This window comes from Bdellovibrionales bacterium (genome assembly GCA_019750295.1).
In the GTDB taxonomy this organism is placed as follows: Bacteria; Bdellovibrionota; Bdellovibrionia; order Bdellovibrionales; family JAGQZY01; genus JAIEOS01.
In genome coordinates this window covers 57672-115342 of record JAIEOS010000008.1, presented here as the reverse complement: position 1 = coordinate 115342, position 57671 = coordinate 57672, and the positions used below count along the sequence as shown (strand labels likewise).

Annotated in this window: 54 protein-coding genes (2 of these 54 cut by a window edge); 17 read left to right on the top strand and 37 right to left on the bottom strand. The window is 47.1% G+C overall.

From position 1 onward, the window contains the following. Together K2Q26_02175 and K2Q26_02170 are read left to right on the top strand one after the other, a co-directional pair. Window positions 1–1035 carry the 3' portion of a transglycosylase SLT domain-containing protein gene (locus K2Q26_02175; GenBank protein ID MBY0314298.1) on the top strand. It extends 57 nt beyond the left edge of the window, so only the last 1035 of its 1092 coding nucleotides appear in the window; its start codon lies off the left edge, out of view; the stop codon is at window positions 1033–1035. A gap of 10 nt (window positions 1036–1045) precedes the next feature. Further along, window positions 1046–1528, top strand: a complete 483-nt coding sequence (locus K2Q26_02170) for a hypothetical protein (protein ID MBY0314297.1) — start codon at window positions 1046–1048, stop codon at window positions 1526–1528. Here the strand turns inward: K2Q26_02170 and K2Q26_02165 are convergent. From K2Q26_02165 to K2Q26_02155, 3 genes are all read right to left on the bottom strand, one after another. Then, a complete protein-coding gene (locus K2Q26_02165; protein MBY0314296.1) occupies window positions 1485–2228 on the bottom strand; it encodes an alpha/beta hydrolase in 744 nt (247 codons plus the stop codon). The genes K2Q26_02170 and K2Q26_02165 overlap by 44 nt on opposite strands. Further along, a complete protein-coding gene (locus tag K2Q26_02160) occupies window positions 2213–4933 on the bottom strand; it encodes a pyruvate dehydrogenase (protein MBY0314295.1) in 2721 nt (906 codons plus the stop codon). The genes K2Q26_02165 and K2Q26_02160 overlap by 16 nt, the downstream gene beginning before the upstream one ends. Window positions 4934–5077: 144 nt before the next feature. After that, on the bottom strand, window positions 5078–6001 hold the full coding sequence (locus tag K2Q26_02155) for a TonB family protein (GenBank protein ID MBY0314294.1): 924 nt from the start codon (window positions 5999–6001) through the stop codon (window positions 5078–5080). Between the two features lie 92 nt (window positions 6002–6093). Here K2Q26_02155 and K2Q26_02150 point away from each other — a divergent pair, with 92 nt between their 5' ends. Both K2Q26_02150 and K2Q26_02145 read left to right on the top strand, forming a co-directional pair. Then, a complete protein-coding gene (locus tag K2Q26_02150; protein MBY0314293.1) occupies window positions 6094–6846 on the top strand; it encodes a Stp1/IreP family PP2C-type Ser/Thr phosphatase in 753 nt (250 codons plus the stop codon). 89 nt (window positions 6847–6935) lie between these two features. After that, window positions 6936–7931, top strand: a complete 996-nt coding sequence (locus tag K2Q26_02145; protein MBY0314292.1) for a M23 family metallopeptidase — start codon at window positions 6936–6938, stop codon at window positions 7929–7931. A gap of 37 nt (window positions 7932–7968) precedes the next feature. On the opposite strand, the gene K2Q26_02140 is transcribed toward K2Q26_02145, so the two are convergent. The 5 genes from K2Q26_02140 to K2Q26_02120 all read right to left on the bottom strand — a co-directional run bounded on the left by K2Q26_02140 (window position 7969) and on the right by K2Q26_02120 (window position 10990). Then, a complete protein-coding gene (locus K2Q26_02140) occupies window positions 7969–8655 on the bottom strand; it encodes a hypothetical protein (GenBank protein ID MBY0314291.1) in 687 nt (228 codons plus the stop codon). A 67-nt stretch (window positions 8656–8722) separates the two neighbouring features. Then, window positions 8723–9196, bottom strand: coding sequence for a DUF421 domain-containing protein (locus K2Q26_02135; protein ID MBY0314290.1), 474 nt, complete (start codon window positions 9194–9196; stop codon window positions 8723–8725). Then, window positions 9196–9564 (bottom strand): hypothetical protein, encoded by a 369-nt coding sequence (locus K2Q26_02130; GenBank protein MBY0314289.1) that lies wholly within the window; start codon window positions 9562–9564, stop codon window positions 9196–9198. The genes K2Q26_02135 and K2Q26_02130 overlap by 1 nt, the downstream gene beginning before the upstream one ends. Next, the gene (locus K2Q26_02125; protein ID MBY0314288.1) at window positions 9561–10157 is read right to left on the bottom strand and encodes a sigma-70 family RNA polymerase sigma factor; all 597 of its coding nucleotides are present in this window, start codon (window positions 10155–10157) and stop codon (window positions 9561–9563) included. The genes K2Q26_02130 and K2Q26_02125 overlap by 4 nt, the downstream gene beginning before the upstream one ends. A 20-nt stretch (window positions 10158–10177) precedes the next feature. Then, window positions 10178–10990: a hypothetical protein gene (locus K2Q26_02120; GenBank protein ID MBY0314287.1), complete on the bottom strand. Its 813-nt coding sequence runs from the start codon at window positions 10988–10990 to the stop codon at window positions 10178–10180. A 192-nt stretch (window positions 10991–11182) separates the two neighbouring features. On the opposite strand from K2Q26_02120, the gene K2Q26_02115 reads away from it, so the two are divergent. Beyond that, window positions 11183–11491, top strand: coding sequence for a hypothetical protein (locus tag K2Q26_02115; GenBank protein MBY0314286.1), 309 nt, complete (start codon window positions 11183–11185; stop codon window positions 11489–11491). A gap of 93 nt (window positions 11492–11584) precedes the next feature. Here K2Q26_02115 and rpsI read toward each other — a convergent pair whose 3' ends face one another. The 19 genes from rpsI to K2Q26_02020 all read right to left on the bottom strand — a co-directional run bounded on the left by rpsI (window position 11585) and on the right by K2Q26_02020 (window position 30599). After that, the gene (rpsI, locus tag K2Q26_02110; GenBank protein MBY0314285.1) at window positions 11585–11983 is read right to left on the bottom strand and encodes a 30S ribosomal protein S9; all 399 of its coding nucleotides are present in this window, start codon (window positions 11981–11983) and stop codon (window positions 11585–11587) included. Between the two features lie 10 nt (window positions 11984–11993). Then, complete coding sequence (gene rplM, locus K2Q26_02105; protein ID MBY0314284.1) at window positions 11994–12422, bottom strand: 50S ribosomal protein L13; 429 nt, start codon at window positions 12420–12422, stop codon at window positions 11994–11996. Between the two features lie 33 nt (window positions 12423–12455). Then, entirely contained in the window at window positions 12456–13229 is a 774-nt protein-coding gene (gene truA, locus K2Q26_02100) for a tRNA pseudouridine(38-40) synthase TruA (GenBank protein ID MBY0314283.1), read from the bottom strand. 96 nt (window positions 13230–13325) lie between these two features. Beyond that, the gene (locus K2Q26_02095; GenBank protein ID MBY0314282.1) at window positions 13326–14144 is read right to left on the bottom strand and encodes a hypothetical protein; all 819 of its coding nucleotides are present in this window, start codon (window positions 14142–14144) and stop codon (window positions 13326–13328) included. Further along, window positions 14141–15496, bottom strand: coding sequence for a hypothetical protein (locus tag K2Q26_02090; GenBank protein ID MBY0314281.1), 1356 nt, complete (start codon window positions 15494–15496; stop codon window positions 14141–14143). The genes K2Q26_02095 and K2Q26_02090 overlap by 4 nt, the downstream gene beginning before the upstream one ends. Window positions 15497–15578: 82 nt before the next feature. Beyond that, window positions 15579–16592, bottom strand: coding sequence for an aspartate-semialdehyde dehydrogenase (locus K2Q26_02085; protein MBY0314280.1), 1014 nt, complete (start codon window positions 16590–16592; stop codon window positions 15579–15581). Next, window positions 16567–17367, bottom strand: a complete 801-nt coding sequence (gene pssA / locus K2Q26_02080) for a CDP-diacylglycerol--serine O-phosphatidyltransferase (protein MBY0314279.1) — start codon at window positions 17365–17367, stop codon at window positions 16567–16569. Before pssA ends, K2Q26_02085 begins: the two co-directional genes overlap by 26 nt. After that, window positions 17367–17990, bottom strand: a complete 624-nt coding sequence (locus K2Q26_02075) for a hypothetical protein (protein ID MBY0314278.1) — start codon at window positions 17988–17990, stop codon at window positions 17367–17369. Before K2Q26_02075 ends, pssA begins: the two co-directional genes overlap by 1 nt. 62 nt (window positions 17991–18052) lie before the next feature. Further along, on the bottom strand, window positions 18053–18496 hold the full coding sequence (locus tag K2Q26_02070) for a hypothetical protein (GenBank protein ID MBY0314277.1): 444 nt from the start codon (window positions 18494–18496) through the stop codon (window positions 18053–18055). A 227-nt stretch (window positions 18497–18723) separates the two neighbouring features. Beyond that, window positions 18724–19113 carry a hypothetical protein gene (locus K2Q26_02065; GenBank protein ID MBY0314276.1) on the bottom strand — a complete coding sequence of 130 codons (390 nt, stop codon included), beginning with the start codon at window positions 19111–19113 and terminating at the stop codon, window positions 18724–18726. Window positions 19114–19241: 128 nt separating this feature from the next. Continuing rightward, complete coding sequence (gene metH / locus K2Q26_02060; GenBank protein ID MBY0314275.1) at window positions 19242–22913, bottom strand: methionine synthase; 3672 nt, start codon at window positions 22911–22913, stop codon at window positions 19242–19244. A 45-nt stretch (window positions 22914–22958) separates the two neighbouring features. After that, window positions 22959–23684: a glycosyltransferase family 2 protein gene (locus tag K2Q26_02055; GenBank protein ID MBY0314274.1), complete on the bottom strand. Its 726-nt coding sequence runs from the start codon at window positions 23682–23684 to the stop codon at window positions 22959–22961. Then, the gene (locus tag K2Q26_02050; GenBank protein ID MBY0314273.1) at window positions 23678–24577 is read right to left on the bottom strand and encodes a hypothetical protein; all 900 of its coding nucleotides are present in this window, start codon (window positions 24575–24577) and stop codon (window positions 23678–23680) included. Before K2Q26_02050 ends, K2Q26_02055 begins: the two co-directional genes overlap by 7 nt. Window position 24578: 1 nt before the next feature. Then, window positions 24579–25355, bottom strand: a complete 777-nt coding sequence (locus K2Q26_02045) for a hypothetical protein (protein ID MBY0314272.1) — start codon at window positions 25353–25355, stop codon at window positions 24579–24581. Then, the gene (locus K2Q26_02040; GenBank protein ID MBY0314271.1) at window positions 25355–27070 is read right to left on the bottom strand and encodes an aromatic amino acid hydroxylase; all 1716 of its coding nucleotides are present in this window, start codon (window positions 27068–27070) and stop codon (window positions 25355–25357) included. Before K2Q26_02040 ends, K2Q26_02045 begins: the two co-directional genes overlap by 1 nt. 13 nt (window positions 27071–27083) lie before the next feature. After that, window positions 27084–28058: an ADP-glyceromanno-heptose 6-epimerase gene (gene rfaD / locus K2Q26_02035; GenBank protein ID MBY0314270.1), complete on the bottom strand. Its 975-nt coding sequence runs from the start codon at window positions 28056–28058 to the stop codon at window positions 27084–27086. 52 nt (window positions 28059–28110) lie between these two features. After that, window positions 28111–28851, bottom strand: a complete 741-nt coding sequence (locus K2Q26_02030; protein ID MBY0314269.1) for a hypothetical protein — start codon at window positions 28849–28851, stop codon at window positions 28111–28113. A gap of 8 nt (window positions 28852–28859) precedes the next feature. Beyond that, window positions 28860–30035: a hypothetical protein gene (locus tag K2Q26_02025; GenBank protein MBY0314268.1), complete on the bottom strand. Its 1176-nt coding sequence runs from the start codon at window positions 30033–30035 to the stop codon at window positions 28860–28862. Between the two features lie 42 nt (window positions 30036–30077). Further along, window positions 30078–30599 carry a peroxiredoxin gene (locus tag K2Q26_02020; protein ID MBY0314267.1) on the bottom strand — a complete coding sequence of 174 codons (522 nt, stop codon included), beginning with the start codon at window positions 30597–30599 and terminating at the stop codon, window positions 30078–30080. A gap of 325 nt (window positions 30600–30924) precedes the next feature. On the opposite strand from K2Q26_02020, the gene xth reads away from it, so the two are divergent. Then, window positions 30925–31707 carry an exodeoxyribonuclease III gene (gene xth, locus K2Q26_02015; protein MBY0314266.1) on the top strand — a complete coding sequence of 261 codons (783 nt, stop codon included), beginning with the start codon at window positions 30925–30927 and terminating at the stop codon, window positions 31705–31707. Here xth and K2Q26_02010 read toward each other — a convergent pair. Next, window positions 31704–32078, bottom strand: coding sequence for a DoxX family protein (locus K2Q26_02010; protein MBY0314265.1), 375 nt, complete (start codon window positions 32076–32078; stop codon window positions 31704–31706). The genes xth and K2Q26_02010 overlap by 4 nt on opposite strands. A gap of 81 nt (window positions 32079–32159) precedes the next feature. Between K2Q26_02010 and K2Q26_02005 the strand changes: the two genes are divergently transcribed. From K2Q26_02005 to K2Q26_01990, 4 genes are all read left to right on the top strand, one after another. Beyond that, window positions 32160–32477: a DoxX family protein gene (locus K2Q26_02005; GenBank protein MBY0314264.1), complete on the top strand. Its 318-nt coding sequence runs from the start codon at window positions 32160–32162 to the stop codon at window positions 32475–32477. Window positions 32478–32662: 185 nt separating this feature from the next. Beyond that, on the top strand, window positions 32663–34162 hold the full coding sequence (locus K2Q26_02000) for a VWA domain-containing protein (protein MBY0314263.1): 1500 nt from the start codon (window positions 32663–32665) through the stop codon (window positions 34160–34162). A gap of 80 nt (window positions 34163–34242) precedes the next feature. Beyond that, window positions 34243–34698, top strand: coding sequence for a hypothetical protein (locus K2Q26_01995; GenBank protein MBY0314262.1), 456 nt, complete (start codon window positions 34243–34245; stop codon window positions 34696–34698). 301 nt (window positions 34699–34999) lie between these two features. Continuing rightward, window positions 35000–35398 (top strand): TraR/DksA family transcriptional regulator, encoded by a 399-nt coding sequence (locus K2Q26_01990; protein ID MBY0314261.1) that lies wholly within the window; start codon window positions 35000–35002, stop codon window positions 35396–35398. Window positions 35399–35522: 124 nt separating this feature from the next. On the opposite strand, the gene K2Q26_01985 is transcribed toward K2Q26_01990, so the two are convergent. Then, window positions 35523–35966, bottom strand: a complete 444-nt coding sequence (locus K2Q26_01985) for a YkgJ family cysteine cluster protein (GenBank protein MBY0314260.1) — start codon at window positions 35964–35966, stop codon at window positions 35523–35525. Between the two features lie 86 nt (window positions 35967–36052). Between K2Q26_01985 and K2Q26_01980 the strand changes: the two genes are divergently transcribed. Continuing rightward, complete coding sequence (locus K2Q26_01980; protein MBY0314259.1) at window positions 36053–36415, top strand: hypothetical protein; 363 nt, start codon at window positions 36053–36055, stop codon at window positions 36413–36415. Between the two features lie 95 nt (window positions 36416–36510). Further along, complete coding sequence (locus K2Q26_01975; GenBank protein MBY0314258.1) at window positions 36511–36951, top strand: hypothetical protein; 441 nt, start codon at window positions 36511–36513, stop codon at window positions 36949–36951. A 75-nt stretch (window positions 36952–37026) separates the two neighbouring features. Here the strand turns inward: K2Q26_01975 and K2Q26_01970 are convergent, their stop codons facing one another. The 6 genes from K2Q26_01970 to leuS form a co-directional block, all read right to left on the bottom strand. Beyond that, entirely contained in the window at window positions 37027–37815 is a 789-nt protein-coding gene (locus K2Q26_01970; protein MBY0314257.1) for a DUF481 domain-containing protein, read from the bottom strand. Between the two features lie 32 nt (window positions 37816–37847). Then, window positions 37848–38894: an agmatinase family protein gene (locus K2Q26_01965; protein MBY0314256.1), complete on the bottom strand. Its 1047-nt coding sequence runs from the start codon at window positions 38892–38894 to the stop codon at window positions 37848–37850. Window position 38895: 1 nt separating this feature from the next. Then, window positions 38896–39474: a VTT domain-containing protein gene (locus K2Q26_01960; protein ID MBY0314255.1), complete on the bottom strand. Its 579-nt coding sequence runs from the start codon at window positions 39472–39474 to the stop codon at window positions 38896–38898. Window positions 39475–39493: 19 nt separating this feature from the next. After that, window positions 39494–46885, bottom strand: a complete 7392-nt coding sequence (locus tag K2Q26_01955) for a hypothetical protein (GenBank protein ID MBY0314254.1) — start codon at window positions 46883–46885, stop codon at window positions 39494–39496. A gap of 216 nt (window positions 46886–47101) precedes the next feature. Next, on the bottom strand, window positions 47102–49027 hold the full coding sequence (gene speA, locus K2Q26_01950; protein ID MBY0314253.1) for a biosynthetic arginine decarboxylase: 1926 nt from the start codon (window positions 49025–49027) through the stop codon (window positions 47102–47104). Between the two features lie 34 nt (window positions 49028–49061). Further along, the gene (leuS, locus tag K2Q26_01945; protein ID MBY0314252.1) at window positions 49062–51461 is read right to left on the bottom strand and encodes a leucine--tRNA ligase; all 2400 of its coding nucleotides are present in this window, start codon (window positions 51459–51461) and stop codon (window positions 49062–49064) included. Window positions 51462–51647: 186 nt separating this feature from the next. Here leuS and K2Q26_01940 point away from each other — a divergent pair, with 186 nt between their 5' ends. Next, window positions 51648–52202, top strand: coding sequence for a hypothetical protein (locus tag K2Q26_01940; GenBank protein MBY0314251.1), 555 nt, complete (start codon window positions 51648–51650; stop codon window positions 52200–52202). Between the two features lie 218 nt (window positions 52203–52420). Beyond that, a complete protein-coding gene (locus K2Q26_01935; GenBank protein ID MBY0314250.1) occupies window positions 52421–53380 on the top strand; it encodes a diguanylate cyclase in 960 nt (319 codons plus the stop codon). Window positions 53381–53388: 8 nt separating this feature from the next. Here K2Q26_01935 and K2Q26_01930 read toward each other — a convergent pair whose 3' ends face one another. Then, window positions 53389–54183, bottom strand: coding sequence for a hypothetical protein (locus tag K2Q26_01930; GenBank protein ID MBY0314249.1), 795 nt, complete (start codon window positions 54181–54183; stop codon window positions 53389–53391). Between the two features lie 77 nt (window positions 54184–54260). Between K2Q26_01930 and argS the strand changes: the two genes are divergently transcribed. Together argS and K2Q26_01920 are read left to right on the top strand one after the other, a co-directional pair. Continuing rightward, window positions 54261–56021 (top strand): arginine--tRNA ligase, encoded by a 1761-nt coding sequence (argS, locus tag K2Q26_01925; protein ID MBY0314248.1) that lies wholly within the window; start codon window positions 54261–54263, stop codon window positions 56019–56021. Between the two features lie 69 nt (window positions 56022–56090). Continuing rightward, window positions 56091–56603 carry a GNAT family N-acetyltransferase gene (locus K2Q26_01920; protein ID MBY0314247.1) on the top strand — a complete coding sequence of 171 codons (513 nt, stop codon included), beginning with the start codon at window positions 56091–56093 and terminating at the stop codon, window positions 56601–56603. Window positions 56604–56618: 15 nt separating this feature from the next. On the opposite strand, the gene tsaA is transcribed toward K2Q26_01920, so the two are convergent. Then, the gene (gene tsaA / locus K2Q26_01915; protein MBY0314246.1) at window positions 56619–57311 is read right to left on the bottom strand and encodes a tRNA (N6-threonylcarbamoyladenosine(37)-N6)-methyltransferase TrmO; all 693 of its coding nucleotides are present in this window, start codon (window positions 57309–57311) and stop codon (window positions 56619–56621) included. A 110-nt stretch (window positions 57312–57421) separates the two neighbouring features. Between tsaA and rnr the strand changes: the two genes are divergently transcribed. Continuing rightward, window positions 57422–57671 carry the 5' end (the start) of a ribonuclease R gene (rnr, locus tag K2Q26_01910; protein ID MBY0314245.1) on the top strand. It continues 2303 nt past the right edge of the window, so the window shows 250 of its 2553 coding nt (coding positions 1–250); it begins with the start codon at window positions 57422–57424; the stop codon falls past the right edge of the window.

Here is a 57671-nt window from a genome sequence, read left to right as displayed (position 1 = left end):
GAAGCCTTCGCCACACTCAAGTCGCCCGCACTTCGCCGTCCCGCTGAGGTCGTTGCTTCGGAAGAGGATTATCGCGGACAGAACGACTACATGGAGCAAAATTCTCTGGTTGGTTTCTCTGAAGAAGAGGAAGAAAAAATTAATCCTGCATTAGTGAAGAATCGTCGTCGTCTCGAAATCCGTCGAGTTGCACCACCACCACCAGTTCAAACAATTCCCCGTGTTTCAGCCGTAGTCCCTCAACCTTCAACGCCCCCCACGCCGGCCCCTCGTCCCAGCGTAATTACGCCTCAATCGTCCGAGGCGGTGAATGCGAGAACAACTCCGCAAATTCAATCTCCATCCGTACCTACGCCCCAAACTCCACGTGTCGATCGACCCGCACCCGCGCGGACCGCAATGCAAATTATCGATTGTCCTTCGTGCCGGTTTAATCAGTGTAATGATACCGGTCGCTTTTTAAATCATCCTTGGGGAGGGTTCACTCCCACTCAGCGGATTCAGAAAACCATTCAAAACGTTCAACACATCAATCGTTTACATAATATCAATATCGATGTGCGATTGATGGTGTGTCTTGCTCGAAAAGAATCCACTTTTAATCCGACCGCATACTCGTGTCATCCCGACTCATCAGCTGCTGGAATGTTCCAAGTCCAAAGAAGCACCGCAGGCGATGTATTTCGTAAAAACCCGAGTCGTCTTCCGGGATTTGCAGGATTGAGTGGCGTACAGATTCACGCCAAGATGGCGCAAAGTACATTAGCGCAGACCGAAGCCTCCATGCTTACTATTTTAGAAAAAGCCAGTATGGTCGGGAAGCGACAAGTGATCGAAAACGGCAATGGGAACATTGGAGATTATTCCGTGGTGATGCGCGCCTATTACGGGTTGTTTCAGCCGGGGCAGTCGAATTACGAGTCGTCCCTGCAGTACCGCAGTCGGTTTGCTCACTGCTACCGTTGTGTCGCAGCCCGAATGGATCGCAATGGAAACTTTAGTGAAAGTCTTGAGTCTTGTTTTAGATTTAGGTAGGAGTTAGACGATGAGATCTTTAATAGTCGCGTTTATCGTAAGTTTACTGGCCTGTGTTTCTTTTTCGGAGGAACTCCAGCGCGCTAAAACTTTATTTACGGCACGCACTTTTAAGTTCATTTATTCTTACGAAGACCGCCAACTTGTTTTTAAAGATCTCAGCAATAAAACCATCGGTATTTATCCCTCAAAGCTTCGTTTAAATCTTTTAGAGAATTCCAACGAAAAGCAATACAACACGGTGATTCTCCACGAAAACTCTGAAGTTCTCATCACCCAGTGGGAAAACGGTAAATTTACAAACATTCGCGCCTTTGTTCCTGTGGCAGGTCCCTTACCCGTGAGCGTGGATAAACCTTACTGCGAAGTTTCGGTTTTAGGGGACGCTTTTGATTGGCGCACGGACCAGGAGCGGATCACCATCGAGAAGGTGAATAACCAAGTTCAATTCAAGTTTTTGCGGAACTCAGGGACCGTAGAAATTTGTCGATAGCCTCTTGATACATCTCTTTAAAGTTTTTCATTCCGTCGAGATGCACTCCCTCGGGAATCTCAAGTATCGAGAGTGGTAGGGACGAATGAGGTTGAAAGACATCATCAATACATTGGGGATACACGATCGGATCTCGCAAGCCACGGATCGAAAGCAGCGGAATGTTCGACCACTGGGATAAACACCGATGAAGATGCTGAGTGGCGAAGGGCCCCCACTGAGCAATTCCCAAAGTGACCGCCGCCATTCGCAGGGGTGCAGTGGGAATCTCCGTCTCTTTCTCGAACATCCTTAAGGTGCAGGCCCACACGTCCTCAAACGGACCGCCATCACAGATGTAAGCGAGAATGTCGCTGCGATCGTGAGCGGCAATTAATCCTGATAATGACGGACCCGAAAAACTAAAAATATATTTTGGGCCTAAAACAAAATTGAGAACGTCGGTGATCTGTTCGACCCAAAGAAGATAAGTGAATTTCAAACGTTGAAGACCACGAAACGGGGAAGTGTCTTCGCTGCGACTTCCGCGCACCAGATTAAAGCTCGCGGTGTTCAAACCTCGAGATTTAAAATAGGCGGAGTGACGATGCATCGACTTATGAGACCCCCACATATTGTGAATCAAAATTACTGTGGGGGCTTTGGGGTCTACCGTTTCGAGATAAACGGTAGTACCTGCGGGAGTTAATTTTTGTTCCACGTGTTGTGAGACCACGACTGTTCGTCAGAACCCTGAGCTGCTGATGAAGGTGTCAATAACTGTTGAACGACCGCCGTGGAGACTTGGACAGACTCCATAGCTGTTTCGTCGAGGACCTTATGAGTGGCTTCGATGATCGCGTCGCTGTCGATCTTGTGGTAATGATAAATTTCAACAGGTCGACCGCACTTGGAATGCTTACGCACAGCGAGCGATTCGTGGCGAACCCCAACGATACTTCCGATATTGTCGAGCAGGCCTGGTTCTCCATCGTGAACACTCACGATGGGGACTCGACGACCCGAGAGAGTGATCAGTTCACCCACCGTGGAGTGTCCGTTGAGCGCCGGTGACAATGTGATGTTACCATTGATGCCTAAACCATTTTTAAGATACGCGTAATCATCGTTGTGAGCCAATTGGCCACAAAGGAGATCCGAGGACGTTACAACAATCACGTTTCCATAGATGCCCTGTTGAAGAAGAGCTTCTGAGGCCGCGACGGCTTCAGTCACAAGTGCACCCATACAGAAGATATTTACGACGTTATCTCCAGGCTCGTAGTTCGCGTATCCGCGATAGTCGATGAGATAATAAGCTCCCGCAAGAACGTCTTGGCGAAGAGTTGCGAAGATATTGGCTTCGTCGAGCGAGGGCACTTGAGATTCGTCGGTAGCGCCCTCGAGAGGGAACCCTGTGGGATGGAGAAGCGCATCTTCTGTTTTAAAGCGCTTTTGCTTTTTAAAATTATTGATCAACATCTTTTGATCGATACCACGAGTGACGCCTCTGATGTGAACTCCGGTGCGCCCTTCATTTTGACCCGTCATATGTAATCGAATAGACTCACTTAAGATCCAATCGAGCTCTTGGCAGAAAGCGGGTTCCCAAGTGATTTGGTTAGGAATCTGAAGATCAGACTTCCAACCGTGTTGAGCACCTTCGGGAGATAAAGTGACGCCCGAAGGTGTTCCCACCAAAATAAAGCTCGATTTCCAATAGAGATTATAAAAATGCTGATCGAGCGCGCGTTTTACGAAGAAGTCGTAAACCGTCATCAACGGCAAAATAGGAATTCCTAAAATGTCGCGTAAACGTCCGTAAGATCCTGCACAAGATGTGGTGTTGGCTTCGACAATTTCAAAACGAATAAAGCGGTCCGAATTCTCTTCTCCAGGAACTAAATCAGGAGACTTAGAATCTTTAACGCCCATTTGTGTTTCTACATCTTCAACTTTAGGAGCACCAAAGATTTTTCCATCCATCGCCGGATTTAAGTTGGTACTTGTTCCCACATCGGGCGCCATCGTGGTGAGCATTTCCGCCGGAAGCTTCCAGCGCAACTCTTCTTCGTTGAGCTCTTTGGCTTTCGGATCATTTTTCAATGTGTTGGCGATACGAGTGAGTTTGGCCGTGCACTGTCCTAGCATCCACTGGGTGTGAGGATAGTTGGCCATTTTTAAATTAATATTTAAGCTGTCGGGAATTCCTTCGCCCTGTTGAATTCGAGTTTGGAAGTCGTTCCAGTTTTTTTCTTTGAGAGCCTTCTGCGCTTGCATATCTTTGTAAAGCGACTCTCCGCGCTTTTTCAAATACGCGCCTTCTGGAGTGGAGGCTTCAAATCCGCCAAACATATCTTTAAGTCCCTGCTTCTTCTGTAAGGCGATCATTTCTTCTTCGTCGGGGAGAGCTGAATGGTTCCCTTGAGATGCGGCCATATCCAAGCCCCAGCCTTTAAGAGTGTGGGCAATTACAATCGTGGGACGACGTGTGCTCTTCTTACTTTTTTCGAAAGCTTCGGTGAGCAATTGGATATCATGACCTCCAAAATCACGGAGAGCTTCGTAAAGATCCGTGTCGGAAACGTCTTTCAAAAAGGCTTTCAGTTGAGAGAAACGAGAAGTCATCTCTTTGGCGAGAGCTTTTGGATCCTTCATCAAGAGCAAGGCCTGAAGAGTGTAATCATCTAATTCTTTTTCTAGGAAATTTTTAAAGGCATCGCCGTTTTTAGATTTAAATAACTTTTCGCGCTTTTGGCCGTGACGAACTTGAATCACTTCCCAGCCGTTTGCGGCCATGGTGCGTTCGATACGATCAGCGTCGGTTCCGTTCATGATTTCGCGGTTGATGATGCGGTGACCATCTAAGCTTTGACGGTTGTAATCAACGATCCAAGTGAGAGCGCCCAACTCACGCTCGGCAAAATCAGGGGTCGCTTCGAACAGCGAACCCTCGCGGAACTCGGAGTCCCCGATGAGGCACCAGAAGTGGGCGTCAGGAACATTGTAGCCGTGATCTTTAGCGAATCGATAAGCCAAAGCTAAGTATCCCGCGTTCACTGGCGGAATTCCCACCGTGCCCGACGGGAAGAAGTTGTGATGATCAGCATCGTAAGTGGAATGATAAGATTGGAAAACAAAAGGCTGCTCTTCGGTAGGGTAAGCGCGCAGGCCCTTCATGGCGATATTTTTTTCGTCCTGAGTGAAGCGAGTGCCATCCGGTTTAAAGAAAAGATCCAAGAGATAATTGTAAGAGTGATCGGCCGGAGAGGCGTGAGGCTTATTGGCGATATGATCAAAGCCCGTTTTTACCACTAAATGGAGGGCTCCCAAAATATGAAGAGCGCTGGAGCTGGCTAAAGAGTGGCCACCGATTTTTGGATCGCCCTTCATTTTATCCGAGCGATGATTCGCTTGATAAATCATCTGGTTTGCCAAGTAATGGGCACGGGAACAAATTTTATCTAAAATTTCTTTAGAAACAGGGGTTTTCACTCTCTACCTCGTTGCAAAATAAGAAGGTGATATTAGCACTAAAAAGTGCAAAGTCACCCTCTCGAACACGCTGATTTAGGACTCGAGAATAAAGTCCCAGTTAATTCTTACTAACCCGTCGGTGATTAAATCTTTAGGGGGATTTGGGAATGGTGCGGCAGCTTTTAAAGCTTCTAAAGCCGCATCATCAAGGTCCTCAAGGCCTGAAGTCGTCAGTACTTGCACTCGCGTCAAAAGGCCTCGGTCGTCGAGGGTTATAACACAGCGAGTGGTTTTGCTTCCCATCGATGCAGGCTGGCGGCCTTTCATGACGAGCATTCGAACTTTGGCGTGCACCATGGGTTCCCAGTGCTGGCGAAGCTTCTTCTTGATCCGATTAAAATAGGAATAATAAAGATATTCTTTGGTATTTAAATTGGTCTCGGCGCTGATCACGACGTCTTTCAAGTAATCATTGGTTTGGCTCTGAGACACGTGAGCCGACTCCGACATATCGGCCATACTGTTGGGGCGAAGATCACTGACAGTTTTAGCCTTGCGCATTTTTTGCTGTTCACCCACCATCATGTCGCCGTTTTCGTAAGTTTTGATCTCGGGGGACGAAGACGAGGTTGGGATAACCTGATTGGCCTGGGATGCGGAGGTTTGTTTTGCGGCTTTTTGCGATTTTGCATTCTGGAACTCTCCATGCTTAGCGGCACGGGTTTCCTTTTCCACGATTTGATTCTGGAGACTTAAGTACTTGGCGTCGTCTTTCGCTTTTTTAGTTTTCTTTTTGGGATCTTCTTGCTCGACGATATTGCCTTTCATTTTAGAAAGGTCGACATCGTTGATATCGAGGAAAGTAATTTCCGTGGTCTCGGGTTTTTCGATCACGACGATTTGGTTTTGCTTGTAAATATCGTAAGCATAAAAAACCACCACTAACAAACAGTGGAGGAGAATCGAAATGATTATAAATGAGACACTGGATAACTTCTTATTTCTCTCGGTTTTCATGAACTTCAGTTCGGAGAGAGTTTGAGTATTTCTGATGGTGGTCTAGGTCCTATTTTGTTTTATCTTTGTTTTCTTGGATTTACTCCCATAGAATGGGGCCTATGGACATAACTTTGACATCTTTTGGACAAACCGATGTAGGGTTGAAGCGTCCCAAGAACGAAGACTCGTTTTTGGTGGACGACTCCATTGGTCTGTTTATCGTCGCCGACGGAATGGGTGGTCACAAAGGTGGCGATCTCGCATCCAGCATGGCGGTGGAGATTTTGCGCGCGGTGGTTTCTCACAGTATTAAACGCAATACTGGTTTTTTCTCTCCTCGCGATATTTTGATCGACGGTTATATCCAAGCGAGCCAGCAGATTTACCATAAAAGCCATATCGAGCAGCCTGAACTTCAGGGCATGGGAACTACATTAGTTTCTGCACTGATACACAAAGGAATTTTATACTTTGGAAATGTGGGGGATTCTCGTGCGTACATGATTCGCGAGGGAAAGATGTGGCAAATGACCGAAGACCACTCATTATTGAACGAACACATTCGTGCTGGCTTTTTAAAAGACACGGAGATCGCTAAGTTTCAGGCGAAAAACGTAATCACTCGAAGTGTGGGTTTTGAGCGCGAAGCTCTTTGTGATGTCGTAGAACGCAAAGTGGAGTCGGGGGATCGTTATCTCATGTGTTCTGATGGTCTGAGTGGTCTAGTTCGGCCCGAGCGAATCCTAGAGCTGTGCCAAAATCCAGATATCAAAGCGGCAGTCTCGTCTTTGATCGAGGAAGCCAAGGCCAACGGCGGTGACGATAACATCACTGTCATTATTATAGATGCTTCGCGTCGATAGACCTTTTTCTAGCCTTACAATTGACCCAAAATAAACTCTCGTGTGACAACAAATAAGCCGATATAATTGGTGTAACAACATGAGACTGCATGAAGAATAAACCTCAGAAAACATTCACATTTTTAGTCATGGCGAATAGCACCGACACCCCTAAAAAATGGGTGGTTCGCGCGTCATGGATGTGGAGCGTTGTTCTTGTTGTTTCGATCCTAACAGTGCTCGGTTCTGCGGTCTGCGTAGATTATGTTCGGTTACTTGTTCAGAAAAACCGCACCCACTGGCTCCGTACCGAAAACGCTTACCTTAAGGAACAGCTTAAGGGAGTGGAGGGCAAGTTGGCCGCTCTCGAAACCAGTTTAGAGCGCGTCGAAAGTTTTTCTAAAAAACTTCGTTTAATTACAAACATCGATGCTCCCGATCGCGAAGCTCAATTGACGGTAGAGCAGAATCCTGATTCCGCACAGATTCAAAAGTCGGACCGCTGGCCTTCAAACATTGGACCGATTGAAGGCGTGGGGCAAGGCAGTCAATTCGAAATTAAAACCGGCGAAGCTCCGATGGTCAGCACTGGTATTAAAAGCGATTACTCAGCCATTTCAGTACGCATTGATCGTGTGATCGAAGGCGTTGAGTTTAAAGAAAAAGATGTTCTCCAACTTTGGAAAGATCTCGCGGATAAGAATGATCTTATTCAAAAGACTCCAAGCATTCGCCCAGTTATTGGTTGGATGACTTCGAACTTCGGTCTTCGCTCATCACCATTTACAGGCGATCAAAGTGCTCACCACGGTGTTGACATCGCGGCCGATACCGGAACGCCCATTCGTGCACCGGCGAGCGGTGTGGTGTCTTTCTCGGGTGTTGATGAAGGCTACGGACAACTGATTAAGATTGATCATGGTCACTCGATCTCGACTCGTTATGGTCACTGCTCACAAATCTACGTGAAGGTCGGACAAACCGTAAAACGGGGAGACATCATCGGTGCCGTCGGCAGCACGGGCCGCTCCACAGGCCCGCACCTCCACTACGAAGTTCGCCTCGGCGGAGTTCCAGTCAATCCCGAAAAATACATCCTCGAGTAGTATAAAAAAATATCCTTATCTCTTTTAAAGTCGACCATTAATGGATTCGATAACGTAGGTACTGAACTTCGTCGTTGATGGGAATCAGCAAAGCAAAATCACCCCGGGAGAAGTTTCCCCGACATTCTAAATCCCCTCGAGTTGAGGTGAGAGGAAGAATGGAGGTGGTCGTCAGATAAGAGTTAGTCACATATTGTTTTTGGACTCGGATTGTTTCTCTTTGAAACTCTCGTGCGGCGTATCCAGAGTCAAAATGATCTAAAAGAACTAAGTTTGAAGGTCGATCATTGATGATATTAACAATGGTGGCGGCGAACAACAGCACATCTCCCGCTAATGCGATGCCATCCTGAATATCCAGTTCATTCTCCTTTTGGGTTAAAGACCTCAGTTTGGCATCTTGCGTGAGGATTTGGGGGCGGTGGTCCCAGGCGTCTCCGATCAGTTGAATCTGCTGAGGCCTTAGAACAATATTCTCACGGGTATTCTTATTAAAAATTTCTACCTGGAATATCATGATGTCAGAGTCAATCGATTTGACTTCGACAACGAGACGGTAATCTTTATTTTCAATTTTTGTTTGGCGAGGATCGGAACTCTCCAAAAGCATAAATTGTTCCGACTCCAAGGTTAACGGACCGGAGGCACAACCGGTCAGCGAGAGCGGGAAAATAATAAACCAAAGCTTGATCATGCCAGCAGGATAACAAACCCCAACAGACATTTAAGAGATTTCCCTTGAGTGGCCGCGAACCCTCACCGCGTTTACCCAATGGACCAGACCGCAAAAACTATTTGTTCTTAATCACCGTGATTTGTCCATTGGCTTCGATAATGGCATACTTGACCTCGGAAAGGTCTGTAACCTCGTGCTCTCGCAGCAGAGCGGAGAGTTCTTCGTCACTGATGGTCTCTTTTCGCAAAGTCTTTTCGACGGGTTTACCGTTGAGGACAAGAAAATCTGGAGTGCCCTCGGTGATGCGAGAGAATTTGGGAAATTTATAACCGACGTAATCCATCAAAGTATTAAAAGAGACCAATGTGCCCGCGAGAATGAGTCCACCGATCAGAGAATTGTCGCCGCCATTCATCGAGTTTTGGACGGCATTGCTTAGAATTAAAAGTAAGACAAAATCAAAAGATGAAAATTGTCCGATCTGACGTTTTCCACTCACTCTCAACATAAATAATAAAAAGATGTAAACCGAGAGGGCGCGGATCACAAAGTTCCACCACGGCAAGCTGAGATCGAACAGATCACTCATTAGAACACCTTTTCTTCATCGGAGAGCAGCCAGTAGGCCAAACCGGCGGCGCTCAATGTAGAGATCACCGTCGCGTGCATCAAATATTGAGGGGCACTCTCGATCAACGCTTTGATCGCATTGAGTGTAAATGGAATATAAGACAACACAACACTCAAACTCATCGGTGTGACGAAATAGAGAAAGCAGAGGCCGAACAAGCCACCCAACACTGGGCCGGTGCTTGTGATCCAAGCGAGGCGCGGCTCTTGAGGCAAAGCACTTAATACATTTTGGGTAAAGACTTCACTCTCTGGCGGATTTTCCATCAGGAAGTTTTCGATATCGAGATCTAATTGTTTTTCTAAATCGGTTTTGTTCATGTTCATTGAGCACTTCCTTGGTAGGAAAGGAGTTTTAACTTTAGCTTTTCTTTGGCACGAAGGACATTGGTTTTTACTGTTCCCAAGGGAATTTGCAGAATCTCTGCGACTTCGGGATGGGTGAGTTCCTGAACGTAGCACAAGCCGAGAACCAGGCGGTCGTCGCTATCGAGTTCCTTGAGAGCGCGGTGGATGTCCATTCTTCTCCCGTAATCCTGAGCTCGTTCGTCATCCTGAGCGCGTTTGTCATCCTGAGCAGAGCGAAGGATCTCAGATCCGCCTTGAGATCCTTCGCTTTCGCTCAGGATGACGGGGTCCATGGGAGTCTCGTGATGTTTTCGAGCGTTCTGCAAAAATACGTTTTTACCGATGGAAAATAACCAGGTACTAAATTTCGCGTGGCCTTTAAAACTCGAAAGCCCCTTGTAGGCGGAGATGAAAGTTTCTTGCGAGAGGTCGTCAGCAAGAGCTTGATCTCCACCGGCGAGTTTTAAGAAAAACCCGCGAAGGGAGGACTGATATCTTTGAATCAGTTCACTGTAAGAGTTTCGATCACCCTCGACAACAACCCGGGCAATCAGTTCGGCATCGCTCAACATTCTCGGCTTCTTTCTCTGATCTATTTTTGAGGTTGAGAATTTTTCTTAATATAGGCTGAACCCAATTGACCTAACCCGATAAACGTAAAGACGGCGCCAATCGCCCAAGGTGCGCCCACTGTCTGGAAAAATAAAGCAAGACCGAGTCCAACCAGGACAAATTTGATCCCGCGACTCATTTCGTCCTGCCAAGAGCGTCCCTTGCTTTCAGAGGTCGCAAAAACATCTGCGGGAATGGGCTGGCCTTTCTCGATAGCGAGTCGATAGAGATCCAGCTGCTCGCGACGAGTGCGATAGGCAAAATAATATTTAGCCCCGAAAACTCCAGCAAAGGTCAGAAACAAAAAGATCGGAACTAAGATGTCGTCTAAGCCCTCGTAAAATATTTCAGATTCTGTGCGCGGTCTTTTCTTGTGTTGTATCTTTTTCTCGATTAATTCGGCGAGAGTGGCTTCGAGTTTGTCGGTGTCTTCGCCCAGATTCATTTGAGTTTTCATAAGCTGTTTTACAGTACGAATTTTGTCTCGAATCTCTTTTTTCTCTTCGTTAGAGATTGTTGCAGCTCCAACATCCTCGCCGTCATTTGTAGTAGAGCTTAAACTGATCTGAATTTTGTTTGTTTTATCCACATCATCTTCTTGGGGAGCTACGGCACGCGTATCTATAACCGCCGCCTGCTTTTTGGGGAGCTGGGACTCCACCTTTGTAGTAGAAGTGTCGTCTTGAGCCAGAGCCGGCACGGTCATCAGGATCATGGCAAAGTAGACCTGAAGGACAACGGCTAAGATCATAAGTGGGTAAACTACTAAATTTCTTGCGATTTTTTCTGACATAAAAGACCTCTCTTTAATCATTTGGCAGATGAACTGCTCTTTATACCTCTTAGATGCGGGAAAAGGAGATTTGGATTCAAAAAAGATTATTTTTTTAGAGAACGATAAAATGATGAATTAGCGCTTGAAAAACTTCATAAAGAAAACGTCGCTCAAATTACGGAGCACTATAAAGATTTAAAAGCGGGTTGCATGGGCGCCAATGTGGTCGTCACCATCAAGGGCAACGAGGTGAACTTAGAGTCCGCCAGTCACTTAGGTAAAGCTCGTTGTGCTGCGGTGAAAGCTTTCAATGCGGCTTGCAATGCAAAAAACAAAGCTTGGGACAGCACCGTTCAAACTTACACAACGACGGTCAACAAAGCTTCGACAATTGCGACAGATGTTCGTGAGACAGTGACCAGCACGGCCACTCAAATCGGAAGAGATCTCGACAATATGCAGAGACGCGCTCGCGAGATGGCTGCCGATTCCATTCGCCCAGCACCAGTTCAGCAATAGTTTGAGAGGATTCACTACAAAAAAAAAAAGCCCACGATTGTGGGCTTTTTTCGTTGAGATCCCAAGCGTTCGCCGGGGATGACATAAAAAAGATTAACGTTTAGAGAACTGAGTCGATTTACGAGCTCCGTGTTTCCCGTATTTCTTTCTTTCCACTTCACGAGCATCGCGAGTTAAGAAGCCTGCTTTTTTAAGAGGAGGACGGTTCGCTTCGTCTAAAGTGACAAGGGCACGAGAAACTGCGTGGCGAATGGCGCCTGCTTGTCCAGACTCGCCGCCACCTTTCACTGTGACATCGAGATCCACTTTTCCGTTTTTGTTCACGAGGAAAAGAGGTTGCATGATCGCTGCGCGAGATGCGGACATTCCAAGATACTGTTCTGGAGTTTTACCGTTGATTTCGATTTTGCCAGTTCCGTTCTTCATGAATACACGAGCGGTGCTGGTTTTTCTTCTTCCTGTTGCGTAGAAAACTTTTTTGTCTGCTGCCATTTCGTCCCCGTTATATGTTTAAAGCTTCTGGCTTTTGAGTTGCGTGAGGGTGTTCGGCACCTTCATAAACTTTTAATTTTTTAAGCATCATACGACCCAAACGATTCTTAGGAAGCATACCTTGTACGGCTTCTTCGAACATGAAGGTTGGATTTTTATCACGAACTTCTTTTGCGCTCATCTCTTTAAGAGAACCGAAAAAGCGAGAGTGAGTATAATACTTTTTCGCATCCCATTTATTACCAGTGATAGTTACGTTTTTCGCGTTGATCACAACAACGAAATCGCCCGTATCACAGTGGGGAGTAAAAGTTGGTTTGTGTTTGCCGCGAAGAATGGTTGCGACTTCGGTTGCTAAACGACCAAGGCTTTTTCCGTTGGCGTCGACGATGAACCATTTTCTATCAATTTCAGCAGCGTTTGCTGTCCAAGTTCCCATTTGAGCTCCTACAATCTAAAAGAGAGAAAAGTGTTATAGTTTTCGGCACTTATTGTCAAGTTCGCTAGGATATTTTACCCACTTTAAAAAGAGACCGTGGGCCGGGGCGGCAGCCATCGACTCTCTACGGTCCCTAGATTCGAGCATTTGGCGAAAGAGGGCAGGAGCCTCTTTTTTCGTCGCACACCAAAGCATGGTGCCAACAAGGTTCCGAACCATCTGTTTCAGGAAGCCATCGCCCACCACGTGGAAGACGAGACGGTGGCCTTTACGCACTTCCCAATAGGCTTCAAAGATGGTTCTTACGGTCGTTTCGACCTCAGTACCCGAAGTCTGAAAGCTGGCAAAATCTTGTTTTCCGACAAGGCAACTAGCTAAATTATTTAACAAATTGACGTCGAGAGGCTTTTTTACGTGGTGGCTGTAATGGAGGTCAAAGGGATTGGGGAACTCATTGTTGTCGATTCGGTAGATATACTTCTTTTTGACCACCGAGCGCTGAGCATGGAAGTTATTGGGTGCGAGGTAGACTCCCTTGATGCGCAGGGTGTCGGGGGTCATGCGGTTCAGCCGGTAGGCGAGGTTCATATTGGTCGGATCTTTGGGAACGTTCGAATGGGCCCATTGCGACAAGGCGTGGGTTCCACGATCAGTGCGGCCCGATCCGACCACAGTGACTTTTTTATTAAAAATCCGGCTCAGATGCAGCTCTAGAACACCCTGAACGGTGTTCTCCCACTTTTCCTGGCGCTGCCACCCGTAATAGTCTTTTCCATCATAAGCCACATTGAGCAAAATCTTATACACGCCTCTTAGGTACCAGGTCCTTTTTGCGGATGCGATGTATAAAATTGGGGGGTCAGTTTTTTACACGGCGCCTCCGCAAAAGGTACCGGGTACCGATTAGAAGCCGAGGCCGAAGCCGGCGGTGTACATGCTGGAGGTGAAGTCTTTTTGGTCGTTGAGACCGATGTTTTGGCGGAACTGGAAGTCGAACCACATTTTGTGGACGCCGTACTGCTCGTACAAGATGGTGCCCGCATTTTTATTAAGGATCGTTGTGTTAATGAGGATTCCGGCAGCACCTGCCAGAACTGGAGCTCCTCCGAGGACGGTTCGATCGCCATCGCTACGATATTCGATAAATGCGAAGTAACCGCCGCCGGCTTCCACGTAGGGCGTAATTTTTTGAGTGTCAGAGAAACGAAATTTATAATTGAGAAGCGCGGTATTGGGAAAAACCACGAAGGAGAATTTTTCTTTGGGCGGAGTCGCAGAGACGGCGCCATTGGCAAAACGACCATTTCCATCGGTGAACGTGGCGCCACTTCCCAATTTTAATGTCCAGCTCCCTAATGATTTACTGAGAATTTTTTCGTACTCGCCGTAAACGATAAAAGACGGTTTATCGGTGTACACATCTTTATACGTACGACCGCCGTCGCCTTCGATTTCAAAAGGGGAGATCATCCCGAAGCGAACAAAGGCACTTCCCGTTGTTGTCGGAATATTATCAAGATCATAGTAGAGAGCATCGCTACCGCGAGAGTCATCGTAATAATAAGCCTCGTCATCGGTGTGAGAGGGCTTAGGGATCGGGGCGCTGTCGGGATAGACTGAGGACGAAGAGCGCGTGTAAGGTGGTTCGAGCGGCGGCTTTTCCGCAGCAAATGCGGTCGTCATTCCGCCCAAAATACTCAGTGCCCCCAAAAAGAACTTCACGCCAAAACCTTTCGCTGCCGTCTAAAATATAACAATACTGCAAAAACCCCGAGGGACAAAGTCCAGGGCCAGTAGAGAAGAGCGTAGGCAAATCCAATGACCGGAGTTAACAAAATTCTGGCCCCCAGCATGCGATAAGGACTTTGTTGGATCCACTGCGCCCAGGCCGGCCCGGTCTTATAATACCAACGCACAAAAGCTTGCCCCGGTTTGTGAGTGAGAAGAAATTTTTTGCGGAACTCTCTTAACGATGCCACATGGGAGTTGAGAGGAGATCCAAAAGCCGCCGTCGCAATAAAACATTGCTGTTTGTCGGCGAAGAGACCGATGACGGCTGACGGTTTTACAAAATGGCACAAGCCATCGGCGGGGCAGGAGCTGTCCGTGGTGGTGCTGGGATCAAGTCCATTGTCTCCTCCGGCCGGATTTCCAAATCCCGTAGCACTATACAGTCCAATGTTTCCGGCCTCATCTTCGACCGCAGATCGACAGTAGTACGTTTGATCATTTCCAAAACCCTCAATCGTTTCCTCGACGATGTTATTGTTAGTGACCGTGAGAAATTTAGGAAGTGGATTCCAAACAGGAACAATATTATCAAAACCGGTGGCGTCACTATCATTTCCCGCTTCGCAAAAAAGATACGCGCGCGAGAGAATAGCGTTGGGCACAGTATTGAATCTTACATTCTGAATAAAAGCCTTTTCGTCCCCGGGAAACAACGTGTAGGCGCAGAGACCTTTGCAATCCGCCCCACTCAGAGCGTTACCTGTCAGCGCATTACCTGATCTAAAGACAACAGTTATACTCCAGAAGTCGTCCCCACTTCCGAGACCAGAGCCATCTTGATCAATGCCCACTTTGAGAACCAGTTGTCCTCCGTCAGCATTCGAGCACGAGCTGTCCCCGGAATTGATCGCATTACAAATTTCTCCCCATGTCACGCTGACGTTTCTGGGCTGATTAACTCCGGTGACCGCGGTGTCGGGTTGCCCGATGGGAGTATCATTTCCAGAAGAGGGACCTTGGTAGACAATTTTGGGAGTTCCCGTAGTCATTGTTGTCGATAAAATCTGAAAAGATAATCTTAATGTGCTGTAAATTTGGTTGAGATTGCAAACTGTCTCGGCGGGTCCGCAGCTATTGCAAGGAGATGTACTGTTAGTTTGACCGCTCGCGCAGCCATTGGTTGCATTTCCATTGGCTGAGCCACCAAAAATTCGGACCGGTGGTTTATCAATCGTTTGGTTAAAATCGACAATTCTGGAATACCCAGTGATACTGTTCACCTTGAGCTCGGCGAGGCTCAAGCTGCTCCATAATAAGACGCTGATATATAGGAAAATCTTCATCTTTTAAGGCTGTCATGTTTAAGAGAGAATGTCAAAATTCTCTCTTGGCTCGAGAAGGTCTTTCAGGAGTGTCTAAATGCTATTAAGAGAATAGCTTCTCAGCGATGAATATACCGTTGGTGGCGGCACCACGGCGAACGTTGTCGGCCACCACCCACATCATCCATGTGTTGGGGAAATCGCGGGATTGGCGAATACGGCTCACGTAGACATCATTTTTGCCGCTGACTTCATTCACGAGATGGAACTGACTGGGATCCTCGAGAACTTGGACGCCTTGATAGTTTTTAAGGCACTCAATGATGTCCGCCTTTTGCACCGTCTTATCCACAGTGACCCATACGGCTTCCGCGTGGGAATTCATTGTGGGAACTCGAACTGTAAAGGCAGAGACCTTAAGCTCTGGAAGTGAAAGAATTTTTTTAGTTTCCGCAACGATCTTGTTTTCTTCCGAACAAAAACCATCGTCATCTAAGCCCCCGATGATCGGATGGCAGTCAAAGCTGATCGGTTTTTTAAAATTCACTCCGGCGGAGGGTTTTTCGCCCTTGAGGTATTCCGCTGATTGTTTTTTTAGATCATCAATCCCATCTCGGCCGGAACCACTGACGGCCTGGTAAGAGGCCACATGTACCGACGATAATCCTAAATGCTTGAGCGCATGAAGCGGCAATACCATCTGAATGGTGGAGCAATTCGGGTTGGCGATAATTTGTGGAGTTTTAGGATTTTTAATGTGATCAAAATTAATTTCTGGAACAACGAGGGCCGTCTGTGGGTCCATGCGAAAGGCCGCCGAGTTATCGACAGCGAACGCTCCGGATTCAACGGCAATGGGTGCCCATTCTTTGCTGATTGGATCACCGGAGGAAAAGAAAACGAGATCTAAACCCTTAAAGCCGTCTCGAGATAAAACATCCATGGAAATATCTTGGTCACGAAATTTTTTCTTTTTTCCGAGGGACTGTTCACTGGCGAACAATCGCAGAGATTGTACGGGAATCTTTCGCTCATCCAAAAGTTGCATAAATGTTTCGCCCACGATTCCCGTGGCGCCAACGATTCCGATGTTAATGGGTCGGGAAATTGGTGTCATAATTTGGACTTTCTTTTTTGTGCTTCCCATAGAAGAACACGCCGAAAATAGCGCCGAGGGAAGCATAGGTTAAGAAGAGAACAAACAACATCACTTCTGGTCTCCAGGCGATGACGATAAATAACAAGACGCCGACCACGAGAACAGGAAATGGTTGTTTCTTCCTAAAATCTAAATCTTTAAAGCTCCGATAACGGAAAGTGCTCACCATTGTGAGAGCCAGTAGAATCGCGACCCCTAAAAGAATGGGTGACTTGTATCCATCCCAGCCTAAATCATGAAAACATAAGACGGCGCTCGAGACGATTCCCGCCGCCATGGGTGTGGGGAGACCTTGAAAGTAGTTTCGCTCTTCAGAGGCTTGCACATTGAATCGAGCTAATCGCAAAGCGGCGCAGGCGAGGATCGCGAAACTCGCAAGCCAACCCACGCGACCGAAAGGCTGAAGTGCCCAAAGATATAAAAGGATGGCGGGAGCCATTCCAAAACTGATCACGTCACTTAAAGAATCATACTCCGCTCCGAAAGCACTCGAAGTTTTTGTTAAGCGGGCCACGCGACCGTCGAGAAGATCGAAAATCGCCGCGACCACGATCGCGTAAGCGGCGGTGATGAACTCTCCGCGCATCGCATAGATCACCGAGAAGAATCCGCAAAACATATTGCAGGTGGTGAGTAAGTTCGGCAGGACATAAATATTAATGCCGATTCTTTCGCGAAGTTTTCTTTGGGTGCGCAAACGTCGTACATCCGGTGGCGTGGGTCGGTAGTCCATTAGAATCCCCCAAAAAGATAAAAGAGCCCGGAGAGGCCAGAGGCATTAAGAATAGGCTGAGTGCAGTTGTCATCAACGTCCCAAACCGGAATGAGTTCAGAGAGAGAGCCTATGATTCCGGCCAAGATCGAAGCCACAACGAGATGATCGACTAAAATATTTTTGTAGAAAAAGAAGAGTGCAGCGATCAATGTGCAGATAAAAAAAGCGGCAAGGCTTCCTTGGAGGCTTTTTTTGCCGAGGATTTTATTGTGTCCGTACTTCACGCCGACGAAGCTCGCCAGAGGATCACCAAAGGCCAAAAACAAAAGTGACAGAGTAATAATGTCTTTTGGAAAAATAAGTAAGATGACCGCAGTCCCGAAGAAAAGATAAGTCGTTCCCGAGAGTCGATGTAATTCTTTTCGGCGCATAATTCCACCGAGCACTTTCGCCGTGAATAAATTGAGTTTTTCGTTTCGGAGACGGACAAAGTCAAAAATCACTAAGGGAAGGCCGATCAACAGCAAACAGGCCCAAGTCACCCAAAGGGGTGCGAGGGCGTGGACAATCACCATGAGCAAGATTCCAGAAACGTGGGTCGCCTTGCGAGCTAAATGAACATCTGCCAGTGCTTTAATCATCGTCCACACAGGTAACACAAAAAATGGGGGCTGTGGAGCGCTATTTTAAGGCAGAAAAACGCTTAAAAGCGAACAATTTTGAGGGAATAGGATTTATCTTTGACTGAAATCGCAAAGGTATTTTCGCCCTTCACCAAATAAGCATACTCACTGGAGTACGTGGATTTGCCGGTAGGGAATGTCGAAAGTTTAAAGTTTAACTGCGAATTATCAATTTTGAAGTCTTGAGTGCAATTGCTCGCTTCGAGGCGAATGGTTTCATACTGAGTGGAATGTTCCACAGTTTTACCATCGGTCAGTTTTGAGCAATCCAGTTTTATCACCTGGTTGGCCACACTCGACGGAAGACGATGTTTTGTTTTTTGGCTCGCCGATTGAACTGTTTCAAAAATAGAAACTGCCGTGAGGCTAGGGTGATCCGCCAGGATCACAAGCAAGGCTAAAGTTATTGGATGAGCACAAAACTTCCAAAGTGAACGGTTTGAATTCTTAGGATCATTGCTCATGCAAAACTATCGGAACTCTGACACCCAACTTGAGGCCAATTTTCGCGATAGAGAAGGACTGGACGATTTTTTACCGTCAACATCCGAATGGTGTTTTTCTCAAGAGCCTATTCTCAGAATGAGACACCGACGATGATGCATGAAGGGCTAGGCGGAGTCATTTTGAGCGAATGCGAAGAGCCTCGGTGAGATTCTTCGCGACGCTCGATACCGCTAAAACAGAGTTATCAGAAAATACTTGGATCGATTTTAGGCAGAATAACCGTAAATCTTTTCCAGTGGAGGCCTTTCTTTTCGGCTTCGTTTTGGAGTAAATTTCGAATATTCAAGTTAAATTCTAAGTATAGGAACGAATCACAGTAATCTGGTGTAGAAGTGACGTCATAGATACGAAGTTTTGCTTCAAAATTCTTCTCGTCGAATTCAAGGCCAAACTGGGTGGAGTGATCTTGGCATCCGCCGCCTTTTGAATATCCTCCCTTGAGTGTTTCTCCATCGAAAGATAGAGTTCGAAGCGCGGTGATTTCGACTTTGTATTCCGTAAACTGATTGTCCTGATTATTCGCAAAAGCTGCGGAACCAACTAATAGTAATGCTATAGAAACAAGTAGCTTCATATGATTCTCCCTTGGTTTTTAGTCAGAGCCCAACATAAAGCTGAATTTGAATTTATAAAGCAAGAGTGGAGTTCATCGTCGCTTTCGTAAAGATGTGATGTGGCTTAACAAAGGAAGATGTAAAATATCTAATACCCTAAGATAGGACGGAGCCATCGTTCGGCCTCGTCCATCGAAATTTGTTTACGACGAGCGTAGTCTTCGACTTGGTCTCGGCCCACCTTCCCGACCATAAAATAGTCGGCCTCTTCGCGGGTAAAATAATAACCGCAGACAGAGCTGGGGGGATTCATGGCGTAGCTTTCCGTCAGTTCAACCTGAATATTCTCTGCGACATTGAGGAGTTTCCAGAGTTTCGCCTTTTCGCTGTGATCAGGACACGCCGGAAAGCCCGGCGCGGGGCGAATACCTTGATACTTCTCACGAATGATATCTTCGTAGGATAAGAACTCTTTAAGCTTGTAACCCCACTCGCCGCGAATCTTGCGATGTAAATGCTCTGCAAAGGCTTCTGCCAAACGGTCGCCCAATGCTTTAACGATAATTGCCGAGTAATCATCATTCGCGTCACTGTAGGCTTTAGCGATACGTTCGATCTCGTGCCCGCAAGTGACCACGAAGCCCCCGATACTATCCATGACGCCTGATTTTATTGGGGCCACGAAGTCGGCGAGGCAGCGATGAGGAAGGGCGGAATCTTTTTTGGCCTGCTGCTGACGAAGGAAATTGAGCGTCTCCCGAGGTTCGAAAGTCTCGCAATCGTAAACGATGACGTCTTCGTTTTGACTTTGCGCCGGCCACAATCCGTAGATACCAAAAATTTTAAGTTTATGCTGGTTCACTAAAGTTCTTAAGAGAACTTGCGCATCATCAAACAACTTCTGCGCTTCCACTCCGTATTTGGGATTTTTGAGAATGTCTGGGAACGTGCCCTTGATTTGCCACGCCCAAAAGAAGGGAGACCAATCGATCAGCGACGCCACTTCGCGCGCATCAATCTCTATTTTCTCCATAGGTTTGTACGGAGTAGGGAGGGGCTTAGTAAAATCAATATGAGTGGGGCGGTTATTCGAAGCTTTTTCAAAAGAGATGATAGTATCATCACGTTGAACGAAATTCTTTCGCAGCGTTTCGTACTGCGCCTTCATCTTTGTCGCATAAGCTTCTTTTTCGGATCCTTGAAGTTGACGGCACACATCTACGACCAAAGAGGCATCGCTCACATGAATCATCGGTCCCGAGTAAAATGGCGCGATCTTTACCGCAGTGTGGACTCGGCTGGTTGTCGCCCCACCTATCAAGATGGGAATAGTGAGTTTTTGTTTTTCCATCTCTTGCGCATTAAAAATCATTTCGTCGAGGGATGGAGTAATCAATCCACTGAGCCCGATAAAAGAAGCATTGTGTTCTTTTGCTGTTTTTAGAATCGTTTGAAGTGGAACCATCACTCCAAGATCAATCACCTTGTAGCCGTTGCAGGCTAAAACGACCGATACAATATTTTTACCGATATCGTGAACATCCCCTTTCACCGTGGCAATGACGAAGATATTATTTTGAGCATCGGAGGCCTGGTTTTTTGTGGCTTCTAGGAAGGGTTCAAGGTAGGCCACGGCTTTCTTCATCACTCGTGCGCTTTTCACCACCTGAGGCAAAAACATTTGCCCTGATCCAAACAGGACGCCCACTTTTTTCATGCCATCCATCAACGGGCCTTCGATCACTTTGAGGGGAATCTTGTATTTCTCCAGAGCTTCGGCCGTATCCGCATCGATAAAATCGACAATCCCATGGACGAGAGAGTGAGACAGGCGATCTTCGAGACTGGACTCGCGCCAGGCCAGATCTTCTTTGGGACCCTTGGACTTCTGGTCTTTGAATTTCTCCGAATAAGTTAAAAGCTTTTCCGTCGCTAGGGGATCGCGATTGAGAATGACATCCTCGATCAGATCGCGAAGTTCAGGTTCGATGTTTTCGTAGACGGTGAGCATCCCCGCGTTGACGATACCCATGTCCAATCCTGCTCTAATCGCATGATATAGAAACACGCTGTGCATGGCCTCGCGGACCACGTTGTTCCCTCGGAAAGAAAAGGACACGTTACTAATTCCGCCGCTGGTTAAGGCACGAGGACATTTCTGTTTGATCTGGCGAACCGCTTCGATAAAGTTCACTGCGTAGGGATTATGTTCATCGATTCCTGTCGCTACCGTCAGAACATTGCAATCAAAAATAATATCTTCGGGTGCGAAGCCCACTTGCTCGGTCAGAATCTTGTAAGCGCGCTGGCAGATGCTCACTTTGTCTTCGATGGAAGTGGCTTGACCTTTTTCATCAAAGGCCATCACGACCGTAGCGGCGCCATAGTTTTTAATTTTTCGGGCCTGCTCGATAAAAGCAGCTTCGCCTTCCTTAAGACTGATGGAATTGACGATCCCCTTACCTTGGAGACACTTCAGGCCGGCCTCTAAAACTTCCCACTTAGAGCTATCGACCATGATCGGAACTTTGCAAATATCGGGATCAGAGGCGACCAAATTGAGAAATTCGCGCATGCACTCAACGCCGTCGAGAAGTCCTTCGTCAAAATTGATGTCGATGATATTGGCACCGTTTTCCACCTGTTGGCGTGCCACCTTGAGAGCCTCTTCGAAATTTCTTTCCTTGATGAGTTTAAAGAAGCGAGGGGAGCCAGTGACATTGGTCCGCTCACCCACAAGAATAAAACTTTGGCTTTGCTCAATCGGGGAAAGATTGAGGGGCTCCAAGCCACTTAATCTCATCCGCGGTTCAATCTTCGGGAGTTGTCTCGGAGGGAGACTCTGAGTTTGTTTGATGATCTCTTTTAAATGCGCCGGCGTTGTTCCGCAACAACCACCGATGATGTTGACTAAACCATCTTCGGCCATCTTCCTAAGAGCTGCGGCCGTCATCTCCGGAGTTTCGTCGTAGCCGGTCGGCGCCAGTGGATTTGGGAGACCCGCATTAGGATAACAAGCAATAAATGTTTCGGAACTGCGGCTGAGCTCCTTCATGTAGGGAATTAAGTCCTCTGCTCCTAAGGCGCAATTCATTCCGACAGCGAGAGGTTCGGTGTGGCGAATGGAGTTCCAAAAGGCTTCGGTCACTTGTCCTGAGAGAGTTCGCCCCGACTTGTCGGTGATGGTGACCGAGGCAATCACAGGAATGCGTTTATTTTTCTCTTCAAAGACCAACTTGATTGCGAAGAGCGCAGCCTTGAGATTGAGCGTATCAAAAGTGGTTTCGGGGAGAAGAAGATCTGCGCCCGCATCCATAAGAGCGATCACTTGCTCTTTGTAGTTCTCAACCAAATCATCAAAATCTGTGGCGCGGTAACCGGGGTTATTCACATCGGGAGAGATCGAGGCGGTGCGGTTGGTGGGTCCGATGGATCCGGCGACAAAGATCGGTCGCGTGTTCGTTTTAGAATAGTCTTCGCAGGCTTCTCGGGCGACCTTGACGGCGGCGGCGTTGAGTTCCTTAATTACATCTTCTGTGGCGTATTCGATTTGTCCATACTTCGTGGCATTAAAAGTGTTCGTACAGATGATATCGACGCCCGCTTGCAAGTACTCCAGATGAATCGCGCGAATGATCTGCGGCTGAGTCATGCAGAGGATATCGTTGTTTCCCTTGAGGTCTTTAGTGTGTTTTTTAAACACATCGCCTCTAAATTGGTCCTCCTCCAATCGGTAGTTTTGGATCATGGTGCCCATGGCACCATCGAGATAAACGATTCGCTTTTGAAGGAGATTCGACAGATTTACAGTAGGAGACATTGCGTTTTTATACTACTAAGCCTGTGGAGAGACAACCTTAGAAAATTAAAGATCCATCTCGGGAGCTCGGCTATTCTGATGAACGAAGAGAGAGTTCAAGTATTGAAAATTATTTATGATGGAAAGAGACGACGGAGCCTGAGGGTCTTCATTCCACTCTTTTTGAGCGAAGGCATGACCCTGTTGGGCTCCGCGAATAGCCCAAGTGCCATGAAGCCGATCGGATCCTTTTGAGCACCAGGTTTCGAGCCTCTGGGCACTGACGTGGTCGGCAGGATTTTTAAGAATATTCATGGTGAGCTTAACGGCTTCTCTAAAGCCACCGCGCCAAGCCTCTAAGGGTGTGGCATTAAAATGCGTGATCGAGCCTACTTCGGGGATAGGATGGTAGTTGAGTGAGATGGTCGTTGCCAGATCCACCGTTGTTGCGGCCAAAGACGCATTAAGCTTTTCAAAAAGTGATTTGTTATAAAGCTTAATTCCGCCATAGCCATAAGTGAGATCGTTCACGGGATTTTTTGCACGCCAAACATAAACCGCAGAGGGATGAGGAGTAAAATGAAAGTCCATTTGGAACTCAGGCAAGATTTCGTTATCGCCATCAATGATAAAAAAATAATCCGTTCGACTCATCTTTGCAGCCGTTGCGTGAGCCTGAGCGACGCCGTCAATCCCATGCAGGCGCTGGGCCCGAGGGAAGCGTTCGGTGAGTTTATGCCAGTTGAGCTCGGAATTGCTTTCGGCATAGGAGAGAAAGATAAGATCTAGCATGGAATCATGGGTCCTTGCCTTAGGGGATTCACATACATCGACTTAAAAAAGCGGGATGCGGGCTTATCCAAGAGCATGATTTTAAGATCTAGGAGTTGATTTAAAGAGTCACCTGTTTTCTGTACCATCTCGTACAAATCCGTAGAGGTGCGCACTCGTGACTCAATCTCGCTCTTCCAATACTGCTTAAACCAGTCGTAGTCGCGGATGACTGTCAGTGGCAGATTGTTGCCATAGACTTCAAGACAACCCAGTCGCGCTCCGTAGATCGCCCATAATCCATTTTCGACGTCAGCGCCCACGCTGCACCAGATGCGGAGTCTCTCAAGATTGACCGGCGCAATCGTCTTATGAAAAGTTCGACGGAGGTGGTGAGGCTCGACAGTGATTTTTTCGCTGCGATCGAGCGCCATCTTTACGCCCTCGCGGAATCCTGCGCGAAAAGCCTGCTCGGCACTGCCGTGGATATAGGAGATTGACGGCGTATGAGGCATTTGGAAGTAGTTGAGCATAAAGCAAAAGTCGATGGCGGAGTTTTTGTCTTCGCTGTCTTCGTGAGATTTAATATTTTCCATAAGATGTCGTGGCCAATTTTTTATCCCACCATTTCCATAGGCCAATCCGTTGATGCTGTTTCTCGCGGACCATGAGAGAACGTAATGACTCTCGAGAAGACTTTCCGGAATGGACAGGTCGGTGAGTCGCTCGAGCAGCTGATTGTCGCCGTCGATCGTAAAAAAGCGGGATGTTGCGGCTAAAGCGGCGCAGGTTTTATGAGCGCGGTTAAAGCCTTTAATACCATCCACGCGCTGAGCGTGAGGAACCTGTTTTTGGACATGAAGCCAGTTTTCTTCTTTGAGTGGCTCATCGTAAGATATAAAAAAGGCATCCATTTTATAAAGTCACCGATGGAGAATTGTCCTTTGAGTCCTTCTCTTTATCGGAACGGTCCCGCAACTTCCTCACAGTTTGCTGCATGACTTTCTCAAGAATGCGGAGTTCTTTTTGATTCGGAACACCTTTAAGCAATAATTTTTTTAAAATGGTGTAAGCATTGACTCGATTGTGAGTGGAGATATCAATATTTAAAGCTTCGATCCAGCGGCGTAAACTTTGATCGGGGAAGAAAAATTTCTCTAATCTTTCTTGATGTTCGACGGCAATCATTTCGTCTCTTGAAGGTAAGTGCTGGTGACAGAGCGTGAGGACGGTGCACACGGCGTGGGAGAGGTTCATGCTCTTCACTTCTCCTGGAAGTTCCAGATAGGTTGTGAAGTGGACAAAGTTTAAATCTTCCTCCGACAAACCGTGATCTTCGGGACCAAAAATAAAATAAGTCACTTTGTTAAACATTTGTTCGGTAAATTCCGAATCTGTTTTTAATCGAGTGGCAAACGGGAAGCTCTCGCGATTTTGTCCTTCACGGCGAGAGAAAGCGATACGCATGCCCTCATGCTCCCAATCGTAAAATCTTTGCCAGCTGGGATAGATCTGAATTTTTTCGAGGGGTCCCTGGCCTCCGGCGGCTCCCTCATGGGCTTCGATGTCCATTTCGCACTGGGGATCAATAAGAATCAAATGCTCAAGTCCATAGTTCGCCATGGCTCGGGCCACCATACCGACGTTTCTTGCATATTTGGGTCTGACTAAAACGATTCGAAAAGACTGCATTAGACCACCTTGTCTACGAGCTCTAAACCGAGATCAATGTATTCTTTTTTAAGCGTGTTTTTTTCGCGAATTTTCATCAATTGGTCGTACACGCTTTTTCTTAACGAGTTTTCGACCTTTAACGTATGTAAGAGTTCTAGAATTTCCAGATAGGCGAGCCACTCCTCTGGAAAGTTCTGATCCAGTTGTTCGGCGACAAGATTTAAAGTCGCCGCTTTCTCTTCGTTGGAGCCGTTGGATTTTCGAGTCTGACGAATCAGTTCGTAAATCTTTTGAAGTTGAAGCTCAGCACTGGTCCATTGACGTCGAGGAATCACTTTTTTCACAAACGTATCAATGATACCAAAAGCTTTGCGATCGGCGGGTCCGGAAAAGACCGAGGCGATTCGCGTGCCCACCACCATGTCGAAACTTCCCCATTCGGGCCGGTAAAGAGTGTTGGCCCCGTGAGTGATCGTGCAATCATTAAATGTGATAATCACGAGCTTATGGTCCGCATAAACGAAATCTTGAACACGCCCTTTGAGATGAATTCCCGAGGGCCATTCAATCTGTGCAACTTCTCCAAGGCCGAGCTGGAGCTGTTTGAGTTCTTCTTCCGACAAGCCTATGGGAGAACTAAAGCCTTCTGGGTGACGTTCGGGTCCCTGCCCTTGAAGTTGCTGGCCTGCAAAGCAAATCTGAACCGGGCCTTCCATTTTAAAGAAGTCGACGTCTTCTCCTCGTGAAGTATATTCCGCAAGTCGTCCCGAGATCTGCACACCGCTATCGAGTTCAACAGTATTCACCGTTTGCGCTTGCTTGGCGGTTTTTAGTCCGTGAACTCCTCCGCGTTTAAAAGACATTTTCTCCTCCAGGTGATGCAGGACCGTGGTGAGGTGTTGAAAGTCCGGAGTGACAAAAAGCTGAGGCTGTTGCTCGGTAATGTCATAAGAGGTTTCGATGCAATCGACCGTAAGGGGTATTTTTTTGACCTGAGGAGTGGCTCGAGATTCGCCGAGGGAGGACAACAGTCCCGCGCCAAAAATTTTTGGATTGTCTAAGGGGCCCACCATTCCGTACTCCGCCGTCCACCAATTCATGCGCCCGAGGAGAGCGGCCTCAGAAACAAAGGAGATAGAGTTATTCACCTCGACGAGATTTTTTTCGGCCTGAGCGATGGCTTCGGGTGTAGAGCTCGAACTTTCTTTAATGTCGGAGAGATCGCGAATGGCTTCGTACTGAGCGAGATCTTCCCGAGATAAAATCGCTTTTTTAGCAACGCTGGCGTACTCTTTAAGGTAATTTGCAAACTGCTGATCGATCAGAATGGGTGCATGTCCCGCGGCCTCATGAACAATATCGGGCGCGGGAGTGTAAAGAATGTGATCCATCGAGCGCATATCGCTCGCGATCGGGAGAATGTTGAGGCTTTGTAATTCCATAAAGGCCGCCGGAGGAATAAATCCACTGACGGGAACAGCCATCCAGCCAAACTGTTGGAGTTTCTCGCACATCACATCGATGTGGGGAATTTCCTCGATACTAATTCCGGTTTTTTCAAGACCCTCGACGTAGCAAGGGTGAGCGGCCTTCGAAAGATAGGACTTCAGTTGGCGGAGAACGAATCTCCACGTCGCCTGGTCCATGGAGGTGTAGCGCGAATAATCTTGCTCCACCACGTATTGTCGGAGATGAGAGGGAAGACTTTCAACAACTTGCTCGTACGGTGTCATACCTTAAGCCTCTTTAAAAAAACGGATCCTGTTTTTGTAAGTACGTAATGTAGTCGGCCACACCCACTTCGAGAGGCCACTGCGGTTGAGAAAATCCTTGGCTCATCAGTCGTTCCATTTTTGCACGGGTGTAATACTGATATCGAGGACGCATCTCTTCGGGGACTTCGATCCATTCAATTTGTAATGGGATATCGAGTTCTTTGAATGTCGCTTTGGCGAGATCGAGCCAAGTGCGAGCTTGCCCGTAACCCATGTTGTAGACTCCGGAATGCCCTTTGTTATTAAAGACCACTTCGCTGATCCAGCGAGTGATGTCTTTGACGTAAACAAAGTCTCTTAATTGTTCCCCATCTTTGTAGTCAGGATGGTGGGACTTGAAGAGTTTCAGAGAGCGATTGACGGTGATTTGTCGAAACGCTTTAAACACGACGCTCGACATATCCTGTTTGTAATATTCATTGGGTCCGTAAACGTTAAAAAAGCGAAGCCCCATCCAAAGTGGCGGAGTTTTTTTCTGTTGAAGGGCCCAAATATCAAAAAGCCATTTCGATTCGCCGTAAGGGTTGAGGGGCTGAAACAGTTCGGGATCGGTCTGATCATCAAAGCCATGGGACCCATCCCCATAGACGGCGCCACTGCTGGCGTAAATAAACGGAACTTGATTTTCGGTGCACCACTCAAACAAACGCTGAGTGTATTCGATATTGTTTTCTTTGAGAAATTCACGATTTAATTCAGTCGTCGAAGAGCAGGCGCCCATGTGAATCACATGACTTACTTTTTTTTCGGCATTTTGAGCTGTCTCTAAAAAGTTCCAGATCTCGTCTTTGGTGAGAAACTGCGTGATTTTTCTTTTATCGAGCATGCCGGGACGGGCTGTGGGTTTGACCGTATCAACGGCGATAATGTCAGTGTACCCGCGTTCGTTAAGGTCCCAAACGATGGCGCTGCCGATAAAACCTGTGGCTCCAGTAACAATGATCATAGGGCCAGTGGTACCACAGCCGAATCCCTTTGTCCTCAAGTAATCAGTGGTTCTAGAGAGGAGGGGTTTCCGTAGATGGGGTGGGGGCCTCAATGACGGGAGCCGACACCGTCGGTTTTTGACTCCATGCTTTATAAACCGCATCGAGATCCATTTCCGCAAACACGGACTGATAAACGAGATAGTTCACAGGGAACAAAACGGGGAGTCCATAAAAGAAAAGAGGAACCACGAGTAGAATGGTACAGCCGATTAAAAATAGGGCGACCACGCAGATAAAGGCGAAGGCGCAGGCGATGTTTTTCCAAGCTCCCTCAAAAATTGTGAGGAAACACTCTTCCCAACTCAAAGACGAATTCAGTTTGCAATAAGCCGCATAGACCGCCAAGGACTGAAGGATGACCGTCGAAAACGTGACCAGTTTTTTGAGCGTAGACGGGATCGGCATCATGCCCACGATGTCCGAAAACGCGAGACAAGCTAAGCTGACAGCTAACATGGGTAAGAGTTCTTTAAGGATTCGAGAATCGAAGGTATCACTTAAAAAAGAATCAAAGGAGACGGCTTCGTTTTTAAAAATTTTTTGCGTGGTTCTGAACATTCCCACGGACGCGACAAAACTGATCACAGTGGAAAGATAGTTGCCTATAAAAGGAATAAACCCAAATCCCACGTTAAGCATGAACATACTGAGAACGCATCCTAGAAAAAGACCGTAATAGCGCTCGGTGATTTTCATGCCGGTTTGCAACCAAAGAATCGAATAATGGAAGGGTACAGTTTTCGTTGTCATTTCACTGTTTAATCAGTGAATTTTAATGGAGTCAATCCGCCATAAAGTGTTTGCAAGTTCGTCAGCTGCCCTTGATACAGGCGGGCGAGCCCCATATGAATTCGGTCTGCGAAAAAATAGAAGCGAAGATCGTACTTAAACTTGAGCTCTTGCCCGTCGTGCTGTCCGGTAAATTCTCCGGGCGGTGCATACTCCTGGGCAATATATTCGCCCTCATAAATGCGTTGAAACACAGTGCGGCTGATCGACTTGCCCCGATAAACCGATTTGCCCCCAAACATATTCGGGGGCTTAAAAAAGTATTTAGATCTCTTGGACCACAGGTCATCCATGCTCGAAAACTCAGAAAACTTTTTGGTCTCTAGAATCGCGCCCCTGAGTGCAGCGAGTTTAATATTCTCCTGAGCTTCGACGCGATCAAGTAGATCTCCCGAGTATTCCACCAGTCGTTTTTTGTCGGCAAGGAGTTCGTAGCCCCTAGGGTTGGGAGAAATCACCGTGCCATGCTGAATGTAGGACTCCAAAAGGGCCGCATGCTGCTCAAATTTAAAATCGGTGTGGCGATTATAAATAAAATCAATGGGTGTTTGTTGGTAACTTATCTTTTTATCGCTCGTTAAAATCAGATCTTTGACATCGGCAATCTCTGCTTTTAAGCCCAATTCTGTTTCAAAAAACGATTTGAACATCGCAAATTCAATCCAAAGGTTTTGCTGTTGAGGATTTTCGTCAACGATAAGAGTGGATAGCTTTTCTTTCTTGGGAAGCATCGAGCGGATCGCGCTTTTAAGATCTTGGCGCGCCTCCGGAAACGTGGATATGTGGCGACTTTCGTAAAGTTCGCAACCGATCAAGAACGACGAGGCATTTGTATTGATTTCGATGATTTTGATTTCGCCATTATCGAGAACATGAACATCTAGGCTACACAACATCGAGGGCGTCGAGGGCCAGCGAGAGAGATGGCCCGCCGTCTGTTGGTCGACCCACCGGATATAACTTGGACTTTGAGTGAGTCGATGAAGATCCCGAACAACCGCTTGGGCTTTTTCTAAAACAGATCGCGGTAACGTAAGTTCGAACATCGAAACAAGATGTGGAGAGACTCTCTGCTGAAGAACGTCTTCGCTGAATCCATATTTCGCTTTAAGGAGAGAGACCAGTTTCTGATGGTGAGTGTGCATAGGATTTCGAGCGAGGCTTTCACCTCGCTCGTCACGGATGGACTAGGGCTTAAGGTGCTTATCGCCCGGCTTCCAACCTGCGGCGCAAAGTTCGCCCGATTGTAACCCTGTCACCACGCGGAGGATTTCTTGAGTGTCACGACCAACGCTAAGGTTATGGATTCCCATGTACTGGATTTTACCCTCAGGATCGATAACGAAAGTACCGCGAGTCGCGATGCCTTTGTCTTCCATAAGAACGCCGTAATCACGAGCCATGCGCTTAGTGACATCACCGATCAATGGGTAGCCGAGATCTTTAAGATCATCTTTGATCCAACGTTTGTGAGAGTGAACAGAATCAACGCTGCAGCCGAGAACTTGAGCGTTCACTTCTTTAAATTTAGGTAAAGCATCGCGGAACTGAGTGATCTCAGTCGGGCAAACAAAAGTGAAATCGAGTGGGTAGAAGTACAATACAACCCATTTCCCTTTGTAATCGCTAAGGCTTACATCTTTAAATTCGCCACCATCGACGACAGCTTGTGCTGTAAATTGTGGTGCTGGTTGACCGATCATAGGCATTCGTAGCTCCTTGATAAAATTGAACGGTCATAATGCTAAGCCGGGGGCCTCTAGTCAACTTGGGTTTTGTGATTTGCGGCTTTGATTTTGGAAAAAGCTCACTCCTTCTCCCGGCCCTCGACGGGTGCAGAGCGTCTTCGGATTGCACCACTGCGTGCTGCAACCGGGATCCGCCCTGCTCGCCCGGGTGGGTCGATGGTGTGTGCTTTTTCCAAAATCAAAGCCGCAAATCACAAAAGCGTTCCAGCGGTGAGGTAACAGTTCCCTTTTCGTTATGTACCGCATAACAAAAAGGGAACTGTTACCTAACTTGGGGGAGTCGGGTATGAGTGGGGGTATGAAATTAATTTCTTGGAATGTGAATGGGATTCGGGCGGTTTCTAAGAAGGGTTTTGCGGAATTTATTGATTCGCAGAATCCGGATATTCTTTGTCTTCAGGAGACCAAGGCTCATAAGGATCAGTTGGATCCCAAGTTGATTGAAATTGGGGACTATAAATCCTATTGGTCTTCAGCAAAGAAAAAAGGGTACTCGGGAACGGTCACTTATACCAAAGAAGAACCGCTCAATGTTTACTATGGGATCGACATCGTGCCTTTTGATTCTGAAGGGCGTTTTGTCATTACTGAATACAAAAAGTTTACGCTGTATAACGTGTATTATCCCAATGGGGGCTCGGGCGAAGAGCGGCATTTGTTTAAACAAGATTTTCTGGCAAAGTTTCGCGAGCATTTGGCGGAAAAATTAAAGCAGGGAAAAAATATTATCGTTGTTGGCGATTACAATGTGGCCCATACCGAACTCGATATTCATGATCCGGTTCGGCTCTCTAAACATAGTGGCTTTCTTCCCGAAGAGCGTGAATGGTTCACTGATTTTTTAAAAACAGGTTTTATTGACACGTTTCGTAAACTTCATCCCGACGCCAAAGATCGCTACTCGTGGTGGGATTACCGGACTCTTTCGCGCCCTGCGAATCGAGGTTGGCGCATCGATTATATTTGTATATCGAAGGGCCTCGATAAGAACTTAACCAAGGCCGATATTCTTGATGATCAACACGGGTCTGATCATTGTCCCGTGGTGGCTGAATTTAAATTTGATTAGCTCAGATGAGTGACAATAATTCCGGCGCTCATCACAAGGACGATAAACGCAGGAAGAGATTTCATCGCGGGATCCTGAACTTTAATGTGCATGGCAATGGCCCCGCACATGAGAAACAAGATCACGGCCGCGCTTCCGATCACAACATTCGGTAAAGTGAACCACGCTCCGACCAAGAGCAGAATCGACGCGCCGATCTTCAAAGCGCCCACAACGTAGTGGATCCAACTTGCGAGGCCATAAGCCTCAAACTCTTGTTTTAAATTTTTAGAATCTTTACCTCTATACCCGGAAGGTTTAGAGTATCTCAGTATCCAAACATTTAAGAGACTGAAGGCAACGATGACTTGTAGGACTTTAGCGGCGATCACAAATATTCCCCCTGTAAGCTTTGCGTTCCATGGCTCACGATCCAATTCGTGAAGACGGCTGCAATTGTTTTTCAATTGATAATGTTAGTTTCATTTCCAATTTATGGAATTAGTTGTCTCTTTGCAAATAAAATGGCGGACGAGTTTCGTCGATACCAGCTGGAACATTTTCGAGTGCTTATCGGAGTTTTGGAAATCGCGGGTGGAATCGGATTGGCCGCAGGGTTTTATTTTCCTTGGCTGACACTATTAGCCTCATTAGGTTTGTCCATCTTGATGGTGATGGGCGCTCTCGTGCGTGTGCGTCTTCGCGATTCTTTCAGACAGATGGCCCCAGCCATTTTCTTCTTCGGAATCAGTTTTTTTGTTTTTGTTTCGGAGTTGCGGTTGATCTTATAGATTTCAAAGACACCTAGACCTTGGTCAAGGTATTGAATTTTCTAGGGATTGATAAAATCTTCTACAGGACCTGACTCAGCTCTACGTCAGTGGCAGCCCAAAGACTTTTCTCACATCTTTAGTAGTGTTTCCTCAAAATTTCACCCTCCTAGACCGAGACTTATGTAGGTCCAAAGGGGGGCTTTATGATCAAACTACATAATTTCGCGTTATCGTCTTTACTCCTATTAGGTGTCGCGTGCTCACAACAGAGCTTTTCGCCGACCAGTGAAAAGGCGATGGAAGATATGCTGACAGACAAAAGCGTATTCTTTCCTTTAAATTACTCCGAAGCCGCTTTCGAACAGATTCCGAATCTGACGAACGAGATGACCTTGATGGCCTACATCACTCAAAGTGGTGCTGGCGCTCGAGATCTTGTCAAAAGCGATTTTGTTTTAAGCGAAAACAGTGTGGGTGTCTCCGACTTCACCGTCTCTAAAGAGTCCTCTAAGAAAAATCAGGTGGTCGATATCGTTTTTGTGGTGGATGTCACCGGAACGATGTCTGAGTTTATCGAAACGGCGAAGCAACGCTTGCGTCAGTTTATTTTAAACTCCCGGGCGCAGGGCTATCACACGCGCATGTGTCTATCTACATTTGGTGATTATACTGTTAAAAAATGCGATCGCTTTTTTGATAACGATCCGTCAGGAGATATGACTCAGACGAACGAGTTGATTTCGGAGCTGGCAAAACTTCGCGCCTTTAAAGGCGCAGGACAAGATCCGGGCTGGCCCGACTACGATGAAAACCCGATGCGTGCTTTGATTGATGCTTCACAAGCGCCTTTCCGCACCGATGCTCAAAAGTTTGTGATCCTCGTCACGGACGCTGGATTCCTTTACTCACCAGGAAACCAAGGGATTATCGGCGAGAATGCGCCTCAAATGTCAGAGGTTTCTAAAGCTCTCGAAGATTCTCAGGCCACGGTATTTGGAGTCACTCCAAGTATGCCCGGCTATACCACGTCATTTCAAGGTTATCAGAGTATTGTTGATAAGAGTAAGGGAGAACACTTTCTCTTCTCCGATGTGATCGCCGGCAAAGTGACTTTGGATCAAATTCTCTCAAAAATCATCGATCGAATTAATTCCACCTATCGTTTGACCTACATCGTAGATAATATTCCAAACTTAGATCCGACGGCTCCGTTAGATCAACGACAGGTTTCTTTACAACTCAAGTCGGCTCAGCTCGGAAAAATCGAAGACGTCAAAGTTTCGGCGACGTTCCCGAGCGGCAAACCTCAGTTTATTAAGAACTGGAAATTATCAGATCAACAAATTTTTAAGAATGATATTCAAGTCAGTGTCAATTCGACTCCGGTTTCTGGATCTAACTTCGTATTTTCGGAAGGGTATATTAAATTTAATTCGGCTCCGCCGGCTTCAGCTAAAGTCAAAGTTCGATATCTTTATGCAGATATGTACGCCAATCTTAGATTGCTCCCCATTCTGCTCAATAAAGCCGAGGATCCTAACGCACTCAGAATTACGCTCAATGGAATCGTGGCTCGCTCACAAGATTTACTCATCGAACGCAATCTTTTAGGAAGCGTATCGATTACGATTCTGCCCTCAGCGTTGAGTGATGATTATTATCAGGTGACCAAAAATAAGGGTCTCCAGCTCGAGATCGATTAATCCATTTCGAAAGCCCTCCTTTAGTAGAGTTTCCGGGAGGGCTAGGTCCATATCAAAGCCAGTTTGTTATACTGATAGATATGAAGACTCTTCTCCTTCTTTTATCCCTGATCCTTTCGACCACCAGCCACGCTTTGTGCGTGAACTCCGATAAGACGCGCTTACGGTCGCGTCCCGATGCTAAATCGAAGATCAGCTGGACTGTCCCTAAATTTATGCCGCTCCTGCAGGTGGATCGGAAGGGTGCTTGGATCCAAGTGAAGGATGTCGATGGCGCTAAACATTGGGTTCACGCAAAATATGTCAGCAGTAAATTGGACTGTGCTGTGGTCAAAGCTAAAACCGCGAACCTGCGAGTGGGACCTGGAACAAACTTCGGCATCACCGATTTAGGTCGAGCTCGAAAGTACTCCGCCTTCCAAAAAGTGGATAGAGATGAGGAATGGCTCAAGCTCAAAGATGATTACGGACAAGTCCATTGGGCCCATGAAAACGCGATTTGGGAGCCTCGGTCACGCTCTCGGGTTAGTTTTTAAGCAAAATCTGAGATCATCTTACATCAAAAATGTGCGTCGCATCAGTAGCTATCCTGATGAGTTATCCACACAATGAATTATCGGTAAAACCCGCATCAGATCTGGCTTTGCGGGAGATCCACAGACTCAACCCGGGTTCGAGGTATAAGCAGTACTTTGGTAAAGTATCGATATTATTTAAGGTATTTACAGAAAAATTGTTTGCCTTTTATATTTGGGGCGTGTCTTAATAGTCCGCAGTTCCAAATGGGAAAGGAACTAGGTTGTAGGTTGAAGCTCTGGGGAGAGTCTCACCACAAAAATGACATGGAGGGGGATTTTTATGTCGATCATCACCAAAGCCTTAATTGAAGAATGCAAAGGCAAACTTATCCGTACGAAAGAAGATATCCTGAACCGCGTACAAGAAGTGCGTAAAGACCTCTACTTTGAAGATAAAGGTGGGGACGAGGCGGATCAAACCGCACGCATCCTTAACGAAAAAGAAATTCTTTCTCTTCACGATCGTCTTCGCCAGCAGCTCTTCGAAATCGAACAGGCCTTGAGCCGCATCGAATCCGGAATGTTCGGTATCTGCGAAGAAACCGAAGAGGGCATTGAGCCCGAAAGACTCAAAGCGATCCCTTGGACTCGCCTCAGCATCGAAGGCGCAGAAATCCGCGAATCGATGAAGAAGCGTTACGCCAGCAACGCCGAATAAAAATCTCCGCACATACAAAAGGCAAAAAGCCTCTTAAGAACCCAGTCCTCCTCAAAAATGGAACTCGGTTTTTAAGAGGCTTTTTGCATCTCACTTGAAGTGTTCACAAAAAATGCCCACGCTTTTATTTATGAAGATTTTCTTCCCATTCGGCTTGTTCAGCGATGTTTTTATCGATTTCTTCGGCCGACCATTTGCGGCCCTTGCCGACGCCCGGGCAAAAAGTGACCACTTCTTTTTTCCAAGCCTTGGCATTCATTGTTTCTGGCCACCAGGGCCAAGTTCGGCACTGCGTGGGGCGCGATTTATAAACGGTGCATTTATTGTTTAAAAGAAAGAGGCACTCGCTCCCGGTGTCTTTGATGTGATAAATTCCATCCGATTTGTCACAGAATTTTTTGGTAAATTGGATGGTACTCATCTTGAGCGTTTGGGCCATATTGCGACGGTCTTCTCTGGTCACGTACACAAAGCCATATTCGCCGTGAGAAACGCAGCATTTCCCCGATTGCTGGCACTCAAACTTTAATCCGTCAGACCACCATTTTTCCTGTGATTTTTCCTTCATTGATCCCTCGGTTTTTGGGTCGCTCACGCCACCTTGATGACAAGAGTAAATTACTATACAACCTCTCTATCGAAATGGGAGGAAATATGCTGATCGCTATAATATTCTACACCGTTTTTCATTTGTCGATTACTCCTAGCGTTGCCTTGGACGAGCAAACCTTGCTGATGCCTTTTCCTGCCGAAGTTGCACTCAACGAAACCATTGTGTTTAAGCCCGTGACCCAGCACCATTTTAATCTTAAGAGTAAAAATAGCTGTGGCTCCGGTCGCCTATTAAAGGTGGAAGAGTCTGCCGTGGAATGTCAGATCACGAAAGCCGGTGAGACGGCCATCGAACTCTTTATATGTGATGACAAGCAGTCGTATTGCCGTCGCGAGCAGATCACGGTAATTACACCGCGACCTAAGGGTTTCAAGGAATGGCTCCGTCATCTTTGGAACTCGTAGATACTGGGAGTGCACAAAGAGTTCGGGTGAATTCATTAGACAATTTGTGGGCAATGGGTCAAAAGAAACAGAACTTTTAACACGGGAGGTTCGAGATGACATGGTTAGGTATTATCGCTCTATCAAGTTTAATGTCTGTCGCTCAAGAGGTGAGTAAAAAGGAATTAAAACCCGCCGGAGCTCTTGTTCCAACGGCTTGCGGCTTTAATCAATTGGAATACGAAAAGGCCTGGGAGCCCATCGAAGTTTGTGTTTACCGTGTTCAGAGTTCCGATATTGAGATCATTTCTACTCGCAAACCTGAGGGAATTTCTTACTACCGGTGGCAGCAAGTGCTCTCCAGTGACAAGCAGGACTTTGAAAGCTGGCAAGCTCGACCGGCTCTTGTCGAAAAATCAAGATTTCATTGGATTTACAAGGGCGAGCAAAAGGATGCACTATCAACCGAAGTGCGTTTTTACCCCGAAACTCAAAAGATTGTTTCTACAGATCTCTACTTTTATGTGACTCTCAAACCCGTTTACTCGACATTCTAATTGTCCGCGATGACTTAGAAGACGAATAAAAAAAGGAGACTTAGAGGTCTCCTTTTTTTATTCTGTTTCCTCTCCTTAGAATCGGGCGATGAGAGCCGTCACATGTCGATAATCGAGGCGTTCAATTTTTCCAGTAACTGGCGTATTACGATATTGACCTTCGTAGCCAAATTTAAGTGAGAATGTGTCAGAGAGAACCGCCAAAGCGTACGGGCTAAAGTTAATACGATAGTTATCCTCGTTTTTGAGATCCGGAAGATATTCCACCCAAAGACCAAATTTTGTCGTAGGGCTAAAAGCGTAGTCGATTTGCGAAAACACACGAGCAAAGTGAGATTCAAGATCCGTATCGACTCGAGTGCCAGCAATCACCGTGGCCAAATCTTCCTTTAAGTACTTATAACCGATCTCCGAGAAAAACTTAGTGGTGTCTGAAGAAATCCAAAAGTATTTCACGCCGAGATCGTAAGAGTTACCAAGATTAATCCCCACGAAGCGATCTTTGTTTAATCCTGCTTGTAAGAACATATTGAACTGATTAGGAACAAAAATATGTTCCTCTCGAAGCGCTAACGACCAGTTCTCGGCAGTGCCTTCGACATTTCCGGTCGCTTGGTTTTGAGCGCGCGTGCTAAGGTAGTGTCCGGTAAATTTAAGAAGATCTTTTTCCCATTGATAAACGGTGGCCTGTTTACCACTGAAAGATTGAGATTTGGCGTTTCCACCGACAACGATATAACCGATTTCGCTCTCGTGATGTAATCCCAAGTTGGAGTCCGCCACCGGTCCATTGCCCTGAGCGAATGCACCTGTTGTGCCTAAGCATAGGCCAATAGAAACAAATAAAATACGAAATAATCTCATCCTACATGCCTCCTAATTAGCTATAGAATGGTTTAAACATTTGAGAAGAGGGTGTAGCAACACAAATTGTATAAGACGCGACTTCCCACGTTGCCATCCCAACAGTCGAGATCTGTCGGCGAGTCGGGAGTCACTTCACAAAGATCAAAGCCCACAAGCTTTTTACGTTTTTGCAAAAGGAAATAAATCAGTTCTGTCATATGGAAAAACTCTAAACCACCGGGCACTGGCGTCCCCGTATTCGGGCAAAGCGTGGGATTGAAGCCATCAATATCCACAGAGAAATAAATCTTCTCGGTTGGAATATTTTTAAGAATATCTTCGCAGACCTGATGCCAGTTTTTTCCTTGAGCCATCATTCGGTTTAAGTCGCGATCAAAATACGTTTTTACTTTTTGAGGATTATTTTGGATATAGTCCAATTCCTCTTGGCAGAAGTCTCGAATTCCGAGTTGAATCAACTTTTGGGGAGCAAGATCATCCTCCATGACGTTTCTCATAATGGACGCGTGAGAATGTTTGTATCCCTGATAAGCGTCGCGAAGATCGGCGTGAGCATCAATATGAATCACTGTCATTTCTTGATGATGCTTTTCGCTTGTAGCGCGAATCGCCCCGAGGGGAGATGAGTGGTCGCCTCCCACAGTGCCAAGGATTTTCCCATCGGCCAGAATTTTTTTGGACGCTTGATAAACTTGCTCATGAATCATGTCGCTGGCTTTATTGATCCCGATGACCGATTTTTTAAGCTCCGGCGACAGTTCTTCACCGCGTTCGAGAGATTCTTTCACGCGAATGGCTTGAGGCTTATACTCATCGTTGAGCTTTAGCCATGCATCATGCTGAGAATCTTCCCAGAACATCCCGCGTTTGTACACCGGGCCGGCGTCGAGATGAGTGAGATCAATTTGGCTGCTGCACTCGTAAATGGATTTCGGTCCATAGGAAGTCCCGTTGCCATAGGAAGTGGTGACTTCCCAAGGAACGGGGAGAAGAATGAGCTGAGAGTTTTTATAGGTAAACGGGAGAGAGAAAATTCCCGCATCTTTAACGCCAGTCGCATTGGGATTGAATTCCATTTTATCTCCATGAGTAGTAAATTGTTAAGGAGATGGCGATAATAGCCGTAGTGACAATAGTCAATCTCTCCAAATGTTTTTCTATCCATGCTTTAACTGGTTCTCCCCAAAAATAAAACAAAATTCCGATGAAATAAAAACGGAAACCTCGTCCAAGACTTATCCCTAAAATAAATGGCAGTAGAGGAACATGAGCCGCTCCCGCGGTAATTGTAAAGGCCTTAAAGGGGATCGGGGTAAAACACCCTAAGAGAACCGCAATAAAGGTGTTCTCTTGAAACTTTTCGGAGACCACCTGATACGTCTGTTCGGTGAACACATAAGTAAAAAAGAATTCGCTGGTCGACTGCCAAAGCCAATAGCCGATCACGTATCCAAAAATTCCACCGGCCACGGATGAGACTGTCGAAACTGTGGAAGCCCAAAGAGCCTTACGTGGGTTGTTTACACAAATCGCGAAAAGTAGAGGGTAGTTTGGAATTGGAAAGAACGAGGCCTCAATAAATGTGATAAATGCTAAAAACGTGTAATTGTGAGGATGATCGGCCCATTTAAGGACCCAATTATAAAGTTTTCTCATGATGTTTTAGAACTCGCTATTAATTCGTCTTAGCGATTTTAACAGATAATCGGATGACGGCAAGAGCGATGAGACATTCTAGCGCAAATGCGAAGATCAAATCCCAAGGAGGATTGTTTGCATTTTGTCCATAACCCGCAAACAGTGAGCATCCATTAGATCCACCCCCACTGCTGGACGCTGGCGCACTGACAGGTGAGTTGGTCACCGCCACTTTGATGAGCGGGTCACCAATAATTGTCCAAGAGTGAGTGGCTTCTTTAAATGGAGACTGGAGCTCGGCCTGGGATTTAGAAAGCTTAACCGCATCGCCCATCGAGGCCAGTGGGTTACTTAAAAGTCTTTCATAAAATGCTTTTTGATAAACCGATTGAACACTCGGAGGAGTCATAGAGGTCGATCCCCAGAAGAGTATCGCGCCGCCGTTTTTCTTCATGACAAGTTTTTCCGCGAGACTGATGCTATTCGGATCGTAGAAGTTGGCATTTAAACAATTCATTGCCGCAATGACGGGGAGTTGAGTGTTGGTGAGCGCATCGACATCGTTCACATTAAAAATATGGTTATCGGCCCACATATTCTCTGCCCCGTGACCCATGTAATGAATAAGAGCCGAAGTTGAAAAGCTTTCCGACACTTTCGATTTGAAAACGCTGTCTCCGAGCTGAGTGCGGCTCATCATTGTGGTGGGTGTCGACGGCGCCCATTGCTGGATACTGCTATTCAGTTCCGTCACAAAACCGTCAAAGTTTTCACCGGAGTAATGGGCCTTATCGGCCAATAGGACCATAGATGAGCTTGTTGGTTTTGTTTGTCCAGACTCGTAAGTTAAAACCTTATTAACATAGTCATTTAACTCTTCGACGGTGCGAGCCGGAATGCGACCAATCACCGCGAACGCACTACTACTCTCATCAGAGGTTACATACCAATGGTCTGAGGCATAATCGAACGCAGACCCTTTGAGCAATTTTACTGGAAAACGCAAAGGGATCACAGGGTTCTGATACCCTTTAGGATCATAGGTTCCATCACCAAGAAGGACCACATACTCCGGCTTTACTGACCAATAGGTATGTGCATAGTTTAAAAACTCGCGAACGGCTTCTGCGCTATGAACCCCAAGACCAAACTCATTGTAAATGCTATCGAGATCCACAGTGGCGACTTTATAGCCTTGAGCGGAGCGAGCGTTCACCAGAGGCTGAGCCGCATCGAGGAGTTCGCGGGCCCCTATATAAATCACTTGGCCCTGATTGCTCGGATCTTTGAGATTGCTTCCGTAAATGAGTTCCAAGCTCGCAGGCGCTAGGAGTTTACTTTCGGTCGATAGCCAAAAGCGACGATCAAATGTGATGTCTCCAGCGGTGGGAATAATAACTCCATAACCGTTATCAGTGGCCTGAATATTCAAATTGATTAATTTTTGAATATTTCCAAGCTGGCTGATGTCATAACCGACGATGTCGTTGGCACTAAATCCATCCACATAAAAATCAGAGTCCGTTCTTGAGTTGAGCACAGTGATTCTATCGTCATCGGCCGTCCAATTATGCGTGTAATAAATATCGACGTAATCGATATAAACCATATCGTACTCACCATTAATCAGCAGAGATCCGGTGGGCTCGATGGTGATGCGATTGAGACCTTCGACAAACGCCGAGGCAGGTACGTTAAAAGTAACAATCTGGGGTTCGCTAGAACTAAAAGTCGCTTCCGCATTGGCGATGGTCGATGAGTTGATGAAAAGTTTAAGATGATGCTGATAATTGGTGCTCGTTGTCGAGCGTGACTTCATCATGGCATGAACCGCAACGCTCGTGTCTGGGACGATCCCGTGGATTTCCACATCTGTAACCAATGGAGTCGAGGCCCCACCGGCAACTCCATAAAATAATCCCCAAACAAAATGGTCCATGTTGTCGTCAAACGGCTCATTAAATATGGCGACGTTATTTTCTTCAACACGCACTTTGCTGATAAAGCCTAATTGGTTTGAAGGGACTGCAGTTAGGCCACTCTTATCGACCGGTGTCATGCGAAGACCCGTCGACGCTGTCGAATGATCCGAGACGAGGAGGGCGTAGCTGTTTTTACTTTCACGAGTCGATACGTTGCGTGCGAAGAATCGAATGGTATCGCCAGAGTCGAAAATGCTATTCGTACTGATCACATCAATCGCTTGTTCTTGATCGAAGATATAAAGCTTTAATGTATCTACAGGAACATTATAGAAAGGTCCGATCACGCCCGAGGTCAACATGTCATCAAAAGACAGACTGTACATTCCGTCTTTGTTTAATCCGATTTTTAAGCCACCTTCTGTAGACCATGCTTGAGTTAAATTGAGAGGAGCATCAGGTGTCCAATTGGAATTGCCGTCGAGAAAAATATCAACAAGAAGTTCGTTGTATTTTTTAAGTTGTTGCTGGGCGGGATTGTAAGACAAAGGTTGAATCACCACCGGAAGGTAGTGTTGCCCGTTATTATTAACAATATTTCCCAAGCTGATCGGAGAACTTGGCGCGAAAGCATTCGTCGCGTAAACCGCGGTATCTAAGCTCCATTGTTCTTGGTACATATTTCCGACGAGAACCCATTGCGGTGCGGGCGCAAGGGCCAAGCTTCCTGCGGTTGATGATGTTTCGTTGACGATCGTATATTGGGCCGAAGTCGCTCCTGGAATTTTTAACATCAGTGTGCGAGACAAGAGCTCGGGTGACCCAACAGCTGTGGATTTCGTGTAGAGCGGAATACTGATCTGTTGATACGCCACATGGGTCGGATGAGTGTTGAGCGTATAGTTTGGAACGACAATTTTGAGTCGATAGGAATTGGCTGTCTTTGCGACCAAAGTGATGTTGGTTTCAAGAGGGGTGAGTCCTGGCGTTGCATCCGCCGGATTTGATCCGCCGGTGCTCTGACTTCCTGAGGGGTTGTTCGAAACAATTGTGCCTGCCAGCGGTGGAGGTGGGGCTCCGTAGGCCGCATTCGGTGTCGCTGTTATCGGCCCGTGCAAAGTGCGCTCATCGGTGTTCGAAATGTCTTCCAGTTTGTAGTAATACGTTTGGTTGTTATCCACGTCTTCATCAATAAACGCATAGGTTCCATGAATCGTCGTCGAAAAAATGTCGTTACGAATAAGGTAAGGATTGATTTGGACGTAACCTGCATCGGGAGATAAACTTCGATAGAGATTAAAGCCGCGATGTAACCATTCAAGACCTGTCGTCCAACTGAGGACGACTTTATTGTCGTAAGCGATCGCTTTGTACTCCGTAAGAGATACCGGTGAATTAGCCTTATCAATCACGATATTACAGTTCGTCTCCGAGATTTTGGCGTCGGTATTTGTCGTTGCGTACGGCCAAAAGTCTCCGAACCACTGATCGAAACTGACAGTTCTGCTCGAGCAGCCCGAAGAGAATCCGAGGAAGTAAGCAGTCGCCTCCGTCGGTGGACTGTTGGAGGGTCCCCAGTTCCAGCCAAAGTTGCTAATGGTCGAAGGTAATGTGCCCGTATTATTAAACTGAATCGCACGCATACTCGCTGTGCTCGGCAAGTTACGAAGTTGTCCCCCGTTAATTTGCGTGACGTTGGTGGTTCCACCGATATTGACCCCAGCAGTTCCTAACCATTCGATGAGAAATCCGACGAGATTCATCGTCCCTGACGTCGCGGTAAAATTCCAAGTGCCTGTGCCACCGCGGCGTGTGATGGTCGCTTTGTTGCTTAGAGTTTGAGGGTAAGCGTCGTTAACCCCTTGAGTAGAGAGTGTTCCGCCATTGACAGTTAATGTCTGGGAGGCACCGATTTCGAGTCGTCCGCCGCCAGCGATATTCATCGCTCCGGCCGTTAGAGTTAAACCTCCTGCAGCGGAAAGTGTTTTGCTATCTGGGATTTGGAAAGTGAAATTACTGCCCGCGGGAAGCGACATTGCCGTCGTCACATTAATCACGCTACTTCCGACCGAAACGGATCCGCCAGCAGTTTTGTTAAACTGGAGATTATCCAATGTAGAAGTGCTCGAAACGGTCTGCGATGTCGCTACCGTACCGTTATCACGAATAATGAGAGGGCGACCACCTTGATTAAAGGTGCCCGTATTGTCAAAAGATCCATAGATCTCTAATTGTCCGCCACTCATAGTTAAAGTGCCCGTACCAATCGTCATCGAGTTACAGGATTGAGTCCCCGTAGTAATTGCAGGATTGTTGGTGGCAGCGTTAATATAACAATTGATGGTCGAAGTAGGGACACCGCCGTTCCAGTTGCCAGCGACGGTCCAAACTGTGCTTGTCGCTCCTGTCCAGTAAGTGGTGTTTCCGACGATAGTGGAAGTTCCAAAACCAATGGGCGGAGAAGCTGAACCATTAAAAGCATATCCTTGGGAGTTGACAATATGAGTGCTTGAATCGACCCGATAGCCGATCGTGGCTCCATTCGTAGCGAGTGCCGCTACCGAGAAGGTCGCATAGAAACAGCGTTTAGGAGGAGTGGTGGGGTCGGCCTGGACGGTCGCCCCAGTAATGCTGGTAAATTCAGCCCGAGCGGGATTGCCCGTAAATGGCTTCATGTCGATCAGCGTTCCTCCGGTACCCGTGCAAGCAGAATCATAATAAAGGGATACAAAATCCACGTCAGATGCGGAGCCCGTACCTGTGAGCGTGAGACGAACGTAAGTCACATCGGTATTGCTAAATGCTCCCGCATTGGTCTGTTCAAGACCAAAACGACCCATGTTGACCACAGCACCTTGGTTGACGTTTGTTGGAGCTGTTGTATCGACAGAGATGTCTAGAGTGCTCGTTAGAGAAACCCAGGTGACGATGTAATTGTTGGAGGTGCTGTTTGCCGCTCCGGTGATGGAACCCGAGTAGTTCGTCATATTGAGAGTTCCAGCAGTGGTGTTCGTAAACACACTCTTAACGCCGGTGGCACCCGAGCCATTATGATCGAAAGTCATTGCGTCTAAAGTGTTCGTGGGAACTTGTCGCAAGAGTCGAAGCATTTCCGAATTATTTCCGATGGGATAAGTGAAGGACCCATTACTTAACTGATAGGTCCCGTCAATCGTCGCTGCTGCGTTAATGGTCAGCCCGGTCGCACCTAAATGGCGTAAGGCATAGTATTGAGCACGAATTATTCCTGAGACCGTAATCGTATACGCACTCGTATTATTCAAGCCGCGAATGGCCGCATTCGCTCCGGTATTTCCGATGAGTTCTAAAGTTCCTCCGTTGTTCACAGTGATCGTGCGCCCATTGGCCATCACTAAAGTACCGCCCGGCTCAATATCTAAGGTCGCGCCATTATTGACCACGATGTTTCCCGAAACCGTAACGGTCGCTCCAGCAGCGATTCGTGTAATTCCCGAGTTGAGAGTCAGATTGCCGGTGATGGTGCCGCTATTTTCGAAAGTTACAGGGCCGGTCGCATTGGATTCAAAGTTACCGGGGAACGTCACGTTATTTAAATAGACCGATTGTTCATTTGTACCTGTGGCTCGAACAATACCGGCGGCAGCGGCCGTAAATGTATATGTGTTCGCAAATATCATCGAGCCCGTAAATGTAAAGAGGTTGGCCGTGTTGTTCCAGTCGAGAGATCCGCCAGAAATGAGTTCTGCATTCATACATGCCAACGTCGCCGACATTCTTGGGACGTTGTATCCAACTCCAATCGCACAATCTCGAGTGGCGTTGGGTACCGTGTTCGGTGTCCAATTGGCCGCGAGAGTTGTGACTATGCTTGTACCACCATTCCACTTAATTGTGGCGAGTCCCGTGACCGAAGTTAAACCCGCAGCTACCGGAGGTCCCGTAGTTTTGGAGAGCGTATAGTTTTGAGAGTTAACGATGTCGTCGGTTGCATCGATTTTTATTCCTAAAGTATGAGCAACCCCCGCCGTCGCTGAAGTCGCCATGAGGACGTGAACGCATTTAGGAGTCGTGTCCGCTAAATTAATTTGCCCAGCCGAGAACGCGACTGTGATTTTACCGGGAGTCCCCGTGGGTAAAAAATCTCCCCCCACTTGAGAGTCGACGCCAGCATTGTAGACACAGTTTAAATTATCATCTCTGTAAACACGGATGCCTTCGACATCCGCGTTCGAATTCACGCCATCGACCGTAAAGCGAATAGACGTGACATCGGTGGCGGTCGCCGTGTCGGAGAGCGCAAATGCAAATGTTCCAAAGTGAACATAGCCAGAGGATCGCGCAATTGTCGCCGGAGGTGCTCCGGCGGGAGAGTTATTGCTGACCAGAACTTCCACCGGTGCTTCGGTTCCCCAGTTCAATTTGTTACTGGGATCGGTTTCGTTGGCCGTATCACCAAAGCCATACCAGTTATTCAGAGAAAACGCGGCGCCGGTAAACGACGTTGCATTGATGTTTCGTGGCGATCCGCCGTTGCCGTAAAACCCTAAGCCCGTTAGGATCGTCGGTGTGACCGTGGAACCTGTACCTAAAGTAAAGCCGTACCCCCCATTAGGAATATCAGTAAAGTTACCATTGGATAAATCTTGCAGGTTACCCGTGATATTCACCCCCGCTGCGGTCATGCGACGGATTGAGAAATACTCGGCATCAATCTTACCTTGAACGTTAAAGGTGTATGTAGAACTACTATCGTAGGAGTTAATAATGGCCGCATTCCCAGAAGAGCCAGTGATGCGAATCAATCCCGTTGTACCTACCGCAAGAGTGCGTCCATTGGCTAAGAGTAAACGCGAACCCGGTTGCATTCTCAAAACACCATTCACAGTGACGCCGCCGTTGAGTTTAAGAGTCACTCCGGTCCCGACGGTGAGTGTGGCAGAGACAGGAATAACTAATGCGGTGGTCTGTTGGACTTCGAGATCGGCGTTGACGTTAATGTTTCCAGCACCTGCGTTAATTGTGAATGCATTCGTGATGGTAAAGGCGCGTGGGAAATTGACTGTTGTCGCATTGTTGATGGTCAGTCGGGGAATGGGATCGACGTTTTCAAAACTTTGCGTTCCAGTTCCTGACATTTGGACGGTAAAAGTACTTCCTCCAGGAACAATCATCGATCCTGAATTCACGTTTCTAAAATAATCTCCAACGATGGTTAACGTGTTAGAAGCCGGAGCTGTCATCGAGCCGGAATTGATTTCCAGACACGACAGAGTTCTCGCCGTCGCGGGAAGCGTGGGAATTTGCCAATCCGCAACGATGAATGCATTCTCCGTCGCCGCATCGGGAACGTTGTTCGGATTCCAGTTATTTGTATTTGTCCATACGGTGGTGTTTGCATTGGCTTGCCAAGTGATGGTCGTGGCTCCGCACGCCGCTTTGGAAAAAGGAGACCAGAGCAAGGTTGCAACAAAACTTGCTGTGCTGAGAATTTTTAACGTTGATTGAAGGCGCTGATTTATCTGCATTTTTCCCTATCATTTCTTATCGGAAGAACTCGCGAAAAGGTGAGATTAGGGTATCATTTTTGAACAAAAAAAATGAGTTCGAGCGAATTTAGAAAAATGAATTAGACGGATGTCCTAAGGTGATACATTCCTAGTAAAAAGTCTTGATGGGAATTAAAGAAAAGTCGCATTTTACTTCACCCGTGAGCGAAGGATCTCACGGGTGGGCCAAAATAGTTAAACACCAAAGAAGTGATCAGGCTCCTCAAGATACGTGTATCCAGACAAACCTTCTTGATACAACTGGATCAAATGCTTGGCTTCCTGACGGCTCATTTTATTGTTCGCGATACTCGACTCGCTGGCGCGACGAATGCGATTGATGAGCTCTTCGCGATTGTACTGAACATAACTCAACACCTCGGAAACCGTATCACCTTCCACGACGTGCTCGATCTGATAACCCTCGGGAGAGATCGAAACGTGAACCGCATCGGTATCTCCAAAAAGATTATGAAGATCCCCAAGAATTTCTTGGTAAGCACCCACAAGAAAAGCTCCCATGTAGTAAGGAACATCGGGAATCACTTCGTGAGTAGGCAATGTAGATAAAGGGGCTCCATCGGGAATAGACAAGTATTGACCAATCTTACCGTCCGAATCACACGTTAAATCCACAAGCATCGACTGCTTATGGGGCTCTTCGTTGTGACGATGAATGGGCATTACCGGGAAGATTTGATCGACGGCCCAGGAGTCAGGAAGAGATTGAAACACAGAGAAATTACAAAAGTAAGTGTCCGACAAGAATTCACGCATGTGTTTTTTAATGTCTTCATGGTCAGGATCACTCTCGACCAGTTTTGCCATTTTGGTCGAAATGCACCAAAAGAGTTTTTCGATCTTCGCCTTTTCTCCCAAAGACAAAAGACCAAAGGTGAATAGCTGGAGCGTGTTTTCCTTAAGATCGTTTAAGTCGTTGTAGTACTCGCGAAGATTTTCAATGGTGAGACTGTTGTAAAGATCGAGGAGTTCATGCACCACCTTATGATCATCTTTTAAAAGTTCAGGCGGTGGACCTGTTTGCTCAACGCGATTGGTTCCGATCACATCAAAAATCAAAACGGAGTGATGGGCCACAGTGGCTCGGCCGGACTCCGAAACAATCGTAGGCATCGCTACTTTTTTCTCTTCGCAAGTGGACTGGACGATACTGATAATGTCATTAGCGTATTCCTGCTCGGTGTAGTTCACCGAGGATTCGGAAAGGCCGGTGCCATCGTAATCGATTCCTAAACCACCGCCGACATCGAGGTAAGTGGGGTAAGCCCCCATTTTATGAAGTTCGGTGTAAATTTGTACGCCTTCTTTTAGTGCGCTCTTAATTTGTTTGATGGAAGGAATTTGCGAACCAATGTGGAAATGAACGAGATCCAAACAGTTAAGATAATCTTCCTTCTTCATGATCTCAAAGGCTTCGAAGATTTCGGAAGTGGTTAATCCAAACTTAGAGCGATCTCCACCGGAATCCACCCAGCGCCCAGCACCCTTCGATTGAAGTTTGGCGCGGAGACCGATTTTAGGACGGGTGTTATATTTTTTAGAGGCTTTGATGATCAAAGTGAGTTCTTCAAGACGCTCTACCACGATCACCGTGTTGCGACCGAGCTTGCGCGAAAGAACGGCCGTCTCGATGTATTCTGAATCTTTAAATCCGTTACAGATAATCAGAGCATTGTTGGTGTGGATCATCGCTAAAACGATGAGAAGCTCGGGTTTACTTCCGCACTCAAGACCGAGGTTATGAGTTTCACCAAAGTTGATGATCTCTTCCACCAAGTGGCGTTGCTGATTGACCTTAATCGGGTAAACCCCTTGGTAACGGCCTTTGTAATTGTATTCGTTGATGGCGTTGGCAAAGCACTGGTTGAGAAGTTTAATGCGTTCTTTAGTGATGTCTGGAAAGCGAAGGAGCATGGGAGCGCGAATTCCGCGCTCTTTAAGATCGGTCGCAAGCTCGAGAAGATCGACCTGTGGTCCTTGAGCGCCACGAGGACACACAACAATGTTCCCACGGTCGTTGATATCAAAATATCCGTGGCCCCAAGTTTCAATTCCGTAAAGCTCTTTCGACTTTTGCGGAGTCCAACCTGTTTTTTCCATAGTCTTGCCCGCGACCTTTTCGGCGTCGGAAGTTTTATCGCTTGCCGATGATGTTGAGAATTTTTCCTGGTACATAAATAACCTTCCCTACGCCTTTCTCTCCGATCGCTGCTTTCACCGCATCGATCGCTAAGGCTTTTTGCATGGCTTGATCTTCAGTGGCATCCTTTGCCAGATCCATTGCGCCACGCCGTTTCCCGTCTACTTGAATTCCAATACTTACAGTGTCATCAACTGTCAACTTCGGATTGTACTCAGGCCACGGCGAAAGGGAAGAAAAACTTTTCTCACCCATGGCTTCCCAAATCTCCTCGCAAATGTGAGGAGCAAACGGGGCGAGAAGGCTCACAAGCGGTTTCAGAAGTTTTCGGGATTGGCACTTGTGCTGGTAAGTCTCGTTCACCAAAATCATCAGAGCGCTAATGCAGGTGTTGAAGCTGAGGCTTTCGATGTCCTCGCCGACTTTTTTGATGGTTTTATGCAACACTTTTTCGAGCTCCACCGGGATCTCGCTGTCGTCGCCCACAAATTGGCCGTCTTCGGAAATGCAAAGGCGCCAAACGCGTTCTAAAAACTTCTTCACGCCGACAATTCCACTCGGTGACCAAGGCTTGTCGCGATCCATCGGTCCTAAGAATAAAATAAAGCAGCGGAGAGCATCCGCGCCGTACTCGTCGCGAACCACGTCGGGGTTTATCACGTTCCCACGAGACTTGGACATTTTTTCGCCGTCGGGACCCAGGATCATTCCTTGATGGGCTAATTTTTTCACCGGCTCGGGATGGCTGACCAATCCTTCTTGAAAAAGCACTTTGTGCCAAAAGCGCGAGTAGAGCAAATGGCTCACGGTATGCTCGGGCCCACCGACGTAAAGATCCACCGGCATCCAGTATTTTTGCTTTTCGAAGTCGGCGAAGCTGTTTTCATTTTTAGGATCGGTGTAGCGCAAGAAGTACCAGCACGAGCCCGCGGTCCCTGGCATGGTGTCGGTTTCGCGACGACCTTTTTTTCCGTCTTTGCTCGTGTACTCCACCCAGTCCTGATTTCGGCTAAGGGGGGCCTGGCCGTCTTCCGACGGTTCGTAGTTGGGAACCTGAGGGAGAATGACTGGGAGCTCTTCCACAGGAACACTTTGAGGGCCATCAGCCATGTGAACGATCGGGAAAGGTTCGCCCCAATAGCGTTGGCGGCTAAAAAGCCAATCGCGAATTTTGTACTGATAGGTTTTTTCGCCCAAGCCTTTGGCTTCGAGATGCTCAATGGCTTTTTCGATGGCTTGGTCTTTCTTAAGACCATTGAGAAAGCCAGAATTGATCAAGATGCCGTCGCCCTCGTAAGGCAGTTCGTCGGAGCTTTCGAGAACGCGAACGATGGGGAGTTTATATTTTGTAGCGAACTCGAAATCACGAGCATCGTGAGCGGGAACCGCCATGATGGCGCCGGTCCCATAATCCATAAGAACATAGTCGGCGATCCAAATCGGAACTTCCTGACCCGAAATCGGGTTGATGGCCAATGAGCCCGTGGGCACGCCGGTTTTTTCCGTGTTGGCTTTACGATCGACTTCCGACTTACTGGCCGCGGAGGCGACGTAGGCGTCCACCTGATTTTTCTCGGCGGCGGTAGTTAGCTCGCCAACGAGGGGATGCTCGGGAGAGAGCACCATAAAAGTGGCACCAAAAAGAGTGTCGGGACGGGTCGTATAAATTTTAAATGAATGTTTGCTGCCCTTCACGGTAAAGTCGACAAACGCTCCCATGGATTTTCCAATCCAGTTGCGTTGACCTTCCTTCGTGCGCTCCGGCCAGTCGATCAGATCGAGATCTTTTTGAAGGACGTCGGCATACTCGGTGATTTTAAGCATCCACTGCTTCATCGGTTTGCGGACGACGGGGTGACCGCCGCGTTCACTTTTACCGTCGACAACCTCTTCGTTGGCGAGAACAGTTTTAAGTGCGGGACACCAATTGACGGGGGCCTCTTTTTGATAGGCGAGTCCTTTATCAAACAATTTTTTAAAAATAAATTGAGTCCACTTGTAATAGTCGGGAGAGCACGTTGAAATCTCTCGACTCCAATCAAAACTAAAACCAAAACTTTTGAGCTGACGTCGGAACGTCTCGATCGATTTTTGGGTGGTCACCTCAGGATGAATCCCTGTTTGAATGGCGTATTGCTCGGCGGGGAGCCCAAAGGCATCGTAACCAATCGGGTGAAGAACGTTAAATCCTTTTTGCCTTTTGTAGCGAGAGACCACATCGGTCGGGGTGTAAGAGGCCATATGCCCGACGTGCAACCCAGCGCCCGAGGGATATGGAAACATATCTAGAGCGAAGTATTTAGGTTTTTCGGAAAAATCCACCGCCTTAAAAGGTTCTTCTTTTTCCCAACGTTGTTGCCACTTTTGATCGATTTTTTTGTGTTCGTAAGACATGGCTGGGAACATAACAACTGAAGAGATTGATGTCCATCGTTCTGGTAGGAATAGGTGCAAAAAAGTTCTTCAAAAGAGTCCGACTTTTTTGGCACCATTCCAGTTGGGGACACCGATTTTATTTCGCGAAAAAACCCTGTACAATTAAACTTGTCGAAGCAATGACAACTCTTTCACGGAGGATATATGTTTGGAAGGTCTTTGGGTATTGCCACTGTTGTAGGAGTTACCGTCCTCGTCACTGTGGGCTGTAGCAATAATTCACCATCGGACTCTGCGCCGATGAGCCTGGCTGGGAGCGAGGGCGGCGCCATCCAAAAGGTGAGTTTATCAAGCGCTACGGAAGCGGACATCGTTCAGCACAAGGTCAGCTGTCACGGAAAATCGAAGCATCTCATTTGTATCCAAGTTTGTCATCGACCTCCGGGGAATCCGTCCCAGTGGAAAGAAATGATATTACCTTTGAAGGCCACTATGGCTCACTTAAAGCACGGCGGTCCTCATCATGACCAACACGATTTTTTAGGGCTATGCGAAGACTCTCCGGCGGATGACGAGAGCGGGGGAGACGATGGCAGTGGGTCGGTGCCTGATAGTGGCGGTGGATCTGGAGAAACTGGTGGCGATTCACCAGATGATGGTGGTGATGTCTCGACACTTCCCATTTGGTGCGAAAGGAATTTAGCGATCGATGCGGACTGTGACGGATTCAATGACCAAACGGGAGAGTCCATTTACTAAAGTTGACTCGCATTTCGAGTTTTAAATGAGGCGCGGCGAACACCCGCGCCTTTTTGTTTTGAATTCTGTTTTTTTTTTCAGGACGTTGGCCTGGAAAAAAAGGCTTAAAACCGCGATTTCTGGACCAATTCCCCATGAAATCATTGGCTAAAAGCTTTATTCTATATGTACGCATGCCGAAGAGAAAAGTAGGTAATAACTAGGACGTGAGATCGCGTATGAACAAGGAAAAGATTCTTCTTATCGATGATGACAAAGACAATTTGCGTTTCCTTGCGCGAATTCTCGAACACGAGTCCTACAAAGTCTTGCAAGCCACCAGTGGCCTCGAAGGTATACAGCTTCTTAAAGATTTCTCTCCAGATCTCGTCATTCTCGACATCAATATGCCGCAACTCAATGGTTTTCAAACCATGAAATTGCTTCGTCAAAAGGACGAGCACGTTTCGGTGATTTTCCTCACGGCCAACAATTCGACGGAAGACATTATCCGCGGTTTGGAGTCGGGAGCTTTGGATTACATTTGTAAACCTTTTAATCCGCTGGAGCTCGTCGCTCGCGTGCGCAGCCAGCTGAAGTTCAAGCGCACTCAGCAAGAGCTTCGCGAGGCGAATCGAAAGCTACAAAGCCTGGTGGATATCGATGATTTGACCGGTCTTTATAATATGCGGTCCATTTACGATCGTTTAAACAACGAGATCGAGCGAGCTCGCCGCTACAAGCATGGCTTGGCCGTCATTATGATGGACATGGATCACTTTAAAAACGTCAATGATGGACACGATCACCTCTTTGGAAGTTACGTGCTTTCCCAGGTGGGCGAGATCGTTAAAAAGAATATTCGTTCGGTCGATTTTGCGGCTCGCTACGGTGGTGACGAGTTTTTGATTTGTCTCACGCAGACTCAGACACAGGGTGCACTCCGATTTGCGGATCGTTTACGAAAAGTGATCTCCGAGACGGAGTTCACCCAAGATAAAGATCAAATGCATATGACAGCCAGTTTTGGCGTGGCTCTGATCGAGGGCAAAGGTGCAGTCATTGATGCTCACACTCTTGTGCGGATCGCCGACACCAAGCTCTACGAAGCGAAAGATAAAGGTCGTAACCGCGTCGAGGGCGAAATCATCACTGATGATGGACCCATCGATCCCCGCTCTCTCCGTAAAGTGGGATAACTTTCCTTTTAATTTTGAGGCCCTAATAACCCGCGATACTTCTGAACTTGTCGCAGGTAAAGCGTATTCATCATCTGCGCATGCATCGAGGCGGCCAAGCGGGGATTCGTATTTTCTGCGTTAATGGGCTCTGGATTGGGGCGCCTTTTAAAGAAGAATTCGGTATCAATTAGAAAAACTCTTTGCTGATGGGTGAACAGCAGTTGCATATCAGCGGTGTAGACGTAGCCTAATTTTTCGAGAAGCTCTCCCAGTGCTAGGGTTTGCTGGATCATTTCCTTGCTGATAAAAATCTTGTCGCGAATCTCGCGGTAACTCTGAAACCAGAGGGGTGCGGCAACGCCTCTTTCGTAGCGGGTGATCATGGCAGGTTCTCCGGTGGGTGTTTCGGTAAAACCCAAAAACTCTATCCCCTGATTCACTTTATTGAGCTCCATCAGCACCTTAGCTTCGTGGAGGACCGCTTCTGTGGTTCTCATTCGAGGATTGGAAACTTTGATCACCACCACCTCGTCCCGATACTGGGCCAAGTAGATGGCTAAATTTCCGCGCCCACCGTTCGAGAGGGTTCGCAGAATCTCAAGATCCTTCCATTCGAATCGGGGCAATTGACGGAAGGAATTGATCGCTTCGATCCTCGATTGATAATACTTAAAGAGAGTATCGGTGGGATTTAGGGCCTCACGGCCGACAAAAGAGCCCTGAGCATTCGGGGTCACCAACAAAGGACGGCGGAAAAGATCTCGACACTTCTCTTGCGAATGCAAAAGCGTTAAAGCCATAAAAATTTGAAGGAAAAACATGGTTTTAACTACCAAAAACCCTTTTCCTGTACACCTTTTATTTTGATGCATTACTTTTTTTCTGTTAGCTTGGCCTGATGGAAAAAAATAAAGCGATGGACCCTCTTTTTGCCACTGTTTCAGAGCAGATCGTTCGTGCAGTGAGGGAAGCTTTCGGGGTGGATCTCGTCGCCCACGACGTGGCGAATGAGTTTTCGGTTCCACCGAAGATCGAATTAGGTCATTTAGCGTACCCTTGCTTTCTTTTGGCCAAATCGACCCAAAAAAAACCGAATGAAATATCGGCGAGCCTAGCCACTCTTCTCAAATCCCAACCTATTTTTTCGGATGCAAAAGCCGTAGGGCCCTACCTCAATTTATATCTGAAGCCCGAGGTTCTTGCGAGCCAGGTGATTGAACCCATACTTTCTGGCGCGTTTTTCAAGCGCCCTCCACTTTCCATTCAACCGGTGATGGTGGAGTATTCTCAGCCCAACACTCACAAAGAGTTGCACGTGGGTCATATGCGAAATCTGTGTTTCGGTTTATCACTGGTCAAACTTCTTAAGTACAGCGGTCGCCCCGTGCTGACGACCACCTTCCCTGGTGATGTGGGGACTCATGTCGCTAAATGCTTATGGTATCTTAAGTATCATAATTCCACGCCGGTTCCTCAAAGTGACAAGGGAGTGTGGCTGGGTCGCATGTACTCGGCGGCACACAACAAACTCGAAGATGAACGCAATACTCCGCTCGAAGAGAAAAACCGCGTTCAGCTGACATCGATTCTTAAAGAACTCGAACAAAAATCGGGTGAGTTTTATAATCTCTGGAAAGAAACTCGCCAGTGGTCGATTGATTTGATGGAGTCGGTTTACCGGTGGGCGGGAGTGGCTTTTGATAAGTGGTTTTGGGAGTCGGATGTGGATTCTCCCTCTGTCGAGTGGGTCAAAAATCTTCATTCCGAGGGCAAGCTCCAGATCTCCGAAGGTGCAATTGGCTACGATCTAACTGAGGAGAACTTGGGTTTCTGTCTCCTGTTGAAGTCCGATGGGAATGGTCTTTACGCCACTAAAGATCTCGAGTTAGCTCGTCGAAAGTTTGAGCTCTATAATCCCTCACTTTGCATCGTCATCGTGGACATGCGTCAGGAGCTCCACTTTAAGCAAGTGTTTGCTGTGTTAAAAAAGTTAGGAATGGAAAGTCAATCCGAGCGCTGCCTGCATCTCAAATATAACTTTGTGGAACTCCCCGATGGTGCAATGAGTTCTCGAAAAGGGAATATCGTACCGATCACAGACCTCATTGAGCAGATGAAGGCTCATGTGAGAAGTACTTATCTCACACGCTACGAGAAGGAATGGAGTCCGCAGGAGATCGAAGCGACGAGCGACATGGTGGCTCAAGGGGCGATCAAGTATGGAATGAATTCCATGGATATGAATAAAAAGATCGTCTTCAAAATGGAAGATTGGTTAAAGCTCGATGGGGAGTCGGGGCCGTATATCCAATACACCCATGCACGAATTCATTCTCTTCTCGAAAAAAATCCGGTGGATAAAGCTGTGGCCTTCAATAGCGATTTTTTTACGGAGCCCATCGAGCTCGAACTGCTTTTAAAATTAGCTCAGTTCAATCGAATCGTCGAAAGTTGTGCCCAGAATCTACGAACCGCACCTCTATGCACTTACGTTTACGAGCTCGCCAAAGTGTTTAATAGCTTTTATCACGATTGTCCGATTGGGAAACTGGAAGATAAAGAGCATCGTAATGCTCGTCTCGAGCTTTCTCGAGCGACGAAAGAAGTTCTTGCCGTGGGCTTGGGTTTGCTCGCGATTCCTGCTCCTCCCAAAATGTAACCTTTCAGTGATCCCTGCGTGAGTATTTTTCATAGTGCCAGCTGGGTTAAAATGAACTAAGTAAGCGAAATGGAAATTCGACCTGTGACTTTGACCGAAATACCGTTGTTGTGTGACCTCTGTCGTAGAACTTTTCACGAAACATTTTCCCCGACGAATACGGAACTGAATATGCGTGTCTACATGGACACCTATTTCACACCTCAAAAGCTAGAGGGTGAGCTCAAAGATCCTAAACGTAGCATTTTTATGGCTTGGGTTGAAAATCAACCCGTGGGTTATTTCAATATGTACGATGGACCGGTAGAAGCTTGTGTGAAGTCAGAGCGGCCCATAGAGTTGGCGCGCATTTATGTCGATCGCGCTTGGCAGGGAAAAGGCGTGGCTCAGGCTCTCATGTCCAAAGCCCTAGAAGTGGCGAGATCGAAAAATAAAAACGGCGTGTGGCTTGGTGTATGGGAAAACAATCCTCGCGCCCAGGCCTTCTACCTTAAAAATAATTTTAACAAAGTGGGTTCCCACATTTTTCAAATGGGTCTGGAGCCACAAACGGATTACATTTACGAACTCTCGTTAGTGTAGCGAATCATCTCGCCTTCAAAGCGGTCGAAGCTCTTGCACGGTGACAGTATCGTTCACAATAGTAAATCCCACATCGTAATCTCCGTATTTCATAAAATACTGGAAATCATTTTTTTTAAGGTAAGCCAAGGGTCGAGGATCTTCGCGAAGAATTTCGGTCAGTTGTTTTTTATACTCTTTTTGCTGGTCTTTATGAACCGTCGCCAGTGCTGATCTTTTCCAACGGACGGTGAGGCGATTAAATGGAGTTTCGTCCACCCAATGGATCGACTTCCCCTTAGGGCGATCAAAACTTTTAAGATAAGGCTTGATATCAAAGACCGGGGTTCCGTGGACGAGATCCAAGCCTTCGATGTGGAGACGAAGTTTTTCGATTTTGCAGATGCGCCCCAGAGACAAGCCCAATGAGTTGGGGCGATGGGGAGTGCGCGTGGCTAGAGCGCCCATGGTTTTCCCACGGAGGCGAGGAGGGTGGACCTTTTCCAAAACTTTTTTATTGGACGACAGATGAAAGCTGAAAACCACCCAAACGTAATGGCCCACCTCAAATCCTTCGAGCATTCCATCACGGACCATCTTGCGATTCCAGCGGATGGCCGAGGCGGTCGTTCGAGCAATCAAAGATTGTCGAGGGGTGCCGAATTTTTCTTTAAACGGCGACTCGATCGCTCCGATGGGGGTAATGGTCATTGGTAGAAATTGTTCCATGCCCCCTTCTAGACAAGTTCATCGCAAAGGTCAAATAGCCCAAAACACGAGCATAGGGTTTAGACTGTCTGCGTATCGTGTATACCTTGTAGATCCGTTACTCTTTAAGAATGAAAACATACACTCTTGATGGCTTAGTCAAACGCCACCCCGATGGATTCGGGTTTTTTATTCCTAATGATCCTGAGCACGAAGACGTCTATATCGGCCGTAGCGAAATGCAAGGGGTAATGACCAACGATAAAGTTCAGGTCTCGGTTTTTCGTTCGGGAGACTCGGATCGCTTCCACGGAAAAATTCTTAAAATTTTAGAGCGCGGGACCAAAAGAATCGTCGGCCGTTTTCGTGCCACTGACCGCG

What these genes read in the sequence shown, in the direction of transcription:
- K2Q26_01940 (MBY0314251.1), top strand. Translation starts at nt 51,648, where the DNA reads ATGTTTGGAAGGTCTTTGGGTATTGCCACTGTTGTAGGAGTTACCGTC.
- K2Q26_02075 (MBY0314278.1), bottom strand. Translation starts at nt 17,990, where the DNA reads ATGATTAAAGCACTGGCAGATGTTCATTTAGCTCGCAAGGCGACCCAC.
- K2Q26_02115 (MBY0314286.1), top strand. Translation starts at nt 11,183, where the DNA reads ATGGGCGCCAATGTGGTCGTCACCATCAAGGGCAACGAGGTGAACTTA.
- K2Q26_02130 (MBY0314289.1), bottom strand. Translation starts at nt 9,564, where the DNA reads ATGAACATGAACAAAACCGATTTAGAAAAACAATTAGATCTCGATATC.
- speA (MBY0314253.1), bottom strand. Translation starts at nt 49,027, where the DNA reads ATGGAAAAAACAGGTTGGACTCCGCAAAAGTCGAAAGAGCTTTACGGA.
- K2Q26_02040 (MBY0314271.1), bottom strand. Translation starts at nt 27,070, where the DNA reads ATGACACCGTACGAGCAAGTTGTTGAAAGTCTTCCCTCTCATCTCCGA.
- pssA (MBY0314279.1), bottom strand. Translation starts at nt 17,367, where the DNA reads ATGGACTACCGACCCACGCCACCGGATGTACGACGTTTGCGCACCCAA.
- leuS (MBY0314252.1), bottom strand. Translation starts at nt 51,461, where the DNA reads ATGTCTTACGAACACAAAAAAATCGATCAAAAGTGGCAACAACGTTGG.
- K2Q26_02025 (MBY0314268.1), bottom strand. Translation starts at nt 30,035, where the DNA reads ATGCACACTCACCATCAGAAACTGGTCTCTCTCCTTAAAGCGAAATAT.
- K2Q26_01935 (MBY0314250.1), top strand. Translation starts at nt 52,421, where the DNA reads ATGAACAAGGAAAAGATTCTTCTTATCGATGATGACAAAGACAATTTG.
- K2Q26_02050 (MBY0314273.1), bottom strand. Translation starts at nt 24,577, where the DNA reads ATGGATGCCTTTTTTATATCTTACGATGAGCCACTCAAAGAAGAAAAC.
- K2Q26_01980 (MBY0314259.1), top strand. Translation starts at nt 36,053, where the DNA reads ATGCTGATCGCTATAATATTCTACACCGTTTTTCATTTGTCGATTACT.
- K2Q26_01990 (MBY0314261.1), top strand. Translation starts at nt 35,000, where the DNA reads ATGACATGGAGGGGGATTTTTATGTCGATCATCACCAAAGCCTTAATT.
- K2Q26_02140 (MBY0314291.1), bottom strand. Translation starts at nt 8,655, where the DNA reads ATGTCTGTTGGGGTTTGTTATCCTGCTGGCATGATCAAGCTTTGGTTT.
- rpsI (MBY0314285.1), bottom strand. Translation starts at nt 11,983, where the DNA reads ATGGCAGCAGACAAAAAAGTTTTCTACGCAACAGGAAGAAGAAAAACC.
- K2Q26_02000 (MBY0314263.1), top strand. Translation starts at nt 32,663, where the DNA reads ATGATCAAACTACATAATTTCGCGTTATCGTCTTTACTCCTATTAGGT.
- tsaA (MBY0314246.1), bottom strand. Translation starts at nt 57,311, where the DNA reads ATGGAACAATTTCTACCAATGACCATTACCCCCATCGGAGCGATCGAG.
- K2Q26_02030 (MBY0314269.1), bottom strand. Translation starts at nt 28,851, where the DNA reads ATGACAACGAAAACTGTACCCTTCCATTATTCGATTCTTTGGTTGCAA.
- metH (MBY0314275.1), bottom strand. Translation starts at nt 22,913, where the DNA reads ATGTCTCCTACTGTAAATCTGTCGAATCTCCTTCAAAAGCGAATCGTT.
- K2Q26_02070 (MBY0314277.1), bottom strand. Translation starts at nt 18,496, where the DNA reads ATGAGCAATGATCCTAAGAATTCAAACCGTTCACTTTGGAAGTTTTGT.
- K2Q26_01955 (MBY0314254.1), bottom strand. Translation starts at nt 46,885, where the DNA reads ATGCAGATAAATCAGCGCCTTCAATCAACGTTAAAAATTCTCAGCACA.
- K2Q26_01985 (MBY0314260.1), bottom strand. Translation starts at nt 35,966, where the DNA reads ATGAAGGAAAAATCACAGGAAAAATGGTGGTCTGACGGATTAAAGTTT.
- K2Q26_01930 (MBY0314249.1), bottom strand. Translation starts at nt 54,183, where the DNA reads ATGTTTTTCCTTCAAATTTTTATGGCTTTAACGCTTTTGCATTCGCAA.
- K2Q26_02125 (MBY0314288.1), bottom strand. Translation starts at nt 10,157, where the DNA reads ATGTTGAGCGATGCCGAACTGATTGCCCGGGTTGTTGTCGAGGGTGAT.
- K2Q26_01995 (MBY0314262.1), top strand. Translation starts at nt 34,243, where the DNA reads ATGAAGACTCTTCTCCTTCTTTTATCCCTGATCCTTTCGACCACCAGC.
- K2Q26_01960 (MBY0314255.1), bottom strand. Translation starts at nt 39,474, where the DNA reads ATGAGAAAACTTTATAATTGGGTCCTTAAATGGGCCGATCATCCTCAC.
- rplM (MBY0314284.1), bottom strand. Translation starts at nt 12,422, where the DNA reads ATGGGAACTTGGACAGCAAACGCTGCTGAAATTGATAGAAAATGGTTC.
- K2Q26_02085 (MBY0314280.1), bottom strand. Translation starts at nt 16,592, where the DNA reads ATGACACCAATTTCCCGACCCATTAACATCGGAATCGTTGGCGCCACG.
- K2Q26_02005 (MBY0314264.1), top strand. Translation starts at nt 32,160, where the DNA reads ATGTTAGTTTCATTTCCAATTTATGGAATTAGTTGTCTCTTTGCAAAT.
- argS (MBY0314248.1), top strand. Translation starts at nt 54,261, where the DNA reads ATGGAAAAAAATAAAGCGATGGACCCTCTTTTTGCCACTGTTTCAGAG.
- K2Q26_02045 (MBY0314272.1), bottom strand. Translation starts at nt 25,355, where the DNA reads ATGCAGTCTTTTCGAATCGTTTTAGTCAGACCCAAATATGCAAGAAAC.
- K2Q26_02150 (MBY0314293.1), top strand. Translation starts at nt 6,094, where the DNA reads ATGGGGCCTATGGACATAACTTTGACATCTTTTGGACAAACCGATGTA.
- K2Q26_01920 (MBY0314247.1), top strand. Translation starts at nt 56,091, where the DNA reads ATGGAAATTCGACCTGTGACTTTGACCGAAATACCGTTGTTGTGTGAC.
- K2Q26_02145 (MBY0314292.1), top strand. Translation starts at nt 6,936, where the DNA reads ATGAAGAATAAACCTCAGAAAACATTCACATTTTTAGTCATGGCGAAT.
- K2Q26_02155 (MBY0314294.1), bottom strand. Translation starts at nt 6,001, where the DNA reads ATGAAAACCGAGAGAAATAAGAAGTTATCCAGTGTCTCATTTATAATC.
- K2Q26_01970 (MBY0314257.1), bottom strand. Translation starts at nt 37,815, where the DNA reads ATGAGATTATTTCGTATTTTATTTGTTTCTATTGGCCTATGCTTAGGC.
- K2Q26_02090 (MBY0314281.1), bottom strand. Translation starts at nt 15,496, where the DNA reads ATGAAGATTTTCCTATATATCAGCGTCTTATTATGGAGCAGCTTGAGC.
- K2Q26_02065 (MBY0314276.1), bottom strand. Translation starts at nt 19,113, where the DNA reads ATGAAGCTACTTGTTTCTATAGCATTACTATTAGTTGGTTCCGCAGCT.
- K2Q26_01975 (MBY0314258.1), top strand. Translation starts at nt 36,511, where the DNA reads ATGACATGGTTAGGTATTATCGCTCTATCAAGTTTAATGTCTGTCGCT.
- xth (MBY0314266.1), top strand. Translation starts at nt 30,925, where the DNA reads ATGAGTGGGGGTATGAAATTAATTTCTTGGAATGTGAATGGGATTCGG.
- K2Q26_02160 (MBY0314295.1), bottom strand. Translation starts at nt 4,933, where the DNA reads ATGATTTATCAAGCGAATCATCGCTCGGATAAAATGAAGGGCGATCCA.
- K2Q26_02120 (MBY0314287.1), bottom strand. Translation starts at nt 10,990, where the DNA reads ATGTCAGAAAAAATCGCAAGAAATTTAGTAGTTTACCCACTTATGATC.
- K2Q26_02135 (MBY0314290.1), bottom strand. Translation starts at nt 9,196, where the DNA reads ATGAGTGATCTGTTCGATCTCAGCTTGCCGTGGTGGAACTTTGTGATC.
- K2Q26_01965 (MBY0314256.1), bottom strand. Translation starts at nt 38,894, where the DNA reads ATGGAATTCAATCCCAATGCGACTGGCGTTAAAGATGCGGGAATTTTC.
- K2Q26_02055 (MBY0314274.1), bottom strand. Translation starts at nt 23,684, where the DNA reads ATGCTAGATCTTATCTTTCTCTCCTATGCCGAAAGCAATTCCGAGCTC.
- K2Q26_02170 (MBY0314297.1), top strand. Translation starts at nt 1,046, where the DNA reads ATGAGATCTTTAATAGTCGCGTTTATCGTAAGTTTACTGGCCTGTGTT.
- rfaD (MBY0314270.1), bottom strand. Translation starts at nt 28,058, where the DNA reads ATGATCATTGTTACTGGAGCCACAGGTTTTATCGGCAGCGCCATCGTT.
- K2Q26_02020 (MBY0314267.1), bottom strand. Translation starts at nt 30,599, where the DNA reads ATGCCTATGATCGGTCAACCAGCACCACAATTTACAGCACAAGCTGTC.